Annotated in this window: 54 protein-coding genes and 1 tRNA gene (1 of these 55 only partly in view); 21 read left to right on the forward strand and 34 right to left on the reverse strand. The window is 73.3% G+C overall.

What is annotated here, in order from left to right; genetic code table 11:
• Positions 1-18: 18 nt before the first annotated feature.
• Complete coding sequence (locus ACR807_RS16795) at positions 19-1,275, reverse strand: extracellular solute-binding protein (RefSeq protein WP_438922259.1); 1,257 nt, start codon at positions 1,273-1,275, stop codon at positions 19-21.
• A gap of 230 nt (positions 1,276-1,505) precedes the next feature.
• Between ACR807_RS16795 and ACR807_RS16800 the strand changes: the two genes are divergently transcribed.
• From ACR807_RS16800 to ACR807_RS16810, 3 genes are all read left to right on the forward strand, one after another.
• Entirely contained in the window at positions 1,506-2,555 is a 1,050-nt protein-coding gene (locus ACR807_RS16800) for a LacI family DNA-binding transcriptional regulator (RefSeq protein ID WP_438922260.1), read from the forward strand.
• 107 nt (positions 2,556-2,662) lie between these two features.
• On the forward strand, positions 2,663-3,766 hold the full coding sequence (locus tag ACR807_RS16805; protein ID WP_438922261.1) for a LacI family DNA-binding transcriptional regulator: 1,104 nt from the start codon (positions 2,663-2,665) through the stop codon (positions 3,764-3,766).
• A gap of 107 nt (positions 3,767-3,873) precedes the next feature.
• Complete coding sequence (locus ACR807_RS16810; RefSeq protein WP_438922262.1) at positions 3,874-4,884, forward strand: LLM class flavin-dependent oxidoreductase; 1,011 nt, start codon at positions 3,874-3,876, stop codon at positions 4,882-4,884.
• Here the strand turns inward: ACR807_RS16810 and ACR807_RS16815 are convergent.
• On the reverse strand, positions 4,877-5,524 hold the full coding sequence (locus ACR807_RS16815; protein WP_438922263.1) for a hypothetical protein: 648 nt from the start codon (positions 5,522-5,524) through the stop codon (positions 4,877-4,879). The two genes, ACR807_RS16810 and ACR807_RS16815, sit on opposite strands and share 8 nt — an antisense overlap.
• A 138-nt stretch (positions 5,525-5,662) precedes the next feature.
• Here ACR807_RS16815 and ACR807_RS16820 point away from each other — a divergent pair, with 138 nt between their 5' ends.
• Genes ACR807_RS16820 through ACR807_RS16830 form a run of 3 tightly spaced genes read left to right on the forward strand, consistent with a single transcriptional unit; the run spans position 5,663 to position 7,560 of the window.
• Positions 5,663-6,154 (forward strand): beta-class carbonic anhydrase, encoded by a 492-nt coding sequence (locus ACR807_RS16820; protein WP_438922264.1) that lies wholly within the window; start codon positions 5,663-5,665, stop codon positions 6,152-6,154.
• A 39-nt stretch (positions 6,155-6,193) separates the two neighbouring features.
• Complete coding sequence (locus ACR807_RS16825) at positions 6,194-7,063, forward strand: HhH-GPD family protein (protein ID WP_438922265.1); 870 nt, start codon at positions 6,194-6,196, stop codon at positions 7,061-7,063.
• Complete coding sequence (locus tag ACR807_RS16830; protein WP_438922266.1) at positions 7,063-7,560, forward strand: 2'-5' RNA ligase family protein; 498 nt, start codon at positions 7,063-7,065, stop codon at positions 7,558-7,560. Before ACR807_RS16825 ends, ACR807_RS16830 begins: the two co-directional genes overlap by 1 nt.
• Here ACR807_RS16830 and ACR807_RS16835 read toward each other — a convergent pair.
• Complete coding sequence (locus tag ACR807_RS16835) at positions 7,509-8,252, reverse strand: alpha/beta fold hydrolase (protein WP_438922267.1); 744 nt, start codon at positions 8,250-8,252, stop codon at positions 7,509-7,511. The genes ACR807_RS16830 and ACR807_RS16835 overlap by 52 nt on opposite strands.
• A gap of 17 nt (positions 8,253-8,269) precedes the next feature.
• Here ACR807_RS16835 and ACR807_RS16840 point away from each other — a divergent pair, with 17 nt between their 5' ends.
• Genes ACR807_RS16840 through ACR807_RS16850 form a run of 3 tightly spaced genes read left to right on the forward strand, consistent with a single transcriptional unit; the run spans position 8,270 to position 10,852 of the window.
• Positions 8,270-9,742, forward strand: coding sequence for a M1 family metallopeptidase (locus ACR807_RS16840; RefSeq protein ID WP_438922268.1), 1,473 nt, complete (start codon positions 8,270-8,272; stop codon positions 9,740-9,742).
• 10 nt (positions 9,743-9,752) lie between these two features.
• On the forward strand, positions 9,753-10,061 hold the full coding sequence (locus ACR807_RS16845; RefSeq protein ID WP_438922269.1) for an antibiotic biosynthesis monooxygenase family protein: 309 nt from the start codon (positions 9,753-9,755) through the stop codon (positions 10,059-10,061).
• The gene (locus ACR807_RS16850) at positions 10,058-10,852 is read left to right on the forward strand and encodes an SIR2 family NAD-dependent protein deacylase (protein ID WP_438922270.1); all 795 of its coding nucleotides are present in this window, start codon (positions 10,058-10,060) and stop codon (positions 10,850-10,852) included. The genes ACR807_RS16845 and ACR807_RS16850 overlap by 4 nt, the downstream gene beginning before the upstream one ends.
• On the opposite strand, the gene ACR807_RS16855 is transcribed toward ACR807_RS16850, so the two are convergent.
• The gene (locus tag ACR807_RS16855; RefSeq protein ID WP_438922271.1) at positions 10,824-11,795 is read right to left on the reverse strand and encodes an endonuclease/exonuclease/phosphatase family protein; all 972 of its coding nucleotides are present in this window, start codon (positions 11,793-11,795) and stop codon (positions 10,824-10,826) included. The two genes, ACR807_RS16850 and ACR807_RS16855, sit on opposite strands and share 29 nt — an antisense overlap.
• Positions 11,796-11,813: 18 nt before the next feature.
• Here ACR807_RS16855 and pcp point away from each other — a divergent pair, with 18 nt between their 5' ends.
• On the forward strand, positions 11,814-12,440 hold the full coding sequence (pcp, locus tag ACR807_RS16860; protein ID WP_438922272.1) for a pyroglutamyl-peptidase I: 627 nt from the start codon (positions 11,814-11,816) through the stop codon (positions 12,438-12,440).
• Positions 12,441-12,541: 101 nt separating this feature from the next.
• Here the strand turns inward: pcp and ACR807_RS16865 are convergent, their stop codons facing one another.
• A complete protein-coding gene (locus tag ACR807_RS16865; protein WP_438922273.1) occupies positions 12,542-15,103 on the reverse strand; it encodes an ATP-dependent Clp protease ATP-binding subunit in 2,562 nt (853 codons plus the stop codon).
• 339 nt (positions 15,104-15,442) lie between these two features.
• Here ACR807_RS16865 and ACR807_RS16870 point away from each other — a divergent pair, with 339 nt between their 5' ends.
• On the forward strand, positions 15,443-16,261 hold the full coding sequence (locus tag ACR807_RS16870; protein ID WP_438922274.1) for a (2Fe-2S)-binding protein: 819 nt from the start codon (positions 15,443-15,445) through the stop codon (positions 16,259-16,261).
• Between the two features lie 40 nt (positions 16,262-16,301).
• Here the strand turns inward: ACR807_RS16870 and ACR807_RS16875 are convergent, their stop codons facing one another.
• The 5 genes from ACR807_RS16875 to lysS form a co-directional block, all read right to left on the reverse strand.
• Entirely contained in the window at positions 16,302-17,096 is a 795-nt protein-coding gene (locus tag ACR807_RS16875; protein WP_438922275.1) for an ABC transporter ATP-binding protein, read from the reverse strand.
• Entirely contained in the window at positions 17,093-18,139 is a 1,047-nt protein-coding gene (locus ACR807_RS16880) for a FecCD family ABC transporter permease (protein WP_438922307.1), read from the reverse strand. Before ACR807_RS16880 ends, ACR807_RS16875 begins: the two co-directional genes overlap by 4 nt.
• A 32-nt stretch (positions 18,140-18,171) precedes the next feature.
• Positions 18,172-19,161 (reverse strand): FecCD family ABC transporter permease, encoded by a 990-nt coding sequence (locus ACR807_RS16885; protein ID WP_438922276.1) that lies wholly within the window; start codon positions 19,159-19,161, stop codon positions 18,172-18,174.
• Positions 19,162-19,525: 364 nt separating this feature from the next.
• Positions 19,526-19,873, reverse strand: coding sequence for a histone-like nucleoid-structuring protein Lsr2 (locus tag ACR807_RS16890; RefSeq protein WP_310311346.1), 348 nt, complete (start codon positions 19,871-19,873; stop codon positions 19,526-19,528).
• Between the two features lie 114 nt (positions 19,874-19,987).
• A complete protein-coding gene (lysS, locus tag ACR807_RS16895; RefSeq protein WP_438922277.1) occupies positions 19,988-21,499 on the reverse strand; it encodes a lysine--tRNA ligase in 1,512 nt (503 codons plus the stop codon).
• Between the two features lie 62 nt (positions 21,500-21,561).
• On the opposite strand from lysS, the gene ACR807_RS16900 reads away from it, so the two are divergent.
• The gene (locus ACR807_RS16900) at positions 21,562-22,317 is read left to right on the forward strand and encodes a class I SAM-dependent methyltransferase (RefSeq protein ID WP_438922278.1); all 756 of its coding nucleotides are present in this window, start codon (positions 21,562-21,564) and stop codon (positions 22,315-22,317) included.
• Positions 22,318-22,371: 54 nt separating this feature from the next.
• On the opposite strand, the gene ACR807_RS16905 is transcribed toward ACR807_RS16900, so the two are convergent.
• From ACR807_RS16905 to ACR807_RS16925, 5 genes are all read right to left on the reverse strand, one after another.
• Complete coding sequence (locus ACR807_RS16905) at positions 22,372-23,157, reverse strand: type III pantothenate kinase (protein ID WP_438922279.1); 786 nt, start codon at positions 23,155-23,157, stop codon at positions 22,372-22,374.
• Between the two features lie 20 nt (positions 23,158-23,177).
• Complete coding sequence (panD, locus tag ACR807_RS16910) at positions 23,178-23,669, reverse strand: aspartate 1-decarboxylase (protein WP_438922280.1); 492 nt, start codon at positions 23,667-23,669, stop codon at positions 23,178-23,180.
• Positions 23,670-23,679: 10 nt separating this feature from the next.
• The gene (gene panC, locus ACR807_RS16915) at positions 23,680-24,570 is read right to left on the reverse strand and encodes a pantoate--beta-alanine ligase (RefSeq protein WP_438922281.1); all 891 of its coding nucleotides are present in this window, start codon (positions 24,568-24,570) and stop codon (positions 23,680-23,682) included.
• Between the two features lie 7 nt (positions 24,571-24,577).
• A complete protein-coding gene (locus ACR807_RS16920) occupies positions 24,578-25,465 on the reverse strand; it encodes a Rossmann-like and DUF2520 domain-containing protein (RefSeq protein WP_438922282.1) in 888 nt (295 codons plus the stop codon).
• 90 nt (positions 25,466-25,555) lie between these two features.
• Complete coding sequence (locus ACR807_RS16925; RefSeq protein WP_438922308.1) at positions 25,556-26,680, reverse strand: PrsW family intramembrane metalloprotease; 1,125 nt, start codon at positions 26,678-26,680, stop codon at positions 25,556-25,558.
• 75 nt (positions 26,681-26,755) lie between these two features.
• On the opposite strand from ACR807_RS16925, the gene ACR807_RS16930 reads away from it, so the two are divergent.
• The 3 genes from ACR807_RS16930 to ACR807_RS16940 all read left to right on the forward strand — a co-directional run bounded on the left by ACR807_RS16930 (position 26,756) and on the right by ACR807_RS16940 (position 29,360).
• On the forward strand, positions 26,756-27,766 hold the full coding sequence (locus ACR807_RS16930) for an SAM-dependent methyltransferase (protein ID WP_438922283.1): 1,011 nt from the start codon (positions 26,756-26,758) through the stop codon (positions 27,764-27,766).
• Positions 27,767-27,827: 61 nt separating this feature from the next.
• The gene (locus tag ACR807_RS16935; protein WP_438922284.1) at positions 27,828-28,274 is read left to right on the forward strand and encodes a DUF1203 domain-containing protein; all 447 of its coding nucleotides are present in this window, start codon (positions 27,828-27,830) and stop codon (positions 28,272-28,274) included.
• Positions 28,275-28,295: 21 nt separating this feature from the next.
• Positions 28,296-29,360: an NADH-quinone oxidoreductase subunit D gene (locus tag ACR807_RS16940; RefSeq protein ID WP_438922285.1), complete on the forward strand. Its 1,065-nt coding sequence runs from the start codon at positions 28,296-28,298 to the stop codon at positions 29,358-29,360.
• Between the two features lie 106 nt (positions 29,361-29,466).
• On the opposite strand, the gene ACR807_RS16945 is transcribed toward ACR807_RS16940, so the two are convergent.
• From ACR807_RS16945 to ftsH, 7 genes are all read right to left on the reverse strand, one after another.
• Entirely contained in the window at positions 29,467-31,518 is a 2,052-nt protein-coding gene (locus ACR807_RS16945; RefSeq protein WP_438922286.1) for a DUF6779 domain-containing protein, read from the reverse strand.
• Positions 31,519-31,568: 50 nt separating this feature from the next.
• Complete coding sequence (locus tag ACR807_RS16950; RefSeq protein ID WP_438922287.1) at positions 31,569-32,021, reverse strand: DUF3180 domain-containing protein; 453 nt, start codon at positions 32,019-32,021, stop codon at positions 31,569-31,571.
• A 65-nt stretch (positions 32,022-32,086) separates the two neighbouring features.
• Positions 32,087-32,569 (reverse strand): 2-amino-4-hydroxy-6-hydroxymethyldihydropteridine diphosphokinase, encoded by a 483-nt coding sequence (gene folK / locus ACR807_RS16955; RefSeq protein WP_438922288.1) that lies wholly within the window; start codon positions 32,567-32,569, stop codon positions 32,087-32,089.
• A complete protein-coding gene (folB, locus tag ACR807_RS16960; RefSeq protein ID WP_438922289.1) occupies positions 32,566-32,925 on the reverse strand; it encodes a dihydroneopterin aldolase in 360 nt (119 codons plus the stop codon). The genes folK and folB overlap by 4 nt, the downstream gene beginning before the upstream one ends.
• Positions 32,918-33,703 carry a dihydropteroate synthase gene (gene folP / locus ACR807_RS16965; protein WP_438922309.1) on the reverse strand — a complete coding sequence of 262 codons (786 nt, stop codon included), beginning with the start codon at positions 33,701-33,703 and terminating at the stop codon, positions 32,918-32,920. The genes folB and folP overlap by 8 nt, the downstream gene beginning before the upstream one ends.
• Positions 33,704-33,732: 29 nt before the next feature.
• A complete protein-coding gene (gene folE, locus ACR807_RS16970; protein WP_438922310.1) occupies positions 33,733-34,356 on the reverse strand; it encodes a GTP cyclohydrolase I FolE in 624 nt (207 codons plus the stop codon).
• 5 nt (positions 34,357-34,361) lie between these two features.
• Positions 34,362-36,710 (reverse strand): ATP-dependent zinc metalloprotease FtsH, encoded by a 2,349-nt coding sequence (gene ftsH / locus ACR807_RS16975; RefSeq protein ID WP_438922290.1) that lies wholly within the window; start codon positions 36,708-36,710, stop codon positions 34,362-34,364.
• 431 nt (positions 36,711-37,141) lie between these two features.
• On the opposite strand from ftsH, the gene ACR807_RS16980 reads away from it, so the two are divergent.
• Complete coding sequence (locus ACR807_RS16980; RefSeq protein ID WP_438922291.1) at positions 37,142-38,845, forward strand: substrate-binding and VWA domain-containing protein; 1,704 nt, start codon at positions 37,142-37,144, stop codon at positions 38,843-38,845.
• A 63-nt stretch (positions 38,846-38,908) separates the two neighbouring features.
• On the opposite strand, the gene hpt is transcribed toward ACR807_RS16980, so the two are convergent.
• From hpt to dacB, 4 genes are all read right to left on the reverse strand, one after another.
• Positions 38,909-39,460: a hypoxanthine phosphoribosyltransferase gene (gene hpt / locus ACR807_RS16985; protein WP_438922311.1), complete on the reverse strand. Its 552-nt coding sequence runs from the start codon at positions 39,458-39,460 to the stop codon at positions 38,909-38,911.
• 17 nt (positions 39,461-39,477) lie between these two features.
• Entirely contained in the window at positions 39,478-40,395 is a 918-nt protein-coding gene (tilS, locus tag ACR807_RS16990) for a tRNA lysidine(34) synthetase TilS (RefSeq protein WP_438922292.1), read from the reverse strand.
• On the reverse strand, positions 40,392-41,423 hold the full coding sequence (locus ACR807_RS16995; protein ID WP_438922293.1) for a zinc-dependent metalloprotease: 1,032 nt from the start codon (positions 41,421-41,423) through the stop codon (positions 40,392-40,394). Before ACR807_RS16995 ends, tilS begins: the two co-directional genes overlap by 4 nt.
• 252 nt (positions 41,424-41,675) lie before the next feature.
• The gene (dacB, locus tag ACR807_RS17000) at positions 41,676-43,025 is read right to left on the reverse strand and encodes a D-alanyl-D-alanine carboxypeptidase/D-alanyl-D-alanine endopeptidase (RefSeq protein ID WP_438922294.1); all 1,350 of its coding nucleotides are present in this window, start codon (positions 43,023-43,025) and stop codon (positions 41,676-41,678) included.
• 477 nt (positions 43,026-43,502) lie between these two features.
• Here dacB and ACR807_RS17005 point away from each other — a divergent pair, with 477 nt between their 5' ends.
• Positions 43,503-44,006: an inorganic diphosphatase gene (locus tag ACR807_RS17005; protein ID WP_309110360.1), complete on the forward strand. Its 504-nt coding sequence runs from the start codon at positions 43,503-43,505 to the stop codon at positions 44,004-44,006.
• Positions 44,007-44,117: 111 nt separating this feature from the next.
• Here ACR807_RS17005 and ACR807_RS17010 read toward each other — a convergent pair whose 3' ends face one another.
• Together ACR807_RS17010 and ACR807_RS17015 are read right to left on the reverse strand one after the other, a co-directional pair.
• Positions 44,118-45,812 (reverse strand): MDR family MFS transporter, encoded by a 1,695-nt coding sequence (locus ACR807_RS17010; protein WP_438922295.1) that lies wholly within the window; start codon positions 45,810-45,812, stop codon positions 44,118-44,120.
• Positions 45,812-46,354 carry a MarR family winged helix-turn-helix transcriptional regulator gene (locus tag ACR807_RS17015; protein WP_438922296.1) on the reverse strand — a complete coding sequence of 181 codons (543 nt, stop codon included), beginning with the start codon at positions 46,352-46,354 and terminating at the stop codon, positions 45,812-45,814. The genes ACR807_RS17010 and ACR807_RS17015 overlap by 1 nt, the downstream gene beginning before the upstream one ends.
• A gap of 128 nt (positions 46,355-46,482) precedes the next feature.
• Between ACR807_RS17015 and ACR807_RS17020 the strand changes: the two genes are divergently transcribed.
• Together ACR807_RS17020 and ACR807_RS17025 are read left to right on the forward strand one after the other, a co-directional pair.
• A complete protein-coding gene (locus tag ACR807_RS17020; protein WP_438922297.1) occupies positions 46,483-46,935 on the forward strand; it encodes a DUF4442 domain-containing protein in 453 nt (150 codons plus the stop codon).
• 43 nt (positions 46,936-46,978) lie between these two features.
• Positions 46,979-47,926: a TIGR03617 family F420-dependent LLM class oxidoreductase gene (locus ACR807_RS17025; RefSeq protein ID WP_438922298.1), complete on the forward strand. Its 948-nt coding sequence runs from the start codon at positions 46,979-46,981 to the stop codon at positions 47,924-47,926.
• Here the strand turns inward: ACR807_RS17025 and ACR807_RS17030 are convergent.
• Both ACR807_RS17030 and ACR807_RS17035 read right to left on the reverse strand, forming a co-directional pair.
• Positions 47,913-48,107, reverse strand: coding sequence for a hypothetical protein (locus ACR807_RS17030; protein WP_438922299.1), 195 nt, complete (start codon positions 48,105-48,107; stop codon positions 47,913-47,915). The two genes, ACR807_RS17025 and ACR807_RS17030, sit on opposite strands and share 14 nt — an antisense overlap.
• A 133-nt stretch (positions 48,108-48,240) precedes the next feature.
• Positions 48,241-48,314: transfer RNA gene (locus ACR807_RS17035), tRNA-Thr, on the reverse strand.
• 116 nt (positions 48,315-48,430) lie between these two features.
• Between ACR807_RS17035 and ACR807_RS17040 the strand changes: the two genes are divergently transcribed.
• Positions 48,431-50,002 (forward strand): hypothetical protein, encoded by a 1,572-nt coding sequence (locus ACR807_RS17040; protein WP_438922300.1) that lies wholly within the window; start codon positions 48,431-48,433, stop codon positions 50,000-50,002.
• A 160-nt stretch (positions 50,003-50,162) separates the two neighbouring features.
• Complete coding sequence (locus ACR807_RS17045) at positions 50,163-50,540, forward strand: hypothetical protein (RefSeq protein ID WP_438922301.1); 378 nt, start codon at positions 50,163-50,165, stop codon at positions 50,538-50,540.
• Here ACR807_RS17045 and ACR807_RS17050 read toward each other — a convergent pair.
• The 4 genes from ACR807_RS17050 to topA form a co-directional block, all read right to left on the reverse strand.
• On the reverse strand, positions 50,518-51,717 hold the full coding sequence (locus ACR807_RS17050; RefSeq protein WP_438922302.1) for a DNA polymerase III subunit delta': 1,200 nt from the start codon (positions 51,715-51,717) through the stop codon (positions 50,518-50,520). The two genes, ACR807_RS17045 and ACR807_RS17050, sit on opposite strands and share 23 nt — an antisense overlap.
• Before the next feature lie 20 nt (positions 51,718-51,737).
• A complete protein-coding gene (locus tag ACR807_RS17055; protein WP_438922303.1) occupies positions 51,738-53,768 on the reverse strand; it encodes a bifunctional MFS transporter/dTMP kinase in 2,031 nt (676 codons plus the stop codon).
• Between the two features lie 84 nt (positions 53,769-53,852).
• On the reverse strand, positions 53,853-54,239 hold the full coding sequence (locus tag ACR807_RS17060; protein WP_438922304.1) for a hypothetical protein: 387 nt from the start codon (positions 54,237-54,239) through the stop codon (positions 53,853-53,855).
• Between the two features lie 23 nt (positions 54,240-54,262).
• Positions 54,263-56,262, reverse strand: the 3' portion of a protein-coding gene (gene topA / locus ACR807_RS17065; RefSeq protein ID WP_438922305.1) for a type I DNA topoisomerase. Its footprint extends 769 nt past the window's final position; only the last 2,000 of its 2,769 coding nucleotides appear in the window; the start codon falls outside the window, past its right edge — the gene reads right to left on this strand; its stop codon occupies positions 54,263-54,265.

Here is a 56,262-nt window from a genome sequence, read left to right on the forward strand (position 1 = left end):
GTCCGCGCGGGGGCGCGATCAGCCGACGGTGTACTCGGTGACGACGGTGTCCTTGTAGGACTTGGCCACCTCGTCGAGCGCCGTCCTGGCGTCCTTCTTGCCGGCGAGCACGTCGGCGTAGGCGATCTTCAGCGGGTCGAACAGCTGGCCGCCCTCGGGGATCCAGGCGCGCGGGTGCGCGGAGGTGACGACCGGCTCGAACGCGGACACGACCGCGTTGGCCTTGACGTCGGCGTTCTCGTAGGCCGACTTGCGGGTCGGCAGCAGGCCCAGCTCCTTGGCCACGGCGACCTGCGACTCGACGCCGCTCATGCAGGCGATGAACTTGACCGACGAGTCCTTGGCCTTGGTGCCCTGGCGGATGACGTAGTCGTGCCCGCCGACCGGCGCGGAACCCTCGCCGGCGGTGTCGCCGGGCACGGGCGCGATGCCCAGGTTGGCGGCGTCGGTGAACGCGGCGCCCTTGAGGTAGTCGGCGACCGACCACGGGCCGTTGACGACCATGGCGACCTCGCCCGAGGTGAACGCGGCCTGCATGTTGTTGTAGGAGTTCGCCGGGTCGAGCGCGGTGGACGCGGCCTTGGCGTCGAGCAGGCCCTTGGCGGTCTCCAGCGCCTTCACGTTCTCCGGCGAGTTGACCACGATCTTCTTGGCGTCGGCGTCGACCAGGTCGCCGCCCGCGCCGTAGATGAACGGCAGCGCGTAGTACGCGTCGTTGTTGATGAAGATCGTCTTCTCGCCGCCGAGCTTGGCCGCGGCGGCCTTGACCTCGTCCCACGTCTTCGGCGGCTCGACACCGGCGTCGGCCAGCAGCTTCTTGTTGTAGAAGAGGGCCAGCGAGTCGGTGACCTGGGGGACGCCGTAGGTCTTGCCCTCGAACTTCGTGGAGCCGAGCGGGGTCTCCAGGAAGTCGGACGTGTCGGTGGCCAGCTCGGTGCCGGTCAGGTCGACGACGTAGCCGAGCTTGGCCAGCTGCGGCACCCAGGCGACCTCGGCGCGGAACACGTCGGGGCCCTGCCCGCCCTGCGCGGCGGTCCGGTAGTTGTTCAGCGCCTGGTCGAAGGCGACGGTCTCGGTCTTGACCTTGTAGCCGCCCTTGGTCGCGCAGTCCTGCGCGATCTTGGCGAACACCGGGCTCTCGTTCGGGCCGCTGGTGTCCCAGAAGGTGATCTCGCCGGAGTCGCCGGACGCCGAGCCGCCGTCGCCACCACCGCACGCGGTGAGGACGAGGGCGGAGGCTGCCGCCACCGCGGTCACGAGGGTGGTACGTCGCATCGTTGCTGTCGTCCCTCCATGCTGCCCTTCATCGGCGATGAAGGCTCTTGCAAGAACTTGCGAAATTGTTGACGCGGATTTCATCCCGCCGACCAGGGCCGGGTCAAGGGCAGGACGGTAACCAAGCCGTAACGGCCGCACCTGTACGGGCGAAACCGTGATGGGCGTTGCAAAAATTTGCCGCTGGCGGCAGGCTGCACGTCACCACATCCCACGCGAGGAGGCGCACTGTGTCCGGTCTGTCCGAGATCGCCAGGGCAGCCGGGGTCAGCATCTCCACGGTCAGCCGGGTGCTCAACCGCCGTGCGGGTGTGAACGACGAGACGCGCCAACGCGTGCTCGCGGTCCTCGCCGAGATGCCCTACACACCGCGCGGGCTCGGCGCGCTCCAGCGGACCGGCGTCATCGGGCTGCTGGTGCCGGAGCTGTCCAACCCGGTGTTCCCGGCGTTCGCCGAGGCGCTGGAGGTGCGCGCGGCCCGGCTGGGGTACTCGTCGCTGCTGTGCAACACCCGCGCCACCGGCTCGGCCGCGATGGGCGAGGAGGAGTACGTCCGGATGCTGCTCGCGCGCGGCGTCGAGGGCATGGTGTTCGTGTCGCCGGAGATCACCAACGTCGAGGTGCCGCTGGGCCAGGCGCCCCGGCCGTCGTACTACGCGAAGCTGATCGCCGACGGCGTGCACATGGTGTTCCTCAACGGGGCCACGCCGTCGCTGGACGTGCCGGACGTGACCGTGGACGAGCAGCACGCCGGGTACGCGGCGACGCGGCACCTGGTGGAGCTGGGGCACCGGCGGATCGGGTTCGTGTCGGGCCCGGCGCGGTCGCTGCCGTCGCGGCTCAAGCGCGCCGGGTGGGCGGCGGCGCTGGAGGAGGACGGGCTGCCCGCGACGTCGGACTTCGTGGCGCACGGGCCGTTCGGGCCGGAGGGCGGCGCGGCGGCGGTGGCGACGCTGCTGGACACCGTGCGGCCGACGGCGGTGATCTGCTCGTCGGACCACATGGCGATCGGCGTGCTGCGGGAGGCGCACCGGCGCGGCCTGTCGGTGCCCGGCGACCTGTCCGTGGTGGGGTTCGACGACATCCCGCTGGCGTCGTACTGCTCGCCGTCGCTGACCACCCTGGCGCAGCCGATCGAGGAGATGGCGGCGGCGGCGGTGGACGAGCTGGTGCACCGCCTGGACCCCGATCGGCGCAGGCGCCCGGCCGGCAATTACACGCGCGTTTTCCGACCCCGGCTCGTGGTGCGCGAGTCGTCCGCCGCACCCTCATTGGTTTAGACCAATGTACTCCGAGGTAACGTAGTACCACCTGCGCCGATGGTGTTTTTGAGGGACGCCGGTCACCCCCACTTCTGTAATTGGTTCTGAACCGTTACGGTCACTTCATGGCGCGGTCGATGCATGTGCGACGCCCCGCGACGCTCGCCTCACTGGCGGCGGAGCTGGGTGTCTCCCGGACAACGGTGTCCAACGCGTACAACCGTCCCGACCAGCTCTCACCGGAGCTGCGACGCCGGGTGTTGGAGACAGCGAGACGACTCGGGTACCCGGGGCCCGACCCGGTGGCCCGTTCCCTGAGGACCCGCAAGGCGGGGGCGGTGGGCCTGCTGCTCACCGAGAACCTGTCCTACGCCTTCCGCGACCCGGCGGCGATCGGGTTCCTCGAAGGTCTGGCCCTGGCCTGCGAGGACGCCGGCACCGGCCTGCTCCTCGTGCCCGCGAACCCCGAGCGCGAGGACGTGGCGGCCGTGCACCGCGCGGGGGTCGACGGTTTCGTCGTCTACTCCGTGCCGGACGACGACCCGCACCTCGCGGCGGTCCTCGAACGCCCCGTGCCGACGGTCCTGTGCGACCAGCCGGACCTCGACAACGTCGACCGGGTGGGCATCGACGACCAGGCGGCCATGCACGCGATGGCGCAGCACCTGATCTCGTTGGGCCACCGCCGCGTCGGCGTCGTGTGCATGCGCCTGAACCGCGACCGCAACGACGGTTTCGTCGACCCGGTCCGCCAGCGCTCCGCGCACTTCCACGTGCAGCGGTCCCGCCTGGCCGGCCTGGCGCAGGCGTTCGGCGCGGTCGGCGTCGAGTGGACGGACGTGCCCGTCGTGGAGCGCTTCGACCACACCATCGCCTCCGGCGCCTCCGCCGCCGCGCAGCTGCTGGACCGCGACCCCCAGATCACCGCGCTCGTGTGCACCTCGGACATCCTCGCCCTGGGCGCGATGACCGAGGCGGAGCGCCGCGGCCTGCGCGTGCCGCAGGACCTGACCATCACCGGCTTCGACGGCATCCGGGAAGCCGAGCAGGCGGGCCTGACGACCGTGCGCCAACCGGTCCTGGAGAAGGGCCGCGCGGCGGGCAAGCTCCTCCTGGACTCGGCCGAGCGCTCCCGCCCGCGCGCGGTGACCCTGTCGACGGAACTGGTCGAGGGCTCCACCGCCGCCGCCCCCCGCGGCACCGCCGAGGAGCGCTGGTTCGGCCCGTGACCGGCTGACCCCGGGGTCCCGGTCCTCCTCACCGGGGACCGGCCCCCTCGGGGAGCCGGCCGTTCCACCCCGTGGACCGCCCGCGGAACGCTGCGACAATCGGGTGCATGCCGCTGCCCGACGCACCGCTCCGCAAGCTCGGCTTCCTCACCATCGGCCTGTTCGACGAGGACGACCCCCGCGCGGGCCACGAGTCGACGCTCGACATCATCCGGCTCGGCGAGGACCTCGGCTTCGACAGCGCCTGGGTCCGGCACCGGCACCTCCAGTTCGGCGTCTCCTCCCCCGTCGCCGTGCTGGCCGCCGCCACGCAGCGGACGCGCCGGATCGAGCTCGGCACGGCCGTCGTCCCGCTCGGCTGGGAGAACCCGCTGCGCCTCGCCGAGGACCTGGCCACGGTCGACGTCCTCTCCGGCGGGCGCCTCAACCCGGGGGTCAGCGTCGGCCCGCCGATGCACTACGAACGGGTGAAAGAAGCGCTCTACCCGGACACCCACGACGCCGAGGACTTCGGCTACCGGCGCGTCGAGCGCTTCCTCGACCACGTCCGGGGCGCCCCGGCGACCGACTTCGAGGGCACCGAGGGCATCGAGGTCTTCTCCCGCCGCGTCCAGCCGCACTCACCGGGCCTGGCCGACCGCCTCTGGTACGGCGGCGGCAGCCCCGCCTCGGCCACGTGGGCGGGCGAGCACGGGATGAACCTGCTGCTGAGCAGCGTCGTGAAGTCCGACGGCCGGACCGACTTCGCCGCGATCCAGGCGGACCTCGTCGAGGCGTACCGCGCCGCCCGGCCGCGGGGGCGCGTCTCGCAGGGCCTGGTCGTCATCCCCACCGACAGCGCCACGCCCGCGCAGCGCGCCCGCTACGAGGAGTACGCGGCGAAGCGGCTGCCCCGCACGGGCACCCCGCAGGGGCCGGCCGGGCTGCTGTTCTCGCCGGACTTCGTCGGCACCTCGGCCGAGATCGCCGAGCGCCTCCACGCCCACGCCGCCTTCCGGCTGGTCGACGAGGTCGCGTTCGCCCTGCCGTTCACCTTCGGGCACGACGACTACGCGCAGATCCTCACCGACATCGCCACCGGCCTGGGGCCCGCCCTGAACTGGCGGCCGGTCACGTGAGCCGGAAGACCACCGGGTCGCCCACCAGGCCGGCCACGACCGCCGACAGCAGGTAGTCGCCCGGGCCGACCCGCTCGACCGCGGTGCAGCCCGGCGCCGACGTGGTGCCGGGCCACCGCAGGCCGTAGGTGAACCGCTCCCCCGGCCACATCACGCGCACCTCCGAGCCGGCCGTGGCGAAGCAGTCGTTGCTCGACCACAGCCGCGTCGCGCCGTCGGCGGTCGTCACGACGAGCTCGCGCACCCGGCGGCCGATCTCCTTGGCGCACGGCAGCTCGCCCGTGTTGGACACCACGATCGTGAACCCCACGCCCCGCCCCGCGGGCGTCGACGGCGCGTCCACCTCGGCCACCACGGACACCTGCCGGTCCTCGCACGGCGGCGGCGGTCCGGGCGGCGGCGAGGGTTTCGGGGCGGGCGGGGTGGTCGACGAGGACGACGACGCGGCCACCGGCGTCTCCGCCGGCGGGGGCGGGCTCGACGAGGAGGGGTGCGCGGCGACCGGCGACGGGTCGCCCCGGCCGACGAGGACGCCCACCAGCCACACGACGAGGACCAGGGCGGTCACCGCCGCGCCGGCCGCCAGCACCCGCCGCCGCCGGTACACGGCGGCGGGGTCCGTGCCCGCGGGGTCGATCACCGATCAACGGTAACCGCGCGGCCCGGAACACCGCGGCAGGTGCCGGTCGCCCGATGCGGTGAACGTGATCTCCGCCCGAATCACTTGCCGGCATGCGGGACCCGGGTTCCAATCCCGGGGAAACGGGAGGTGCGTGCCATGACCGCCATCGACGAACTGCTGCGCCGGAACACCGAACTCGGCAACATCGTGCCGGGCGACCGCTCGTCGCCCAAGCCGTCCATGCAGGTCGCCATCCTCACCTGCATGGACTCCCGCATCCGGGTGTTCGAGATCTTCGGCCTCAAGCAGGGTGAGGCGCACGTGCTGCGCAACGCGGGCGGCGTCGTCACCGACGACATGATCCGCTCGCTCGCCCTGAGCCAGCGCAAGCTCGGGACCAGGGAGGTCCTGCTGGTGCACCACACCAACTGCGGCCTGGAGCTGGTCACCGAGGACGACTTCAAGGACGAGCTGGAACAGGACTCCGGCCTGCGCCCGCCGTGGTCGGTGGAGGCGTTCCGCGAGGTGAAGGACAGCGTCCGCGGCTCGGTCAACCGCGTCCGGCAGAGCCCGTTCCTGATCCACCGGGACAACGTCCGCGGCTTCGTCTACGACGTGCGCACCGGCGAGCTGACCGAGGTCGTCTGACACGGCCGGCCGGGGTCGTCTGACACACTGTCGGGCGCTATGAGCCTCCCCGCCGAGACCCTGCTCGACTGGTTCGCCGACACCGCCCGCGACCTGCCCTGGCGCCGCCCGGAGTGCACCGCGTGGGGCGTGCTGGTCAGCGAGGTCATGCTCCAGCAGACGCCCGTGAACCGCGTCGAGCCGATCTGGCGGGACTGGCTGGAGCGCTGGCCGACGCCGTCCGCGATGGCCGCCGCCACGCAGGGCGAGGTGGTCCGGGCGTGGGGCAAGCTGGGGTACCCCCGGCGCGCCCTGCGCCTGCACGCCGCCGCCGGGGCCATCGCCCGGGAGCACGACGACGTCGTGCCGGACGACGTCGACACGCTGCTCGCCCTGCCCGGCATCGGCGCCTACACCGCCCGCGCGGTGGCCGCCTTCGCCTACGGCCAGGCCGTCCCGGTGGTCGACACGAACGTGCGGCGCGTCGTGGCCCGCGCGGTGCACGGCGCGGGCGACGCGGGCCCGCCCTCCACCACCCGCGACCTCCGGGACGTCGAGGCGCTGCTCCCCGAGGACCGGGCCGCCACCTACTCGGCCGCCCTCATGGAGCTGGGCGCGCTGGTCTGCGTCGCCCGCACGCCCCGGTGCGCCGACTGCCCCGTCCTCGCCACGTGCCGCTGGCAGCGCGACGGCCGCCCCGCCTACGACGGCCCGGTGAAGGCCGTGCAGAAGTTCGCGGGCACCGACCGCCAGGTCCGGGGCCGCCTGCTGGACGTCCTGCGCGGCACCGCCGAACCGGTCGGGAAGGCCGTGCTGGACCTGGCCTGGGCGGACGCGGGCCAGCGCGACCGCTGCCTGCACTCGCTGCTCGTCGACGGCCTCGTGGAGCAGACCGCCGACGGGCTGTTCGCGCTGCCCGGGGAGCACTGATGCACAAGCTGGTCGTGCTGTTCGACGCCGAGGCCGACCGGGCGGTCCGCGACCTCCGGCGCCGCGCGGGCGCCACCCACCCGCACCCGCCGCACCTGGCGTTCGCCGCCGCGGGCACGATCGGCCCCAAGGTGCGCGCCGAGCTGCGCGAGGACCTGTCCCGCCTCTGGCTGCCCGACCTGTGGCTGCACGCCCTGGGCGCCACCGAGGGCCACCTGCACCTGACCGCGGTCGTGGACGGCGAGCTGCTGGCCGTCCACTCCGCCGTCCACGACGTCCTCGCCGGCCGCGTGAAGCACCCCGTCGCCCACTACCTGCCGGGCAGCTGGACCCCGCGCTGCACCCTCCTCGAAGGCGACGACGAGGACGTCACCCGGGCGTTCGCCGCCCTGCACCCCGTCACGCCCCTGCGCGCCAAGGTCCGCGAGGTGGCGGTCGTCGACACTCAGACGGGCGGCACCGACCCGCTCAGGAACGCCTCCACCGCGCCCCGGTAGACCTCCGGCGCCTGGTCGTGCACGACGTGCCCGGACTCGGGCACCAGCAGGTACGACGCGCCGGTCCGCCGCGCGACCTCCGCCATCTGCCCGGGCCGCATCCCGCCCCGGCCCGCCTCGATCACCAGCATGGGGCACCGCACCGCGTCCACCAGGTCCCAGTAGGACCGCTCGCCCCACTCGGCGGCGATCTCGTACAGGTCCTCCACCCGCGCGACCAGGTGCCACCCGTCCTCGCGCTCCTCGAACATCTCCTCCACCCGCGGCACGTCCACCACCGACCGCACGTGCGCCAACGACTCGAACACCGGCCACGAGTCGAAGTACCAGCGCCACTCGTCGACGCTCTTCCCCCGGTTGTCCGGCACGACGTCCTCCACGACGACCGCCGCCACCAGGTCCGGCCGCGACGCCGCGAGCGCCCACGCGTGCAGCCCGCCCATCGAGTGCCCGATGACGACCGCGGGCCCCAGCCCGCGCTCCTCGACCACCGCCGCCGCGTCGGCCGCGAAGTCCCCGGTCCGGAACGGGCCCCGCCGCGGGTTCCGCCCGTGCCCCCGCGCGTCGGGCGCCACGACCCGCCCGTACGGCTTCAGCCACTGCGCCACCGTCCACCACGTGCTGGCCCGGCTCATCAGCCCGTGCAGCAGCAGGATGCCCCGACCCGATCCGCCGAACTCCGCAACGCCCATGCGTGCATCATGTCGGCATGGCCATCAGCACCAAGGCGCGCCCGTACCTGCTCGTCACCGCCCTGGTGCTGGTGGTGGCCGGGATCGTGGTGGCCCGCATCCCCCGCGAGGACGGGGCCGCCACCGGCCCGACGACGCCCGCCGCGGTGGACGCCGGGGGCGGCGCGGGCGAGGCGGGCGGCGACGGCGCGGGCGACGCGTACTACCCGCGGGACGGCAACACCGGCTACGACGTCACCCGCTACGACGTGTCGATCAGCTACGACCCGGCGACCAGGCAGCTCGACGGCACCGCCGCCGTCACCGCGCGGGCCGCGGCGGACCTCTCCCGCTTCAACCTCGATCTCCACGCCCTCCGGGCCACCGAGGTCACCATCGGGGGCACCCCGGCGACCTTCACCCAGGAGGGGGACCACGAACTGGTGATCACCCCCGGGGCGACGCTGCCCCGCGACCGGGAGTTCACCACCACCGTCCGCTACCGCGGCGAACCGACCCTCTTCGAGGACCGCGCCCTGGGCCGCAGCGGCTGGCAGGTCTCGGCGAGCGGCGGCGCGTTCGCCGCGGGCGAGCCGCACTCGGCGACCACCTGGTTCCCGGCCAACGACACCCCCCGCGACAAGGCCGCCTTCGCCCTGACAGCCCGCGTCCCCGAGGGCTGGTCCGTCGTCTCCAACGGCCTGGAGAAGGGCTCCACCACCGCCGACGGCTGGACGACGTTCCGCTGGGAGGCCGAGCAGCCCATGGCGACCTACCTGACCACGATCGCCATCGACAAGTGGACCGTCGAGCGCTCCACCCTCCCCGACGGCACGCCCGTCGTCGACGCCTACGCCCCCGGCGCCGAAGGGGCCCGCCGGCACCAGCAGCGCCTGCCGGAGGTCCTCGCCTTCCTCGCCGAGGAGTTCGGCCCCTACCCGTTCACCGCCGCCGGCGGCATCTTCCTGGCGGACGACATCGGCTTCTCCCTGGAGACCCAGACCCGGCCGATCTACGCCGGGTGGGCCGACCTGGACACCGTGGTGCACGAGAACGCCCACCAGTGGTTCGGCGACTCCGTGTCCCTGGAGAACTGGGCCGACATCTGCCTGAACGAGTGCTTCGCCAGCTACGCCCAGTGGCTGTGGGACGAGCGGCAGGGCGCCGACCTGGACGCCCGCTACCGCGCCGAGCTGGAGCGCGTCGCCGACCGCGACTCGTACTGGGGCCGCAAGCTCTACGACATGGGCCGCGGCAACGAGTTCCGCGGCGTCTACGACAAGGGCCAGCTGGCCCTGCACGCCCTGCGCCGCCAGGTCGGCGACGAGGACTTCGACCGGACCGTCAAGACCTGGCTGGCCGACCACCGGGACGGCAACGCGAGCTGGCCCGAGTTCGAGCAGCACGTCGAGAGGACGTCGGGCCAGGACCTCGACGCCTTCTTCGCCGACTGGTTCCGCGGCGGCGAACGCCCCTCCGACGACCACCTCTACCCGGGCCCGCTCCGGTAACGTCGTCCCCATGGCGGTTGTGAAGATCAACGCGATCCACGTGCCCGACGGTTCCGGCCCCGAGCTGGAGAAGCGGTTCGCCGCGCGCCTCGGCGCCGTGGACAACGAACCCGGCTTCCTCGGCTTCCAGCTCCTGCGCCCGGTCAAGGGCGACGAGCGGTACTTCGTGGTCACCCACTGGGAGACCGAGGAGGACTTCCGGAACTGGATGCAGGGCAGCGCCAAGGAGGCCCACTCGGGCGAGCGCGCTCGTCCCGTGGGCACCGGCTCCGACCTGCTGGAGTTCGAGGTCGTCCTCGACTCCAAGAACAAGGGGTGAGCGAGGCCCTCGACCGGGCCGCCGACCTCATCCGCGACGCCGACGCGCTCCTCGTGTGCGCGGGGGCCGGCATGGGCGTGGACTCGGGCCTGCCGGACTTCCGCGGCACGACGGGCTTCTGGCAGGCGTACCCGCCCTACGAGCGCCTCGGCCTGCGCTTCGAGGAGCTGGCCGACCCGGTGCACTTCGCCGAGGACCCGACGCTGGCCTGGGGCTTCTACGGGCACCGCCTGCGCCTCTACCGCGACACCACGCCCCACGAGGGCTTCGACGTCCTCCGCCGCTGGGGCGCCCGCGTGTTCACCTCGAACGTGGACGGCCAGTTCCAGGAGGCCGGCCTGCCCCACGTGGCCGAGGTCCACGGCTCGATCCACCACCTCCAGTGCACCACCCCGTGCACCGCGGAGGTGTGGCCGAACACGGAGGACGTCACCGTCGACCCCGCCACCGTGCGGGCCACGTCGGCGCTGCCCACGTGCCCCCGCTGCGGCGCCCTGGCCAGGCCGAACATCCTCATGTTCGGCGACGGCTCCTGGGTGCCGACCCGGTCGCGGCGCGCCCTGGACGAGCTCGACGCCTGGCGCCGCGCCCACCACCGCGTCACGGTCGTCGAGATCGGCGCGGGCACCGCCGTGCCCACCGTCCGCCGGCAGGCGGAGCTGGCCTCCGCCGCCTCGGGCAACCTGATCCGCATCAACCCCCGGGAGCCGGCGATCCGGCACGACCGGGGCGTGTCCCTCCCGATGAACGCGGCCGAGGCCCTCACCGAGCTGGCACGACGAACCGGCTGACGACGGCCCGGTGGTCGCTCCCCGCGATGTCCACCACCTCGAACGAGTCCACCGGGCACCGGTTGTCCACCAGGACGTGGTCGATGGCCACCGGCGGCGGCCACAGGGCCCCGGCCGGCCACGTCACCGCGAGCCCCGCCCCCACCTGGTCGGCCGCGTCGACGTACCCGCCGTTGAGCAGCCGCCGCATCCCCACGTGGTCGAGCGTCGCGTTGAAGTCCCCCGCCAGCACCCGCACCGGCGCGTTGAGGTCCCGTTCGGGCAGCCCCGCCAGGTCCCGCTGCCACGCCTCCGGCCCGGCCTCCACCACCGGCGGCAGCGGGTGGACCGACAGCACCTCCACGTCGTCGCCCGGCAGGTCCACCAGCGCCCCGGCCTGCCGCAGCGTGCTGGGCGGCGTCAGCGCGCGGGGCGTCAGCGGGTACCGCGACGCGATCCCCGACCCGGACCCGCCCGGCTCGTCCACGAAGTGCCGGTACGGCAGCTCCCGCGCCAACCCGGCCCGCTCGAAGTCCGCCACCATCGCGGGCGTCAGCTCCTGCAGCGCCAGCACGTCCACCGCGCGCTCCCGCACCGCCGCCACCACGTCCTCGGCGACGGCCTTCCCCACCAGCAGGTTCGCCGACATCACCACCACCGACCGGCCGACCCCCACGGGCCGCGAGTCGGGGAAGGCCCGGGGCGCCACCGCGGACACGAGCACCAGCGCCACGAGCAGCGTCACCACCCCGACCCCCCACCGGCGCAGCAGCAGCGCCACCGCGCCCAGCAGCACCCCGGCCGCCGTCCAGTAGGGCGTCAACGCCGTCGTCGCCACCATGTGCCGCGTGCCGTCGACCCCGAGCAGCCGCACGAACGCCGCCCCCGAGAACAGCACCGCCGCCACGACCAGCGGGAACGTGACGCCCCCTCGCCTGGTGCGGCGTTCCTCCACCTGGGCCACGCCCTCTAGTCTGCCCGAATGGAGGTTTTGCTGACGGGCTTCGAACCGTTCGGCGGGGAGCGCACCAACCCGTCCTGGGAAGCGGTGAAGGCCGTGGAACCCACCGGCTACGCGCTGACCACCCTGGAACTGCCGTGCGTCTTCCACGAGTCCCTCAAGGTCCTGAAGGACGCCCTGGACGAGCGCCGCTACGACCTGGTCATCGCCACCGGCCAGGCGGGCGGCAGGCCGGACATCACCCCGGAGCGCACGGCGGTCAACCTCGACGACGCCCGCATCCCCGACAACCGGGGCAACCGGCCGGTGGACGACCGGGTCGTCCCCGACGGCCCCACCGCCTACTTCAGCACCCTCCCGGTCAAGGCGGTGGTGGCCGCCCTCACCGCCGAGGGCATCCCGGCCTCCGTCAGCCACACGGCGGGCACCTTCGTCTGCAACCACGTCTTCTACGGGCTGATGCACCTCACGGCCACCGAGCACCCGGGCACCCGGGCCGGGTTCGTGCACGTCCCCTTCTCACCGGAGCAGACCGAGGACGCCCCCAGCCTCCCCGTCGGCACCACCGCCAGGGCGCTGGACCTGGTCATCCGCACCACCCTGGGCACCACCACCGACCTGCGCACCACGGCCGGCACCCTGCACTGACCCGGTCCCCTCCCACGGGGCGGGCGCGCTCGCGGTCCTCCGAACCGGAAGCGCCCCCCGGGAAACCCGGGGGGCGCTTCGGCACTGCTCAGGACCGGTGACTAGGCGGACTCGGCGTCCGACTCGCCACCGCCGTCGCCACCGGAGGCGGCCATGTCGACCGGCGGCGCGTCCGGGACCCGCAGCGGCTTGGTCTCGCCGCGGAACACGAAGTGCGCCTTGTCGTCCGGCTCGCCCTCGCCGCCGTCCCAGCCCTCGACGTCGGTGATGATGATCTGGCCGGGCTGGATCTCCCCGAACAGGATCTTCTCCGACAGCTGGTCCTCGATCTCGCGCTGGATGGTCCGGCGCAGCGGCCGGGCACCGAGCACCGGGTCGAACCCGCGCTTGGCCAGCAGCATCTTCGCGCGATCCGTCAGCTCGATCGCCATGTCCTTGTTCTTCAACTGCGTCTCGACGCGGGCGATCATCAGGTCCACCATCTTGATGATCTCGACCTGCGTGAGCTGGTGGAAGACGATGATGTCGTCGATGCGGTTGAGGAACTCGGGCCGGAAGTGCTTCTTCAGCTCGTCGTTGACCTTGTTCTTCATGCGCTCGTAGTTGGACGCGGTGTCCTGACCCGAGGTGAAGCCCAGGCCCACGGCCTTCGAGATGTCCGAGGTGCCGAGGTTCGAGGTGAAGATGATGACGGTGTTCTTGAAGTCCACCGTGCGGCCCTGACCGTCCGTCAGGCGCCCGTCCTCCAACACCTGGAGCAGCGTGTTGTAGACCTCCTGGTGGGCCTTCTCGATCTCGTCGAACAGCACCACCGAGAACGGCTTGCGCCGCACCTTCTCGGTGAGCTGGCCACCCTCCTCGTAGCCCACGTACCCGGGAGGGGCACCGAAGAGCCGCGACGCGGTGTACCGGTCGTGGAACTCGCCCATGTCGATCTGGATGAGCGCGTCGTCCTCGCCGAACAGGAAGTTCGCCAGCGCCTTCGACAGCTCGGTCTTGCCGACACCGGACGGGCCGGCGAAGATGAACGAGCCCGACGGGCGCTTCGGGTCCTTCAACCCGGCCCGGGTGCGGCGGATCGCCTGCGACACGGCCTTGACCGCGTCGACCTGGCCGATGATCCGCTTGTGCAGCTCGTCCTCCATGCGGAGCAGACGCGTGGTCTCCTCCTCGGTGAGCTTGAACACCGGGATGCCGGTCCAGTTCGCCAGGACCTCGGCGATCTGCTCGTCGTCGACCTCGGCGACGACGTCGAGGTCGCCGTCCTTCCACTGCTTCTCCCGCTCGGCCTTCTGGCCCAGCAGCTGCTTCTCCGCGTCCCGCAGCTTCGCCGCGCGCTCGAAGTCCTGCGCGTCGATCGCGGACTCCTTGTCGCGACGGACGTCGGCGATCTTCTCGTCGAACTCGCGCAGGTCCGGCGGCGCGGTCATCCGGCGGATGCGCATCCGCGCGCCGGCCTCGTCGATCAGGTCGATCGCCTTGTCCGGCAGGAACCGGTCGTTGATGTACCGGTCCGCCAGCGTGGCCGCCGCCACCAGCGCGGAGTCGGTGATCGAGACCCGGTGGTGGGCCTCGTACCGGTCGCGGAGACCCTTGAGGATCTCGATGGTGTGCTCCAGCGACGGCTCGCCGACCTGGATCGGCTGGAACCGGCGCTCCAGCGCGGGGTCCTTCTCGACGTACTTGCGGTACTCGTCCAACGTCGTCGCGCCGATGGTCTGGAGCTCACCGCGCGCCAACATCGGCTTGAGGATCGAGGCCGCGTCGATCGCGCCCTCGGCCGCGCCCGCACCCACCAGGGTGTGGATCTCGTCGATGAACAGGATGATGTCGCCGCGGGTGCGGATCTCCTTGAGCACCTTCTTCAGGCGCTCCTCGAAGTCACCGCGGTACCGCGAGCCCGCCACCAGGGACCCGAGGTCCAGGGTGTAGAGCTGCTTGTCCTTGAGCGTCTCGGGCACCTCGCCCTTGACGACCATCTGGGCCAGGCCCTCGACGACGGCGGTCTTGCCCACGCCGGGCTCGCCGATCAGGACCGGGTTGTTCTTGGTGCGGCGGGACAGCACCTGCATGACCCGCTCGATCTCCTTGGTGCGCCCGATGACCGGGTCGAGCTTGCCCTCACGCGCCGAGGCGGTCAGGTTGCGCCCGAACTGGTCCAGCACCAACGAGGACGACGGTGTGCCCTCGCCGCGGCCGCCGGACTCCGCGGGCTCCTTGCCGCCCGAGTAGCCGGACAGCAGCTGGAGCACCTGCTGGCGCACGCGGTTGAGGTCGGCACCCAGCTTGACCAGGACCTGCGCGGCGACACCCTCGCCCTCGCGGATCAGGCCGAGCAGGATGTGCTCCGTGCCGATGTAGTTGTGGCCGAGCTGGAGCGCCTCGCGCAGAGACAGCTCCAGCACCTTCTTCGCACGCGGGGTGAAGGGGATGTGCCCAGACGGGGCCTGCTGACCCTGGCCGATGATCTCCTCGACCTGCTGGCGCACACCCTCCAGCGCGATCCCCAGCGACTCCAGCGCCTTGGCGGCGACACCTTCACCCTCGTGGATCAACCCCAGGAGGATGTGCTCGGTGCCGATGTAGTTGTGGTTGAGCATCCGGGCCTCTTCTTGGGCCAGGACAACCACCCGCCTCGCGCGGTCGGTGAACCTTTCGAACATTCGCACTCCCTGACTGCTGCGCCGGCGGTCCTCGGGCTCACCACCGGCTGGCCGTCTGGCCGACCGTGGAGAGCGCGGCACCGTGGGACCACTGTAGTCGTCAGCCCCCGACCCACTCAGTTCCCGTTCGCTGGCAGTCGTCTTCGGGGATCTCTGACATCGGTACCAACGCGTGATCTGCCAGGCAGATTCCACGGAACGGCCCGTGTCCGCTGAGCGCGAACATTCAACCGTTCGGCGACGCCCGTAGTGAGCGGCATCACACCACCGTGCAAGTTAGGCAAACCTGGGTAAGGTTAGGCAAACCTCAACCACTCCGAACACGAGGACCTTCTGGAGATGACCGTACCGGCGAGGGTCAGGGCGCGCACCGCAACGACGCCGGTCGCCGAGTCACTCCGACGGGCGGCCTCGCACTCCCCCCACTTCGAGGTCAGGTTCGGCCTCCCGGCCGACCCGGCCGAGCACGCCGGGTGGACGACGTGCGCCGAGTTCCTCGGCGAGCCGCAGCGGTTCGACGCGTGGCGGAAGTCCCTGGCCGAGTGGCTGCGCGAGCAGTACGGCGAGGCGCCCGACCGCACGACCGCCGGGTACGTGATGAGCTGGTACCTCAACGTCGTCGGCGTCCTGGGCGGCCTCCTGTTCCACACCGCCCGCCGGGTGCCGTCGCTGCGGCCCTCCGACGTGGCGCTGCGCATCGCCCCCGAGGGCCGCCCGCACACCGTGGGCGTGGCGCTGCTGACCGACGACTTCGCGTGCCTGCCCGACGACCCGGCCGGCAACCACCCGGCCGCCACCGTCGTGGCCGACGACACCGCGCTCGCCGCCCTGCTGCGGACCCGCTTCGCCGCGCACGCCGCCGGGTTCGTGACCGCGTTCGGCCCCACCGTCCGCCTGGGCCGCCGGATGCTGTGGGCCGCCGCCACGGACGCCCTGGACAGCGCCGCGTGGACCGCGGGCCAGCTGTGCGGCGACGAGACGTCCGGCGTGATGGACTCGGCGCTGCTGCTGCCCGCGAAGCTCGACCCGTTCACCTCGGCGTCGACGCTCAAGGCCACCGAGACGGGCTGGACCCGCCGCCGCGAGAGCTGCTGCTTCCACTTCGTCCTCCCGAACGCGGAAGCCTGCGCGACCTGCCCGCGGGTCCGCTCCTCCTGAAACCCGCGGGTCCGCCCCTCCCGGGGCCGGGTCGCCCGCCTCACCGGTGCCGGTGCCCGATGGGCACCACCAGCGGCGTCCCCGCCACCGGGTCGACCACCACCCGGGCCTCCAGCCCGAACACCTCCAGCAGGGTGGCCTCGGTCAGCACCTCGTCCGGCGTCCCGGCGACCACGATCCGGCCGTCCTTCATCGCGACCAGCCGCTCCGCGTACCGCGCGGCCAGGTTGAGGTCGTGCAGCACCATCACCACCGTCCGGCCGAACTCGACGTGCAGCCGCTGCACGAGGTCGAGCACGTCGATCTGGTGGGCCAGGTCCAGGTAGGTCGTCGGCTCGTCGAGCAGCAGCAGCTCGGTCCCCTGCGCCAGCGCCATCGAGATCCACGCCCGCTGCCGCTGCCCGCCGGACAGCTCGTCGACGGTCCGGGTCGCCAGGTCGGCCATCCCGGTCATCCGCAGCGCCTCCCCCACGGCCTCCTCGTCGGCGGCCGACCACTGCCGGTACCACGACTGGTGCGGGTGGCGGCCCCGCGCCACCAGGTCCGCGACCGTCAGCCCCTCGGGCGCCTGCGGCGACTGCGGCAGCACGGCCAGCGCCTTGGCGACCTCGCGCGTGGGCGTGCGGTCGATGCGCTCGCCGTCGAGCAGCACCGCCCCGCCCCGCGCCGGGAGCAACCGCCCCAGCGCCCGCAGCAGCGTGGACTTCCCGCACCCGTTCGGCCCGATGACGGCCGTCACCGACCCGGCCACGACGTCCAGGTCCAGCCCGGACACGACCGACCGCTCCCCGTAGCCGACCGACAGGTCCCGCGCTTGGAGTCGAACCGCAGTCATACCCGAGCCTCCCGACGGCTCCGAACCAGCAGGTACATGAGGTAGGGGGCGCCCAGCACGGCCGTCACGACGCCCACCGGCAGCTCCAGCCCGCCGAACGCGAGCCGCGACACGAGGTCCGACCCCACCACCAGCAGCGCGCCGACCACCGCCGACCCGAGCGGCGGGGGCGTCGCCGTGCCCGCCAGCCGCAGCGCGACCTGCGGCGAGGCCAGCGCCACGAAGGCCACCGGCCCGGCCGCCGCCGTCGCCACCGCCGCCAGCACCACGGCGAGCAGCAGCATCGCGCTGCGCGCGCCGTTGAGCCGCACGCCCAGCCCGCGCACCGTGTCGTCGTCGAACTGGAGCGCGCCGAGCAGGCGGTTGCCCACCAGCGCCGCCGGGGCGAGCACCGCCAGCGCCAGCCCGACCGGCACGACGTGCTCCCAGCCGCGCCCGTTGAGGCTGCCGGTGATCCACACCATCGCCCGCGCCGCGTCGGTGACGTCCCCGACCGTCAGCAGGTAGTGGGTGAGGTTGCCGGTGACCGCCGAGACGCCGATGCCGACGAGCACCAGCCGGAAGCCCTCGATGCCCCGCCGCCACGCCAGCCCGTACACGAGCAGCCCGGCCAGCAGCCCGCCCGCCAGGGCCGCCAGCGGGACGCCCACCGCGGACAGCGACCCGCCCACCGCGCCCAGCGAGCCGGCGAACGTGATGACCGACACCGCGCCGACGCCTGCGCCCCAGGTCACCCCGAGGATGTCGGGGCTGGCCAGCGGGTTGCGCGCGATGGCCTGGAAGATCGCCCCCGACAGGCCCAGCGCCGCGCCCACGAGCACCGCCGTCGACGCCCGGGGCAGCCGCAGGTCGACCACGACGAACCGATGGCTCCGCGCCCCGCCGCCGAGCAGCACGTCGAACACCTGGCCGAGCCCGAGGGGGAAGTCGCCGAAGGCGATGCTCAGGGCGCCGGCGAACAGCACCGCCACCAGCCCCACCAGCACCAGCGCGGCCGGCCGCCACCGCAGCCGCCACGAGACGGCCCCGACCCGCACGGGCACACCCGCCGACCCGGCGGTCCCACCCGCCGGCTTCACAGCCGGACCAACTTCCGCCGCCGCACCAGCGCGACGAAGAACGGCGCGCCGAGCAGGGCCATCACGATGCCGACCTCCAGTTCCCCGGGCCGCGCCACGACCCGCCCCACGACGTCGGCGGCGAGCAGCACCACCGCGCCGAGCACGGCCGAGAAGGGCAGCAGCCACCGGTGGTCCGGCCCGGTCATCGCCCGCGCCACGTGCGGCACGACCAGCCCGACGAACCCGATCGGCCCGCACGCCGCCACCGCGCCGCCCACCAGCAGGGTGATGGCCACCACGCCCAGCACGCGGGTCAGCACCACCCGCTGCCCGAGCGACCGGGCGACCTCGTCCCCGAGGGCCAGCGCGTTCAGCCCGCCCGCGTTGAACGCCGCCAGCACCAGCCCGACCAGCACGAACGGCAGCACCTGCCACAGCACCGCCAGGTCGCGCCCGGCGAGGCCGCCGACCTGCCAGAACCGGAACGCGTCGAGGCTCTGCTTGTCCAGCAGGACCAGCGCCGACACCAGGCCGTGCATCAGGGCGGACACCGCCGCGCCGGCCAGCGCCAGGGTGACCGGTGTGGGTCCGGACCGGCCCGAGCCGAGGAGGAACACCACGACGCTCGCCACCAGCGCGCCCGCGAACGCGAACCACACGTACCCGTAGAGGCTGGTCACACCCAGCGTGAAGATCGACAGCACGACCGCGAACGCCGCGCCCTGGGTGACGCCGAGGACGCCGGGGTCGGCGAGCGGGTTGCGGGTGTGCCCCTGCATGAGCGCCCCGCCGACGCCGAGGGCCACCCCGGCGAGGACGCCGAGCGCCGTCCGGGGCACCCGCAGCTCGCGCACGACCAGGTCGTTCTCGGTCCCGGTCGGCGAGACGAGGGCGTGCCACACGTCGGCGAGGGGGATGTCCTTCGCGCCCAGGGCGATGCCGGCGAGCACGACCACGACCAGCAGGCCGAGCAACAAGAGCAGGCGACTGCTGCGGAGGGCCACGTCCCGCTCCTCCTGTGCGACGACCGTAGTGAGGTAAGCCTAACCGAACGCGTTCGGTCGATCGTTCCCCACGCACCGCGACGACAACGGCCCGGCCGCCACCAATCGAGACGGAAGCCGCCCGAACAGAAGATCACCGCACGGCGAACGGCCCGCATGAAGGCCCGCGCGAAGGACCCGCGGCGAACGGCGAACGGTCCGGGAAATGGATCTTCCGCACCACCACCCGCACCACCCGCCACCGGTGACCCGAAACGCGTGAAGGGGCACCGGAAACCGGCACCCCTTCACAGAACAACGTTTTCATTGCCCCGGACACGAGCCGACCGCCGGCGGAGTGACGGTCACCACGGCAATGCGGGCCTCAGCCCTGCTGGTGGTAAGCCTCCAGCACCTCGGCCGGGATGCGCCCGCGGTCGGAGACCTTCATCCCCTGCTTGCGCGCCCACTCCCGAATGGCCTGGTTCTGCTCCCTGTCGGCCGAAGCCGGACGTGCGGCCTTCACACCGGCCGGTCGACCCGGGCCGCGCTTGCGACCCCCCGCCTTGCGGGCACTGGCGACGAAGTCGGCGAGGGCATCGCGGAGCTTGCCCGCATTGGCACCGGAAAGGTCGATCTCGTAGGACACACCGTCCAAGCCGAAACCGACCGTCTCCTCGGCCTGCCCGCCGTCCAGGTCGTCGACCAGGGTCACGGTGACCTTCTGCGCCATGCGTATCCTCCTGGACTCGAATGCGCGGCGTTCCCCGACCGCGACCTAAAGCATTGGCGAGTGCAGGTTAGCGCACAACTACCGGAATGCGCCGCCCGGAGTCCGAGAAGTTACTCATTCCGGGCGCACGAGGGGGAACAGGATCGTCTCCCGGATACCGAGGCCGGTGAGCGCCATCAGCAGCCGGTCGATGCCCATTCCCACACCACCGCTCGGTGGCATTCCGTACTCCAGCGATCGCAGAAAGTCCTCGTCCACCGGCATCGCCTCGACGTCGCCGCCGGCGGCGAGGCGGGCCTGGGCTTCCAACCGCTCTCGTTCCACCACCGGATCGACCAGTTCCGAGTAACCCGTGGCCAACTCGAAACCGCGCACGTACAGGTCCCACTTTTCGGCCACCCCCGGACGGGTGCGGTGCTGCCGGGTGAGGGGCGAGGTCTCGACCGGGAAATCGCGCACAAACGTGGGCGCGTGCAGGGTGTCGCCGACCAGGTGCTCCCACAGCTCCTCGACGAGCTTGCCGTGGCCGATCTTGGGATCGGTCTCCAGGCCGTGCTTCTCGGCCAACTTCCTCAGGTGCTCGGAAGAGGTTTCGGGCGTGATGTCTTCCCCCACCGCGCCGGACAACGACTCGTACATGCCCAACGTCGTCCACTCGCCGCCGAGGTCGTACTCGGAACCGTCGGCCAGCGTCACCACGTGCGAACCGGCGACCGCCAGCGCGGCTTCCTGGATCAGCTCGCGGGTCATCACCGCGTTGGAGTCGTAGGTGGCGTACGCCTCGTAGTACTCCAACATGGAGAACTCGGGCGAATGGGACGAGTCCATGCCCTCGTTGCGGAAGTTGCGGTTGATCTCGAAGACCTTCTCGATACCACCGACCACGCACCGCTTGAGGTACAGCTCCGGCGCGATGCGCAGGAACAGGTCGATGTCGAGCGCGTTGGACCGCGTCACGAACGGCCGCGCGGTGGCGCCCCCCTGCAACGTCTGCAACATCGGCGTCTCGACTTCGACGAAACCGCGGCGGTGGAACGACTCCCGCAACGACCGCACCACGGCGGCCCGGCTGCGGACCGTGTTCCTGGCCTGCTCGCGCAGGATGAGGTCGACGTACCGCTGCCGAATGCGGGTTTCCTCGGCGAGTTCCTTGTGCGCGACGGGCAGCGGGCGCAGCGCCTTCGCGGTCAGCGCCCAGGCGTCGGCCATGACGGACAGCTCGCCGCGGCGCGACGTGATGACCTCGCCGTGGACGAATACGTGATCGCCCAGGTCGACGTCGGACTTCCATTCGGCCAGCCGCTCCTCGCCGACCGCGTTCAGGCTCAGCATGGCCTGGAGTTCGGTGCCGTCGCCTTCGCGCAGCGTCGCGAAGCACAACTTCCCGGTGTTGCGGATGAACATCACGCGCCCGGTGACGCCGACGAGTTCACCGGTCGCGGTGTCGGGCTCCAGGCCCTGGTGCGCTTCCCGGACCTCGCGCAACGAGTGCGTGCGGGGCACTTCGACGGGATAGGGATCGACACCGCGCTCCAGCAGTCGCGCCCGCTTCTCCCGGCGCACCCGGAGCTGCTCGGGGAGATCGTCGTCGCTGGTCGGGGAACCGGTCGCAGGCTGCTCGCTCACGACGCGCAGCGTACGGAAAGACCCGACGGGAAATCGAACCGGATCTCACTACGCTGTGGGTGGTGACCGGAGAAGACTTGCGGACGAGGCGGGCCAACTCCTTCGGGACGGCGGCCTCGGCGTACGCGGAACACCGACCGGACTACCCCGTCGCCGCCGTGCGGTGGGCGCTGGAACCCCTGGGCGCGGGGCCGCACCGGGTCCTGGACCTCGCCGCCGGCACCGGCAAGCTCACCGGTGTCCTGCTCGCCGAGGGCCACCAGGTGACGGCCGTCGAGCCGGACGAGGACATGCTGTCGGAACTGGTGCGCCGGCACCGCAACGTGCGCGCGCTGCCGGGCACCGCCGAGCGGGTCCCGCTGCCGGACGACGACGTGGACGCGGTGCTCGTCGGCCAGGCGTTCCACTGGTTCGACCCGGCGCGGGCGATGCCGGAGATCGCCCGCGTGCTGCGGCCCGGCGGCGTGCTCGCGGGGCTGTGGAACGACGACGACCCCTCGGTCCCGTGGATGGCGGAGTTCAAGCGGCTCGGCACGTCCACGGTCAGCGCGGAGGACGCCCGCGCCGACTGGATGCCCGGGCACGGGCTGTTCACCGGCGCCGCCGAGCAGCTGTTCCCGCACGCGCAGCGGCGCACCGCCGAGTCGCTGGTGGCGACGATCAACACGCACTCGCACCTGCTGGTGATCCCGGAGGAGGAGCGCGCCGCGCTGAACGCCCGGATGCTCGCGTTCCTCAGGTCCACCCCGGAGACGGCGGAGGGGGAGTTCGACCTCCCCCTCCGGACCTACGTGAAACGGCTGCGCGCCCTCGCCTGAGGCGGTGCCCGTCGATCGTTCGCCCGGGGCCCGCTCGCCGGGGGAGGGCTCGGCTCACTTCATGTTGCGCTCGAACACCAGCCGCAGCCCGAGCAGCGTCAGGTCGGGCACGTGCGCCTGGATGGTGGCCGACTCGGCCACCACCAGGGGCGCGAGCCCGCCCGTCGCGAGCACCGTCACCGGGCCGGGGTCGACGGTCTGGAGCTCGTCCACGATCCGCCGCACGAGCCCGTCGACCTGGCCGACGAACCCGTAGACGATGCCCGACTGGAGGCACTCGACGGTGTTCTTGCCGATCACCGACCGGGGCCGCACCAGCTCGACCTTGCGCAGCTGGGCCGCGCGCGCCGCCAGCGCGTCCACCGAGATCTCGATGCCCGGCGCGAGCGCGCCGCCGAGGAACTCGCCCTTGGCCGAGATGACGTCGAGGTTCGTCGACGTGCCGAAGTCCACGACCACGCACGCCGTGCTGTGCAGGTGGTGCGCCGCCAGGGTGTTGATGACCCGGTCGGAGCCCACCTCCTTGGGGTTGTCCACCAGCAGCGGCACGCCGGTCCGCACGCCCGGCTCGACCAGCACCTTCGGCACCGCCGAGTAGTACCGGCCGAGCATCACGCGCAGCTCCCGCAGCACCGCCGGGACGGTGGACAGCGCCGAGATGCCGGTGATCTTGTCGGCGTACTCGCCGAGCAGGCCGCGCATGGTCAGCGCGAGCTCGTCGGCCGTCATCCGCGCGTCGGTGCGCATCCGCCAGTCGCGGATGAGCGCGGCGGAGTCCCCGGTGCCGTCGTAGAGGCCCAGGACGATGTTGGTGTTGCCGACGTCGATGGCGAGCAGCACGTGCGTTTCCCCAGTTCTCGCTAGTTCTCGGCCTGGATCAGCGCGTCCAGCGCCGCCGCGTCCTCGGTCTCCGCCTGGGGGACCGTCTCGACCACCACGACCCCCGACGCGGAGCCGTTGACGAGGCCCGACCCCTCGGGCGCGTGCGCCGGGTCGGCGCCCAGCTCGACGACCTTGTTGTCCGCGTCGACGAACACGACCCGCGGCTCGTACGCGCGCGCCTCGGCGTCGTCCATCTGCCCGTAGGCGATGAGGATCACCAGGTCGCCCGGCTTCACCAGGTGCGCCGCCGCGCCGTTGATGCCGATGACGCCGGTGCCGCGCTCGCCGGGGATGACGTAGGTCTCCAGGCGCGCGCCGTTGGTGACGTCCACGATGGCGACCTGTTCGCCCGCGAGCAGGTCCGCGGCCTCCATCAGGTCCTCGTCGACCGTGACCGAGCCGACGTAGTGCAGGTCGGCCTGGGTGACGGTGGCGCGGTGGATCTTCGACTTGAGCATGGTGCGGAACATCGTTGCCCCCTTACTCGTCACCGGTGCCGAGCAGCACGGCGATGTTGTCGATCAGTCGGGTGGAGCCGACGCGGGCGGCGACGAGCAGCCGGGCGTCGCCGTTCTCGGGCGCCGGACCGAGGTCGGGCGCCCGCAGCTCCAGGTAGTCGAGGTCGACGCCGGGCACCGCGTCCAGGGTGGCGCGGGCGGCGGCCAGCACGGCGTCCGCGCCCTGGCCGCTGACGTGCGCGCCCGCCACCAGCGCGGCGGACAGCGCGGTCGCGGAGTGCCGCTCCTCCTCGGACAGGTAGCGGTTGCGCGAGGACAGCGCCAGGCCGTCGGCCTCCCGCACGGTGGGCACGCCCACCACGTGCGTCGGGAGGTTCAGGTCGCGCGCCATCCGGTGGACCAGCGTCAGCTGCTGGTAGTCCTTCTCGCCGAACACCGCGTAGGTGGGCTGCACGATGTTGAACAGCTTGGCCACCACGGTGAGCACGCCCGCGAAGTGGCCGGGCCGGCTGGCGCCCTCCAGCTCGTCGCCGAGCGGGCCGGGGTGCACGGTCACCGACGCCCCCGGCAGGTACACGTCGTCGGCGGAGGGCGCGAACACCAGCCCGACCCGCTCGTCGCGGCAGATGTCCACATCGGACTCCAGGGTCCGCGGGTAGCGCTCGTAGTCCTCGCCCGGCCCGAACTGGGCCGGGTTCACGAAGATCGAGACCACGACCACGGTGTTCTGCATGACGTGGGCCTCGCGGATGAGCTTGCGGTGCCCCTCGTGCAGCGCGCCCATGGTCGGCACCAGCGCGACGTTGCGGCCTGCGGCCCGCAGCGCCTTCACCACCCGGTGCAGGCGCTCCGGGTCGTGGTGCACGGTCACGTCGCCGGGCTTGTAGTCGTCCTTGGTGAGCGGCTTGGTCATGCCTGTGTCAGTCCTCGTGAAGGGTGGAGCGGACGTCGGACGCCGCCTCGGGCCTGAGCAGCCCGGCGGCCTGGGCGCGGGCCGCGGTGCGGAGCGCCAGGACCCGGTAGGCGGGGAGGGTGTCGTGCCCGTCGAGCACGGCGAGGTGCTTGGCCACGGTGCCCGCGTCACCGCGCGCGACGGGGCCGGTGAGGGCGCGGTCGCCGTGCCGCAGGGCGTTGTCCAGGGCGGCGGACAGCAGCGGCCCGAGCACGCGCTCGGCGTTGGCGACGCCCGCCTCCCGCAGCAGGTCCGCGCAGTCGGCGACCAGCGTGACCAGGTGGTTCGCGCCGTGCGCGAGGGCGGCGTGGTAGAGCGGGCGGGCGGCCTCGGGCAGCCGCACGGGTTCGGCGGACATCTCGACCACCAGCGCCTCGCCGACGCTCCAGGCGATCTCGTCGCCGTCGGCCGCGGTGACGCCGATCGAGCAGGCCGTGACCCGCTCCACGTCCTCGGGCCGGCCGGTGAACGTCATGACCGGGTGCAGCGCCACGCACAGCGCGCCCGCGTCGGCGGCCGGGGCCAGCACTCCGACGCCCAGCGCGCCGCTGGTGTGCACCACGATCTGCCCGGCGCGCAGCGAACCGGTGGCCACCAGCCCGCGCACCAGGCCCGGCAGCGCGTCGTCCGGGACGGCGAGCAGCACCAGGTCGGCGGAGGCCGCGACCTCGGGCGGCGGCAGCACGGGGACGTCGGGCAGCAGGTCCTCGGCGCGGCGCAGCGAGTCGCGGGACACCGCGGACACGGCGCTCACGACGTGCCCGGCCCGGGACAGCGCGGCGCCCAGCACCGAGCCCACCCGGCCGGCGGAGATCACTCCCACGGCCAGCCGCGCGGGGCGGGGGGTCGCGTCCATGCGACGTACTCCTTATGCGGCGTTCCAGTCCCTGTTGGGCGGGTACCGGACGACGGCCGCGAGCGTAATCCGGTGCGGGGCGAGGGGCCCTCAACTGCGACGAACGCCACCTGCGGCCTTCATCGCCCCCGGTGCGTCGATCGCGGCCTGACGTGCGGCGACGAGGGCCTCCAGCATCGTCGAGTGACGTTCCTCGGCGTTCGCGCCGGCCGTGCCGAGCGCCATCCGGTGCCGCAGGAACGCCAGTTCGGTCGCCGCCACCTGGTAGCCGGCGACGGCCTTGGCCGCCGCGTCGCCCGCCTTGCGCCGCACGGCCCGCCGCCAGCGGCTGCGGCCCTGGAGGCTCGCGAGCAGCGTGACCTCGCTGGAGGCGATCCAGCGCCGCTCGGCCATCGCGGGCAGCTGCGCGGCGACGATCCGCTGCTCCCGGCGGCGCTGCCAGACCACCAGGAACACCATGCCGGCGAAGATCGGCACCATGATCAGGAAGTACAGGTTGATGAACGTCGAGCCGGTGCCGACGGTCGTGGAGAAGTTCCACAGCGAGTGCAGCCCGGCCGCGCCCAGGTAGCCCAGGACGGGCGCGACCACCTTGAGCGTGCGGTTGCCGGTCAGCGCCGCGAGGCCGACGCCGATGCCGGTCATCGCCGTGAACAGCGGGTGCGCGAACGGCGAGAGGACGCCGCGCAGCATGAACAGCGCGATCACGCCGCTGCCCAGGTCGCCGAACCCGCTGTCGGAGAAGACCCGGCCGAAGTACCAGATGTTCTCGGTGAACGCGAAGCCCGCGGCGACCACGCCCGCGTAGACGATGCCGTCGACCACGCCGTCGAACTCCTGGCGGCGGCGCAGGAACAGCACGACGATGAACGCCGCCTTCGCCGCCTCCTCGGTGATGGGCGCGCCGACCACCGCCGCGAACGTCGCCCCGTCACCGTTGAGCAGCTCCCCCAGCACGTGCGCGGTCTGGTTGAACACCAGCGACGTGATGGTCGCGCCGCACGCGCCCCACAGGAACGCCAGCAGCAGGATGCGCGCCGGTTCCGGCTCCCACCGGTCCACCCACAGGCAGGCGCCGATCACCGCGGCGACGGGCACCAGGGCGGCGACCGCGCCGACCAGGATGGGCAGCAGCCCGATGGCGCTCGTGCCCAGGCCGAGCAGCACCAGGCCGCACACGCCCAGCGCGATCAGGCCGATCACCGGGAGCAGCACGGTCCACCGGCGCTGGTCGACGCGCTTGCGGGCGGGAGTGGTCACGGTGTGGAACTTTAAAGGGACACTTGACCCGTGGTTGACCCGGAAGCCCTGTGGCGGGGGGCGCTGTACGGACCGGCTGGTTTCTTCACCCGCGGCGCGGTGCCCGCCGACCACTTCCGCACCTCGCCCCTCGTGGGCCCTGAGCTGGCCGAAGCACTCCTCGTGCTGCTCGACCGGGTGGACTCCGCCCTCGACCGGCCCGCCCGGCTCGACTTCGTGGACGTCGGCGCGGGCGGCGGCGAGCTGTCCGCGTCGGTGCGCTCCCTCGCGCCCCCGTCCCTGGCCCGGCGGCTGGTGGTGACGGCGGTGGACGTCGGTCCGGCGCGGTCGCTGCACGGGGTGGTGTGGACGTCGGCCCTGCCGTCGTCGGTGCGCGGCCTGCTGGTCGGGCACGAGTGGCTGGACGCGATCCCGTGCCCGCTGGTGGAGGGCCCGTCGGACGACCCGTGGCTGGCCCGGTGGTGGCCCGTGCGGCCCGGTGAGCGGGCCGAGGTGGGCGAGCCGCGCGACCGGGCGTGGGCGGACGCGGTATCGCGGGTGGCGGCGGGCGCGGCGCTGGCGGTCGACTACGGGCACGTGCTGGCCGACCGGGTGGCGGGCCGGTACGCGGCGGGCACGTTCGCGGCCTACCGGGGCGGGCGGCGGGTCGAGCCGGTGTTCGACGGCAGCTGCGACCTGACCGCGCACGTGGCGCTGGACGCGTGCGGCGCGGCGGCGGGCGGTGACCGCGTGCTGGTCTCGCAACGGGACGCGCTGGCCGCCCTGGGGCTCACCGGCCGGGTGGACCCGGGGTTCACCGGCCAGGTCGATCCGGGGCCCACCGGTCGGGTGGAGCCGGGGCCCACCGGTCGGGTGGAGCCGGGGCCCAGCGGTCGGATGGAGCCGGTGGACCCGATGGCCTGGCTGGCCTCGGCCGAACGGGCGTCCCGCGTGGCCGAGCTGCGCGCGGAGGGCGGCCTGGGCTCGTTCGGCTGGCTCCTGCACGGCGTGGGCGTACCGGTGTCGGCCCTGCTCCCACCCCTGCCGCCCTGGCGGCCCTAGAACGACCCTCACGGCCGAAGACCGCCGGCCCCCGCCACCGCCGCGGACGACGCCGGCGACCATGCGCGTCCACCCGCTTCCCCCCGACGTCCTGACCCGCGCCCGAGCCCTGGCCGGCACCGACGAGCACCACGAGCTGCACCCCGACGCCCCCGGCAGTCCCCTGCGCTGCTGCCTGCGCAAGGCCGCCCCCGGCGAACCGCTGGTCCTGTTCCGCTACTCCCCACCCTCCGGCCGCGGCCCGTACGAGGAGGTCGGCCCCGTCTTCGCCCACGCCGAACCGTGCGGCGGCCCGGCCGGCACCACCGACCTCCCCGCCGAGCTGGTCCGCGCCCCGCGCACCCTGCGCGCCTACACCGCCGACGGCCGCATCCACGACGGCGAGACCGCCCAGGTCCACGAGGTGAACGAGAGGATCGCCGGATTGTTGAACGATCCGGCGATCCACACGGTCCAGGTGCGCAGTGCTTCGCACGGGTGCTACCTGTTCGCCGTCACCCGCGACTGAGGCCCGTGCGAGCATGACCGGGTGGAGATCACCGTTGGCGTGGGCGCGGGCGCGCGGCACCTCGGGGTGGACCGCGTGGTCGACCTCGGGCCGCTGCACCCGTCGGCGCACGGCGCGTACCGGCTGCGCCTGACCGTCCGCGACGACGAGGTCATCACCGCCGCCGAACCGCTGGTCGGGCACCTCCACCGGGGTGCGGAGAAGCTGTTCGAGGTCCGCGACTACCGGCAGGTGCTGACCCTCGCGAACCGGCACGACTGGCTCGCCGCGTTCTGCAACGAACTCGCCGTCGCGCTCGCCGTCGAGCGGATGACCGGCATGGACGTCCCGCCCCGCGCCCAGGTGCTGCGCGCGCTGCTGTGCGAGCTGAACCGGGTCATGGCGCACCTGGTGTTCCTCGCCCCGCTCACCGGCACCCGCGACCGCGACGCCGTGCAGGCCGTGCTGGAGGAGGCGTCCGGCGGGCGCGTGCACTTCATGTTCAACCGGATCGGCGGGCTGCGCGAGGACGTCCCGGCGGGCTGGACCGACCGGGTGCGCGAGGTGCTGGCCGCGGTGGACCCCGGCGAGGCGCCCGAGGGCCTGGCGGGGCTCGGCGTGCTCGACCGGGACGCGGCGCTCGCGCACGGCGTGACCGGTCCGATCGGGCGGGCGTCCGGGGTGGACTTCGACCTGCGCCGCGACGACCCGCTGCCCGGCTACCGGAACCTGGACGTGCGGCCCGTGGTGCGCACCGAGGGCGACGCGCTGGCCCGGGTCAGGTGCCTGGTGGACGAGGTGCGGCTGTCCGTCGGCCTCGCCGGGGAGCTGCTGGACGCGCTGCCGGCCGGACCGGTGAACCTGCGGCTGCCCAAGGCCGTCAAGGCGCCCGAGGGGTCGGTCTACACGTGGGTCGAGGCGCCGCTGGGCACGTCCGGCGTGCACCTCGCGTCGCGCGGCGAGAAGACCCCGTGGCGGCTCAAGCTGCGCACGCCGTCGTTCAACAACGTGCAGGCGCTGTCCGCCCTGCTGCCCGGCACGCGGGTGGCGGACCTGCCCGCCGTGCTCGGGTCGTTCGCCGTCGTCGTGGGCGACATCGACAAGTAGGCCGGTCCTCGCCGGGCCGGTCCTCGCCGGGTCGGTCCTCGCCGGGTCGGTCCTCGCCGGGTCAGTCCTCGCCGGGTCAGTCCTCGCCGGGTCAGTCCTCGCCGGGTCAGTCCTCGCGGCGCCGCCGGCGGCGCGGCGAGTCGCCCCCGCCGAACGCGGCGAGCAGCTCGCTGACCGACTTGCCGTCCGCGTGGGCCCCGGCGGGCTCGACCGGCGCGGGGGGCGGCGGCGGGGTCGGCGCGGTGCGCCGGACGGGCTTGGAGATCTCCTCCCACGTGTCACCGCGCTCGTCGGCGCGGCGACGGCCACCGGTCTCCGGCTCCGGCGCGCGGCGGCGACCGGCCACCGAGGCCGACGCCGAGTCCGCCGACCGACCAACCGCGGCGTCCGGCTCGCGGCGCTCCGCCGACCGGCGACCGGGCTTGGCCTCGGGTTCCGGCCGCCGCTCGGCCGACCGGCGCCCGCCCTCGGCGGCCACGGGCCGCTGGACGCCGCTCTGCTCCGACCGCGTGCCCGACACGGGCCGGTGCTCGCCGGTCAGCTCGGCCCGGCGCGCCTGCACCGGCCGGTGCTCGTCGGCCGCCTCCGCCCGACGCGCCTGCACGGGCCGGTGCTCGCCGGTGAACTCGGACGCCGTGCGCCGATCGCCGGACACCGGACGGTGCTCACCCGTGAACTCGGACGCCGTGCGCCGGTCACCCGACACGGGGCGGTGCTCGCCGGTCAGCTCGGCGCGGCGGGCTTCGAGCCCCGGGCGACGCCCGGTGGTCGACGTGACCGGTCGGTGCTCGCCGGCCAGGTCCACCCGGCGCGGCTCGGCGGGACCCGCCACCGGCCGGTGCTCACCGGTCGCCTCGGCCCGGCGCGCCTGCACCGGCCGGTGCTCACCCGTCAGCTCGGCGCGGCGGGGCTGGACGGGCCGGTGCTCGCCCGTCGACTCCGCGGGGGGACGCCCGGCCGCGCGCTCGGCGGGCGACCGGCGCACCGGCGCGGCCCCGCCCCGCGGCGGCTCGGGTCGGCGCGCGGGCGGCGCGGCGGCCTCGGCCTGCTGCGCCACCGCCTGCTGCGCCACCGCTTCGCGGCTGATCATCTCGGTGCGCTCGGCGACCCGGCTGCGCCGCTGCGCGGTGTGCTCGGCCTTCGCCGGTTCCGCCGGGGCGGGCGCCTGCCTGGCCGCCGCGTCACCCCGGTTCACCCGCTCGGTCGGGTTGGGCCGGGACGCGCCGGGCTTCGGCGCGGCGGGCTGGTTGCCGGCCGGGTGACCCGCTCCCTGCGGGGCGGGTTCGCGGCGCACGACCGCGGTCCGCTGCTGCGCGACACCGCCACCCGCACCGCCACCCGCACCGCCACCGCCGGCACCGTTGGACGCCGCACGGGCGGGTTCCCGCACGGCTTCCCTGGCGGGCTCGCGGTTCGGCTCGCGGCGCGCCTGCTGCCCCTGCTCGCGCCGCACGGGCTGCTCCGGCCGCGCCGGTTCCGGACGCCGCACCGCGTCCTTGCGCCCGCCGTCGTGGGCGATCCGCTCGACCCGCTCGACCCGCTCGATCAGCTCGGTGCGGTCCGGGCGGTCCGGCGCGGGCTTGTCGGCGGCCGGCGCGGCGGCCTTCTGCGCCACCGGCAGGGCGGTCCCCGCCGTGATGATCCGCTTGTCCCCCACGGCCATCAGCCGCGACTGCTCACCCAGCGCGCGCATCCGGGTCGACTCGGCGCGCAGCGCCACGCGCTCCACGAGGACCTCGCCGCCGAGCAGCGCCTCCAGGTTCTCCCGCAGGGCGCGCAGCTCGTTGCGCAGCGCCTCCAGGTCGTCCCGGGAGTCCTCCTCGACCCGCTTGCGGGTCTCGGTCTCCAGCTCCAGCTCGAACTCGCGGCGCGCGGCGACCTCCCGCTCCAGCTCCAGCTCGTACACCGACTGGAGGTCGGCCACCTCGTCCTCGCGGTCCGCGATCTGCCTGCGGTAGCGGGCGGCGAGGAACGCGCCGACCAGCGCGGCCCACAGCGCCGCGATGACGGCCAGCCGCAGCCAGCGGGCGTTGTCGCTGAGCACGAGGACAGCCGCGGCGCCCAGGGCGAGTGTCAGTGCCGCTACCAGCAGTAGTCGCCCGGAACCACGACCGTGATCTTGCTGCTCGTCATCGTCCGACGCGCCTCGCCCGGTCATGGCGTCTACCGTACCGGTCAGTTACCCGATTGAGACCTCGGCGTCCGCATTCACTCGTCCCGGTGGGGATCGGTGGGCGTCCGGCAGCAGTGCTCCAGCCACAGGGCGGCCCCGACGAGCAGCGCGGAGCACACCACGCCGACGGTCCCGCTGACCGTGTCGTGCTCGGCCGCCGCGAACTCGTCGCGCGCCGGCAGCACGTGCACCAGCAGCCCGGCCCACGCGCCCAGCATGATCGCGCCCAGCAGCGACGACGCCTTGGCCAGCGCCACCGCCCGCGCGGCCGTCAGCGGCTCCACGGGCCGCGCGCCGGGCTTGCGCAGGATGCGCGCGCGCAGCGAGAAGGCCAGCCACCCGTTCACCGCCGCGATCACCAGCAGGGTGAACCCGGCGAACGTCGGCAGCGGCGGCAGGGTCGAGTAGGAGAGCCGGACCAGCAGGTGCACGACCAGTCCCGCGACGAGCGCGGCGACGGCCAGATCACGGGGCTTGGTGAACCTCACCCCACCATCGTCCCCGAACCACCCGTCCGGTGTGGACGCGCCGCCCACCCCGACCCCGGCCGGCCTCACCCCAGCGTCAGGTCGTCCCGCCGCGCCACGCCCGACAGGTCCAGCCCCGCCACCAGGTCCGCCACCGGGCCGTGGCCGGGCAGCACGGCGTCCGGCTCCACGTCCAGCCACGGCACCAGCACGGTGGCGCGCTCGTGCGCCCCGGGGTGCGGCAGCAGCAGCGACGGGTCGTCCGACCGCACGCCGTCCACGGTCACCACGTCCACGTCGAGCGTGCGCGGCCCCCAGCGCTGCCGCCGCACGCGGCCCGAGGCGTCCTCCAGCGACTGCCCGCGCCGCAGCCACCCCCACTCGTCGCACGGGCCGGAGACGACGAGGACGGCGTTGAGGAAGTCGTCCTGGTCGGTCACGCCCCACGGCGCGGTCTCGTACACCGGGGACACCGCCACCAGGAACCCGGCGAAGCCGTCGACCGCCTGCCGCAGGAACCCGAGCCGGTCGCCCAGGTTCGAGCCGATCGACAGCACGGCCCTCGTCACCGGGTCCGCCGCACGGTCACCGACACGTCCGCGAACGTCAGCGGGATCGGGGCGGACGGCTTGTGCACGGTCACCTCCACCGCCTCCACGCGCAGGTCGGTGAGCACCTCGTCGGCGACCTTGCCCGCCACCGTCTCGATCAGGTCGTACGGGCCGCCGGCCACGATCGCGGCCGTGCGCTCGGCCAGCTCGCCGTAGTGCACCGTCTCCCGCAGGTCGTCGGTCGCCGCCGCCCGCGACAGGTCCAGCCACACCGTGACGTCGACCAGGAAGTCCTGGCCGTCGCGCTTCTCGTGCTCGAACACGCCGTGGAAGCCGCGCACCCGCAGGCCGCGCAGCGAGATCCGGTCAGGCACCGCCCGCCCTCCACGCCCCGGCCACGGCCACCGCGTCCAGCGTCCGGCCGACGTCGTGCACCCGCACGCCCCACGCCCCGTTGAACGCCGCCAGCGCCGACACGGCCGCCGTCGCGTCCTCGCGCCCGTCGGGGTTCCGGCCGCCCAGCAGCGCGCCCAGGAACCGCTTGCGCGACGCGCCGACCAGCACCGGGAACCCGAGCGAGAGCAGCGCGTCCAGGCGGTGCAGCAGCTGCCAGTTGTGGCCCGCGTCCTTCGCGAACCCCAGTCCGGGGTCGAGGACCACGTCGTCCGCCGACACGCCCGCGGCGAGCGCCACGTCGACCTGCCGGGACAGCTCGTCCCGCACGTCCTTCACCACGTCGTCGTACACGGCCAGCTCGTTCATGGTCCGGCTGTGCCCGCGCCAGTGCATCAGCACGTACGGCACGCGCGCCTCGGCGACCACGGACACCATGCCCGGGTCGGCGAGCCCGCCGGACACGTCGTTCACGATCGACGCGCCCGCCTCCAGCGCCGCCGCCGCCACCCCGGCCCGCGTGGTGTCCACGCTGACCGGCACGCCCTCCGCGACCAGTGCCGCGACCACCGGGGCGACCCGCGCCGCCTCGACGTCCGCGGGCACCCGCTCCGCTCCGGGGCGGGTCGACTCGCCGCCCACGTCCACCAGGTCCGCGCCCCGCCGGTGCAGGGCCACGCCGTGCGCCACCGCGTCGTCGAACCCGAGGTAGCGGCCACCGTCCGAGAAGGAGTCGGGGGTGACGTTCAGGACGCCCATCACCACGCAGCGACCCGGTCTGGGCAGGCTCACCGCAACCGTCCCCGGATCAGCTCCAGCGCCTCCGCCCGGGAGGTGGACGAGCTGCGGAAGATGCCCCGCACGGCGGACGTCGTGGTCCGCGACCCGGCCTTGCGCACGCCGCGCATCCCCATGCACAGGTGCTCGGCCTCGATCACCACGATCACGCCGCGCGGCTCCAGCCGCCGCACCAGGGCGTCGGCGACCTGCGACGTCAGCCGCTCCTGCACCTGCGGTCGCTTGGCGTACAGGTCGACGAGCCGCGCGAGCTTCGACAGGCCGGTCACCCGGCCGTGCTCGTTCGGGATGTAGCCGACGTGCGCGACGCCGTGGAACGGCAGCAGGTGGTGCTCGCAGAACGAGTACATGGGGATGTCGGTGACCAGCACCAGCTCCTCGTGCGACTCGTCGAACGTCTTCGCCAGCACGCTGTCCGGGTCCGTGTAGAGGCCCGCGAACAGCTCGCGGTACGCCCGCGCCACCCGGGCCGGGGTGTCGCGCAGGCCCTCGCGCTCGGGGTCCTCGCCGCACGCGAGCAGCAGCTCGCGCACGGCGGCCTCGGCGCGCTTCTGGTCGAAGGGGCGGCGCGCGAGACCGGCCCCCCCGTTTCCGGAGAGGCCGGTCTGGTCGATCTCGGTCACGTGCGGTTGTCCGGGTCCGACTCGAAGTTGCGCTTGCCCGCCTCGGCGTCCGTCGGTTCCGGCTGCCAGGGCGGCTGGGTGACGTTCCCGCCCGGCGCGGTGGCCGGGGTCCAGCCGGGGGGCGCGCCGTAGTTCGGCGGGCCCGACGACGGGTGCTGCGGGGGCTGGTACGGCTGACCCGGCGCGGCCGGCGTCGCCGGGTACGGCGACCCGTTGCTGCCGTTCGCGGTCGGGATCGGCGCGGTCTGACCGGCCTGGTAGCCGGGCGCGGCCTGGCCGGGCTGGTAACCGGGCGCGGCCTGGCCGGGCTGGTAACCGGGCGCGTTCGGCCCGTTCGGGCTGACCGGCGGCGCGGGCGCCGGGTCCGGCACCGAGGGCTCCGCGTCGCGGACGTCCTCGATGGCGGGCGGCCACGGCTCGCCGCGCTCCTTGGCCAGCTCGGCGGGGGTCTTGACCGGCGGCTTGTCCGACGGTGTGCGGGTGCCGAACTCGTTGAACTTGGTGATCCGCGGCCGCTTCTCGACCGAGGCGAAGACCCGCTCCAGGTCCTTCTGGTGCAGGGTCTCCTTCTCGATCAGTTCGAGGGTGAGCGCGTCGAGCACGTCGCGGTAGGTGTTGAGCACCTCGTACGCCTCGGTGTGCGCGGCCTCGATCAGCTCGCGGACCTCCTCGTCGATCTCGTGCGCGACCTCCAGCGAGTAGTCGGCCTGCCGGCCCGCCGTGCGGCCCAGGAACGGTTCACCCTGCTCCTGGCCGTACTTGACGGCGCCCAGCCGGGCGGACATGCCGTACTCGGTGACCATCGCGCGGGCGATCTTGGTGGCCTGCTCGATGTCGTTGGACGCGCCCGTGGTCGGCTCGTGGAACACCAGCTCCTCGGCGGAGCGGCCGCCCAGCGCGAACACCAGCCGGGCGATCATCTCCGACCGGGTCATCAGGTCCTTGTCCTCCTCGGGCACGGACAGGGTGTGACCACCCGTCCGGCCGCGGGCCAGGATCGTGACCTTGTAGACCGGGTCGATGTCCGGCATGGCCCACGCGGCCAGGGCGTGCCCGGCCTCGTGGTACGCGGTGATCTTCTTCTCCTTCTCGGAGATGATCCGGCTCTTGCGGGCCGGACCGCCGATCACGCGGTCGACGGACTCCTCCAGCGCGGCGCCGTTGATCACCGTGCCGTTGTGGCGGGCGGTGAGCAGGGCGGCCTCGTTGATGACGTTCGCGAGGTCCGCGCCGGAGAACCCGACGGTGCGCTTGGCCAGGCCGTCGAGGTCCGTGTCGGGGGCCAACGGCTTGCCCTTGGCGTGCACGCGCAGGATCTGCTTCCGGCCCTTGAGGTCGGGCGCGGACACCGGGATCTGCCGGTCGAAGCGACCGGGGCGCAGCAGCGCGGGGTCCAGGATGTCGGGCCGGTTGGTGGCCGCGATCAGGATGATGCCGCCGCGCGAGTCGAAGCCGTCCATCTCGACCAGCAGCTGGTTGAGGGTCTGCTCGCGCTCGTCGTGGCCGCCGCCCATGCCGGCGCCGCGGTGGCGGCCGACCGCGTCGATCTCGTCGACGAAGATGATGCAGGGCGCGTTCTGCTTGGCCTGCTCGAACAGGTCGCGGACGCGCGAGGCGCCGACACCCACGAACATCTCGACGAAGTCGGAGCCCGAGATCGAGTAGAACGGCACCCCGGCCTCGCCGGCCACGGCGCGCGCGAGCAGCGTCTTGCCGGTGCCGGGCGGGCCGTAGAGCAGCACGCCCTTGGGGATCTTCGCGCCCAGCGCCTGGTAGCGGCCGGGGTTCTGGAGGAAGTCCTTGATCTCGTAGAGCTCCTCGACCGCCTCCTCGGCGCCCGCCACGTCGGCGAACGTCGTCTTGGGCATGTCCTTGGAGAGCTGCTTGGCCTTGGACTTGCCGAAGTTGAGGACGCGGTTCCCGCCACCCTGGGCGTTGTTCATCATCCACATCAGCAGGAGCAGCAGCAGGCCCAGCGGGACCAGGTACAGCAGGATCTGCGTCAGGAACGAGTCCTGGGTGACCTTGGTCTCGACGACCGGCTCGTTGCGCGCCTCGTCGAGGATGGTGAAGATCTCGTCGGTGGAGCTGGCCGGGAACTGGGCCCGCACGCGGTTGCTGCCCTCGACGGTCACCCCATCGTTCAAGGTCAGCTTGAGCTGTTGCTCCTTGTCCTCGATCGTGGCTTCCTTGACCTGACCGTCCCGGATCTGTTGCAGTGCCTGGGACGTCTTGATCTGGGTGTAGCCCCGATCGGTGTCGAAGAGCACGCTGAAGGCGTAGAAGAGCAACAACCCCGCCACGATCCACAGCAGCGGGTTGCGAAGCAGGCGCTTGCGGTCCATGCACTTACGGCCGGCGGGCGGCCTCGACCCTCCCTGACTTGACGACGGGCGCAGACGGGCTCACCCGTCCGACCAGCCTACCGCCCGGGAGCCGGGCGAAGCGCTCCGCGTGCGGGCCCATCGCGTCTTGCCGGACCAACGGGCGAACCCCCTCCGGTGTTCCCGCGGGACCGCCGGCCGTAACCGGGAACACGGAACGCAGGTCAGCGCGGTCCGGTGGGGAGCGGGCGGGACGGTGAACCGAGGGCCCCTCATCCCCGTAACACTTACTGGGGGTGACGCGTTACTAGCAGGTAGGGACCATGTGAGGACCACTCGGGTGACGTGAGACACGAGAGTTTGTCATGTGAGTGGCACATGTCATCCTCGGAAGTCACGGAGTGTTCCTCGCACACCCGAAAGGGTGAACACCAACCGAAGGTACCGAGAGTATGTCAGCTCGCACCCGGCACAGCCGACCCGGACGCCTGCGCCGCGTCCTCATGCCCCTCGGGGCGCTCCTCGGCGTGGTGGCCGCCGCCGGCGTCACCGTCGTGGCGCTGCGGGCGACCAGCGGACCCGAGTGCGACGGCACCCTGCCGCTGAAGATCGCCGTCACGCCGGCGATCGAGGAGGTCGTGCGGGGTGCGGCCGACGACTACCAGACCGGTCAGCCCGTGGTGGACGGCAAGTGCGTGCAGGTCCAGGTCGAGGCGCGCGGCGCCGCCGACGTGTCCAAGGAGCTGCCCACCGCCCAGATCAACCCGCCCGCGCTGTGGGTGCCGGACTCGTCCATGTGGGCGGCCGAGACCCAGCGCCAGGCCGGTGACCAGGGCGCGGACGCGCCGCGGCTGGACATCTCCGACTCGCTGGCCTCCTCGCCCCTGCTCATCGCGGGCTCCGAGACGGCCATGACCGACCTGGGCTGGCCCCTCTCGCCGGTGAGCTGGTCGAGGGTCGTGGACCCCCGGGTCACCGTGGCGCTGAGCGACCCGACCACGTCCACCGAGGGCCTGGCCACGCTCGCGGTCATCCGCGCGCAGCTCGGCAACCCCGACGGCACGCCGAAGCCCGAGCTGATCGGCGCGCTGCTGCGGGTCGGCCGTGACGCGCTGCCGTCCGTGCGCGACGCGTTCGGCAAGGTCGCGCAGGGCGCCGACGACGCGCCGGTGTTCACCGCCTCCGAGCAGTCGGTGCTGTCCGCGAACCGGAACGCCGGGTCGCGCCGGGTCGTCGCCTCCTACCCGGCGGAGGGCACGATCTCGTTCGACTACCCCGTGGTGCGGGTGAGCAGGCCGGGCGAGCAGGCGGGCACGGCGAAGGCCGCCGAGGACTTCGAGCGGGCCCTGCGCGCCGGCCGCACCGCACAGCGGTTGGCCGAAGCGGGCTTCCGCACGACCGACGGCAAGGCCCCGCAGGGGTGGACCAACGAGGAGGACGGCGTGCGCGGCGACGACGTCGCCCTGCTCAGGACGCCCACCCCGGAGCAGGTCTCCGAGCTGCTGGGCACGTGGGGCGCGGTCAGCCTGGACACCCGGCTGCTGGCCGTGCTGGACGTGTCCGGCTCGATGGCCGAGAAGACGAGCGACGGCTCCACCCGCATCGAGGCGGCCCGCGAGGCCGCGCTCACCGCCCTGGGGATGCTGCCGGACACCTCGGAGATCGGCCTGTGGGCGTTCTCCACGGACAAGAAGCCGCCGAACGACTGGATCGAGCTGGTCCCGATCGGCCCGCTCGGCGAGCCGATCGGCGGCGCGCCGCGGCGCGTGCAGCTCCAGAAGGGCGCGGGCACCCTGCCGCAGCTGGTCGGCGGCGGCACGTCGCTGAACGAGACGGCGCTGGCCGCGTTCCGGCACGTGCAGCAGGGCTACGACCCGGGGAAGATCAACTCGGTCACGCTGATCACCGACGGCAGCAACGACGACATCTCCAGCATCGACCTGCCCGCCCTGCTCGCGACGCTGAAGGCCGAGGTCGACCCGGCCCGCCCGGTACCGATGATCATGGTGGGGCTGGGCGCGGACGCCGACATGGACGCGTTGCGGCGGATCGCCGACGCGACCGGCGGCAAGGCGTACCAGGCCATGGAGCCCGGCGACATCCGCGGCGTGCTGCTGGACGGCATCTCGCAGCGCAGGTGCCGCCCGAACTGCTGACGTGACCGGGGAGGGGCGTTCCCACCTGCGCGAACAGGTGCGGACGCCCCTCCCCCGCACGGGTCAGCCGGAGTAGACCTTGGGGTCCAGGGTGCCGATGTGCGGCAGGTCCCGGTAGCGCTCGGCGTAGTCCAGGCCGTAACCCACCACGAACTCGTTGGGGATGTCGAAGCCGACGTACTTCACCGGCACCTCGACCTTCACCGCGTCGGGCTTGCGCAGCAGCGTGCACACCTCCAACGACCGCGGCCGGCGCGACGCGAGGTTCTTGAGCAGCCAGGACAGCGTCAGGCCCGAGTCGATGATGTCCTCGACGATGAGCACGTCGCGGTCCGCGATGTCCCGGTCGAGGTCCTTGAGGATGCGCACCACGCCGGAGGACGAGGTCGACGAGCCGTAGGAGCTCACCGCCATGAACTCCAGCTGCACCGGCACCGGCAACGCCCTGGCCAGGTCGGTCATGAACATCACCGCGCCCTTGAGCACGGTGATCAGGACCAGGTCGTTCCCACCGTCGGCCGGGTAGTCAGCCGCGACCTTGTCGGCCAGCTCGGTGACCTTGTCGCTGATCTCCTGCTCGGTGATGAGCACGGAACTGATGTCGCCGTCGTACACGGACGGTTCCCCTTTTGTCATGACTGCACTGGTTCCACTTGCAGCCTGCCATGCGCGCGGCGCGCCACAAAGCCACCGGGCAACCACACGCCGCCTTGACCTCGCCAGTCGCTCACCAGGGCGTCCACCCTGCGCAGGTGCGAGTCGGACAACTCGGGCACGTCCTCCTGGAGCAGCCACCGCCGCAGCACGCGCCGCCGCAGGGCCGTCGGCAGGTGCTCGACCTCGACCACCGCGCAGCAGTCGCCGTCGAACGCCTGGGCCAGCTCGTCCAGCGCGTCGTTGTCCTCCCGCAGCTGGGCGGCGGTGCGGGCGAGCGCGTCCGCGACCCCGCCGTTCAGGACGTCCTCCAGCAGCGGCAGCACCTCGTGGCGCAGGCGGACCCGGGTGAAGCGCGGGTCGTCGTTGTGCGGGTCGTGCCACGGGACGAGGCCCAGCTCGGCGCACGCGGCGGCCGTCGTGACGCGCGACACGCCGAGCAGCGGCCGGCCCCACGGCGGGTCGTGCGGCCTCATGCCCGCGATGCTGCGCGGACCCGAGCCCCGGCCGAGGCCCAGCAGCACCGTCTCGGCCTGGTCGTCGCGGGTGTGGCCGAGCAGCACCAGGCCGCGCTCGGGCCGCAGGGCCGCGTACCGGGCCCGGCGGGCGGCGGCCTCAGGACCACCCGGACCGGTGACCTCCACCACCCGGACCTCGGCCGCCAACCCCAGGTCGCGGCACGTGCGCGCGGCCCGTTCGGCGACCTCGGCCGACCCGTCCTGGAGCCCGTGGTCGACCACGACGGCGCGGGCCTCGGTCAGCCTCGCCGTGACGGCGGCCAGGGCGAGCGAGTCCGCGCCGCCGCTGACCGCCACGGCGACCCGCTCGGGTCGGTGCTCGTCGAGGAACCGGCGCACGGCCGTGCGGACCTCGGCGACCGGCCCGTTCCCGGTCACGGTCGGACGCGGCGCAGCCAGGCTGCCGGGTCGGTGATCTCGGCGCGGGTCGGCAGCGTCTCCGGCCCGCTCCACACGGTGTTGAACCGCTCCATGCCGACGGCGTCGACGACGTGCCCGGTGAACGCGGCGCCCTCGGCGTACTGGCGGACCTTGGCCTCCACGCCGAGCAGCGTGCGCAGGACGCGGTCGAGCACGCCACCGCCCTTGCGGCGGGCGGTGAAGCGCTCCCGGATGGTCAGCACCGACGGCACGACGTCCGGGCCCACGGCGTCCATCACGTGGTCGGCGTGGCCCTCCAGCAGCGTCGACAGGGCGATCAGCCGGTCGAGCACCTCGCGCTGGCCGGGCGACTGGAGCAGGTCGATGATGCCGTCCGCCTCGCGCAGCCGCTTCGGCAGGTCGCGCAGGCGGGGCGAGCCGCCCTCGTCCATGCCGGCCAGCAGCTCGGCGACCTGGCCGGAGAAGTGCTCGGCGAGCCACGGCACGGCGGTGAACTGGAGCCGGTGCGTGCCCTCGTGCAGGCACACCCACATGCTGAAGTCCTCGCCCGGCACGTCCAGGGCGCGCTGCGCGCCGACGATGTTCGGGGCGACCAGCAGCAGCCTGCCGCCGTCGGAGAACGGGTCGTACTGGCCGAGCACCCGGCCGCTGAGGAACGCCACGACCACGCCCGCCTGCACGCCCGCCGTGCCGGCGAGGAGGCCGCCGAACGCGCCGGTCTGCTGGGGCAGCGCGCCGTCGGTCAGCGCGGCGAGCCCCTGCACGGCGGCCCGCACCCAGCCGGGGCGGTCCACCACCTCGCCGGGCTTGAGCGGCAGGCCGTGCCCGAGCCCGGTCAGCTCGCGGACGTGCACCTCGGCGTCCACGGCCAGCTCGCGCAACCGGCCGACCGCGACGTCCGCCTCGGCTCTGGGCACCACCGGTCCGGGCCGCACGAGCCTGGTGGCGGTCGTGACGGCCAGGTCCCAATCGACCGGTGCACCGCGGTCCTGCCGCGTCGTTTCCTGCTGCGTCGCCGGGTTCACCCCCCCGACGCTACCTGCGCCCCACCCGCAACAACACTCCCGCGAGAGTCCAACCCCCAGGCCTCGAGAGTCCAACGCCCAGGTCTCGAGAGTCCAACGCCCAGGCCCCCTGAGTTCTACGTCCAGGTCACCCGCGCGGGGCCCTGAACGTAGAACTCGTGGGTCCCGAACGTTGGACTCTCAGGTCTTGAGCGTTGGACTCTCAGGTCTTGAGCGTTGGACTCTCGGGGCCTGGGCGTTGGACTCTCGCGGTCAGCAGCCGCAGGCGCGGAGGGCCGCGACCATCTCGTCCAGGGCGCCGCGCACGGCCGTGCCGTCCTGGGTGCTCTGGGACATGAACGCGAACACGACGAGCCCGCCGTCGCCGTCGACCACCACGCCGGCCAGCGAGTGCACGCCGCTCAACGTGCCCGTCTTGCCCCTCGCCCACCCCTTCGCGGACGCCCCGGCCTCCTGGAAGCGGGCCTCCAGGGTGCCGCTGCCGCCCGCGACCGGCAGGGCCGTGAGCAGCGGTCGGAGCTTCGCCGTGCGCTCGTCGGACGCGTCGGGCTTGGCCGCCGCGGTGAGGATGTCGGCGAGCAGCCTCGCGGGCAGCTTGTTGTTCGGCGACAGGCCGCTGCCGTCCACGAACGTCGCCGTGGCCAGGTCGAACCCGTTCTCGGTCAGCACGTCCCGCACGGCCTGCGCGCCGCCCGCGAACGACGGCGCGGCACCCCGCGCGATGGCGACCTCCCGCGCCATCGTGTCGGCCAGCACGTTGTCCGAGTTCTGCATCAGGTTCTCGACCAGCCGGTCCACCGGCGCGGACTTCACCTCGCCCAGCACCTTCGCGCCCGCGGTCGCCGTGCCCGGCGCGACGGGGGCGGTCACGCCCAGCCGCTGGGCCAGGGCGGTCGCCGCGTCGGCGGCGGGCGCGGAGGTGCGCGGCGTGTCGAGGAGCTTCGGCTTGCCGCGCCCGCCGTCGAGCATCAACGGCTGGATCGGCGCCACGTACCCGAAGGGCACGTCGCTGGGGTCCCAGCCGGGCGCGAGGCCCTCGCCGGTGTACCGCGACGCGTCGAACAGCACCTGCGTGACGGGACCGGTCGCCCTGACCTGCGCCACCAGCTCGTCGAGGGTCGGCGCGCCGGGGTAGACGGTGGTCTCCCCGACGGGCAGCGAGGACAGCGTCGGGTCGCCGCCGCCGACCAGCACGACGGTGCCCGGCTGCGGCCCCTGCACGACCTTGGTGGAGAACTGCGCCGTGTGGTCGAGCGAGAGCAGCGCGGCGGCCGAGACGAGGACCTTGGTGGTGGACGCGGGCGTGGCCGGGGTCGTCTCGCCCTGGTTCCACAGCGCCTGCCCGGTGGCCGGGTCGACCACGACGCCGGTCAACGGGGTCAGCAGCGGGTTGGCCGCCGGTCCGGTCAGCGCGGCCTTCACCCCGGCGGCGGTGGGCGCGGGGCCGTCCGCGCCGATGCCCTTGACCGACAGCGTCACGGGCGCGGGCGGCGGCGCGGCGGCGGTCGTCGCGGCGGGCGTGCGGTCGAACCAGCCCCGCTGCGCGCCGACGAACCCGGCACCGGCGAGCGCCAGCACGAGCAGCACCACGACCGCGAGCACGAACGGCTTCTTGCGGCGCCTCGCCCTCGCCGGAGCAGCCTCGGCGGGCGACGCGGCGGAGGGCGGGGCGGACGACGCGGCGGGCGCCGGACCGGACCGGGCCGGCGGGGCGGAAGGTGCGTTTTCTTCACGTTCCGTGATCGGTTCAGGAACCGGTCCAGGTTCCGACTTGATCTCGGTCGGCCGCTCGCGCGGGTGCCCCGGCGGGGCCGGGGCGGGCCTCGGCGGGACCGGCGCCGACGTCGGCGGCACGGGCACCGGGATGCGCATGGTGGGCGGGTCAGGGCGTCTGACCTGCACCGTCGGCGGCTCGCGCGGCACGTCGTCGCCGTCAACGGTCGGCCACGATGGCTCGTCGGGCACGCAGTCCTCCGCAGTCGAGTACGGGCAACGTCACACCCCGTGCAAGGGGTTGACGAGACGTCGTAGTCCACACTAGTGGCGTAACGAACGGCGAAGACGAGCGAGGACCGCGCAGTGGAGTTCGACGTCACGATCGAGATCCCCAAGGGGGTCCGCAACAAGTACGAGATGGACCACAAGACGGGGCGCATCCGGCTGGACCGCACCCTCTTCACGGCCACTCAGTACCCGGCGGACTACGGGTTCGTCGACGACACCCTGGGTGAGGACGGCGACCCGCTCGACGCGCTGGTCCTGGTCCAGGAGCCGACGTTCCCGGGCTGCCTGATCCGCGCCCGCGCCATCGGCATGTTCCGGATGACGGACGAGAAGGGCGGCGACGACAAGCTGCTCTGCGTCCCGGCGGAGGACCCGCGCTCGGAGCACCTGCGCGACATCCACCACCTCAGCGAGTTCTACCGGCTGGAGATCCAGCACTTCTTCGAGGTCTACAAGGACCTGGAGCCGGGCAAGAGCGTCGAGGGCGCCACGTGGGTGGGCCGCACCGAGGCCGAGGCGGAGATCGTCCGCTCCTACCAGCGCCTCAAGGACGCGGTCGCCCGCGGTGAGGACCACTGATCCGCTGACGACGAGGAGAGGCCCACCCCGCGCGGGAGTGGGCCTCTCCTGTTTCACCCGGTCGAGTGCACCGGGACCGGGGTCGTCAGTGCACCGGGACCGACGTCCGCGTCAGTGCGTCGCGACCGGCGCGGGGCGTTCGGCGGCCTCGCCGTCCGCGGCGTTCTCGTCGTTCTCGTCCTTGACCCGCTCCAGGCCGGACCGGTTGGACAGCGGCACCTCGCGCAGGAACCACACGATCGCGAAGCCGACCAGCGTCACCACCGAGCCGACCAGGAACACCAGGTCGATCGAGCCGGAGAAGCCGTCCAGGAACGGCCGCGCCAGCACCGGGTCGAGGGTCGACAGGAACTCGGTGTTGTCCAGGTCGAAGCCCTGGCCGCTCTGCAGCGCGCCCGCGAACGCCTGGTTCTCCGGCCGCGCCAGCGCCGCCTGGAAGTCGGGCTGCCCCGACGCCGCGCGCAGCGCATTCCCGATCTTGTCGCCGACCGTGCTGAACAGGATCGACAGGAACACCGCGGTGCCGACCGTGCCGCCGATCTGCCGGAAGAACGTGGCCGACGAGGTCGCCACGCCCATGTCGCGCGGCTCGGCGTCGTTCTGGATCGCCACCAGCAGGGTCTGCATGTTCAGGCCGAGGCCGACGCCCAGGAAGAACATCAGGACCAGCGGCACGTACATCGCCGTGTCGGTGCCGACGAAGCTGAACGCGAACAGCGCCGCCGTCATCACGCCGAAGCCGATGACCGGGAAGACCTTGTAGCGGCCGGTCCGCGCGGTGATGTTGCCGCTCGTGCCCGCCGCCGACATGATGCCGAGCGTCAGCGGCAGCATCATCAGGCCGGACTCGGTGGCCGAGTAACCCTGCACGATCTGGAGGTACAGCGGCAGCGACACCATGCCGCCGAACATGCCCAGGCCGAGCAGGAAGTTGATCACGTTGCCCAGCGAGAACGTCCGGCGCTCGAACAGGCGCAGCGGCAGCAGCGCCTCGTCGCCCATCCGGCGCTGGGCCCACACGAACCCGACCAGGCCGAGCACGCCGACGGCGTAGAGCGCGATCGAGGTGCCCGAGGCCCAGCCCCACTCGCGGCCCTGCTCGGCCACGATCAGCAGCGGCACCAGGCCGACGGTCAGCAGCGCGGCGCCGAGGAAGTCGATGCGGTGGTCGACCCGCTGGTGCGGGATGTTCAGCACCTTCGCCACGACGACCAGCGCGACGAGCGCGATCGGCACGTTGATCAGGAACACCCAGCGCCACCCGGCCGTGCCGAGGAAGCTCTCCATGCCGGCGAACAGGCCGCCGACGACCGGGCCCGCGACGCTGGAGACGCCGAACACGGCCATGAAGTAGCCGCTGTAGCGGCTGCGGTCGCGCGGTGAGGTGATGTCCGCGAGGATCGCCATGGCCAGCGACATCAGGCCGCCGGCGCCGAGGCCCTGCACCGCGCGGAACGCGGCCAGCTCGTACATCGAGTTCGCGATGCCGGACAGCAGCGAGCCCAGCAGGAACAGCGAGATCGCGGTCAGGTACATCGGCTTGCGCCCGTAGATGTCGGACAGCTTGCCGTACAGCGGCGTGGAGATCGTGGCGGTGATCAGGTAGGCGGTCGTCGCCCACGCCTGGAGCGTCTGGCCGTGCAGCTCGTCCGCGATGGTCTTCATGGCCGTGGCCACGATCATCTGGTCGAGCGCGGACAGGAACAGCCCGAGCAGCAGGCCCGACAGGATCGTCAGGATCTGCCGGTGGGTGAGCAGGGCGGCGCCGGGTGGCGTCGCGTCCGCTCGGGTTGTCGTTTCCGACATCACTTCTCCTCTTCTGAGCGCGGCCCGGGTCCGCTCTCAGCGATGAATCGCGGCAGCGCCTTCTCGTAGTCCCCCACGAAGCGCTCGAAGTACTCGATGAACCGGAGCCGGTCGTCCGGCCCCCAGTCCGCGAACAGCCCGGCCAGCGCCTCGTTGCGCTGCCGTCGGCGTTCGTCCACCAGGCGCGCGCCCGCACCGGTCACGGCCAGCACGCTGGCGCGGCCGTCCTCGGGGTCCGCGCGGCGCTCGACCAGCCCCTCCTTGACCAGGGTCGCCACCTGGCGGCTGACCGTGGACGGGTCGGAGAAGACCGCCTCGGCCAACGCGCTCGACCGCGCGGGGCCGAGCCGTTCAAGGGTGGCGAGCAGGACGAACGAGGCCTTGTCCAGGCCCGACTTGCTCATGTGCGCGGCGACGCAGGCGTGCATCTTGTTCATGCGCACCAGCGCCGTGCCCACCCGGTCCGCGACGGCGAGGTCGTCCTCGGCCGCTCCCACGACCGCGTCGCCGACCGGCGTGCCGTCACCGACGGGCAGGGACATCGCACACTCCGTTTGCTTGCACCAACCAACTAGTTGCTGAGTACAAGCATGGACCTCGTCCGCGGTCTGCGCAAACGAAATACCGGTGAGCCGCGTCTCAGGGGTTACCGACCGGTAATATCCCGCCCATGGACACTGACCACTCGTTCGTCGCCGCGGCGATGAAGCAGGCCGTGCCGTGGGTCGGGACGATGGGCGTGGAGTTCCCGGAGGTCTCCGGCGACCGCGTGGTCGCCGAGCTGCCCGACCGCGAGGACCTGCGCAACCACGTCGGCGGCCCGCACGCGGCGATGATCTTCGGCGTCGCGGAGACCGCGTCCGGCGCGGTCGTCATGGCCGCGTTCGCGCGGTACGTCGACAGGGCCACACCGCTGGTCGCGCGGTCCGAGATCGCCTACCGCAAGCTCGCGCTGGGCCCCCTGCGCGCCGAGGCCGTCCTGGGCCGCCCGGCGGCGGAGGTGGTGGCCGAGCTGGAGTCGGGCACGCGGCCGGAGTTCCCGGTCGAGGTGACGGTCACCAACGCCGAGGGCGTCACGACCGCCGAGGTGACCGTGGTGTGGACCCTGCGCCCGCACCGGTAGGCGGTCCGGGGCCGCGTCCCGCGCGGCGGCTACCGTGCCCGGCATGAAGGTCGACCGCCTGGAGACCGAACCCGACCCGCGCACCGTCCTGGACGCCGCGCGGGAGACCGCGGCGAGCGGCTGCGACGGGTTCTGGGTCGCCGAGACCAAGCACGACCCGTTCGTCGCGCTCTCCCGCGTGGCGGGCACCGTGGACCTGGACCTCGGCACGGCCGTCGCGGTGGCGTTCGCGCGCAACCCGATGACCGTGGCCGTGCAGGCGAACGACCTCCAGCTGCTCTCCGGCGGTCGCTTCCAGCTGGGCCTGGGCTCGCAGGTCGAGCCGCACGTCACCAAGCGGTTCGGCATGCCGTGGTCGCACCCGGCGGCGCGGATGCGGGAGTTCGTGCTGGCGGTCCGGGCGATCTGGCACACCTGGGCCACCGGCGAGCGCCTGCGGTTCCGCGGCGAGTTCTACGCGCACACGCTCATGACGCCGTTCTTCGACCCGGGCCCCAACCCGCACGGCGCGCCGCCCGTCTGGCTGGCGGGCGTCGGCACGCTGATGACCGAGGTGGCGGGCGAGGTGGCCGACGGCTTCCTGTGCCACAGCTTCACCACCGAGCGGTACTTCCGCGAGGTGACGCTCCCGGCCCTCGCGCGCGGTCGGGCGCGGGCGGGCAAGCCGCTCGCGGGCCTGGGCGTCAGCGGACCGTCGCTGGTCGCCCGCACGGACGAGGAGGTGCGGGCGGTGAGGCGGCAGATCGCGTTCTACGGCTCGACCCCGGCGTACCGCAAGGTCCTCGACCTGCACGGCTGGGGCGACCTGCACGAGGAGCTGCACCGCCTGTCCCGCCGCTCCCGCTGGGACGACATGGCCGGCCTCGTCACCGACGAGGTCCTGCACGCCTTCGCCGTCGTCGGCACGCCCGCCGAGGCGCGCGCCGAGCTGACCCGCCGCTACGGCGACGTGGTCACCCGGGTGGCCGCCCCCGTCCTCAGGACCGGATGAGGCGACGCCCGCTCGGCTCGTCGAGCACCCGGTGCCGGAACAGCTCGGGCCGGAACAGCTCGGGCCGGAACAGCTCCGCGCGCCGCCGGACCGACCGCCGCACCCACCGCCGCCGCCCCACGCGTGCCGCGAGCAGCACGAGCGGCAGCGCGAGGAGCGTCATCAGGACCATCTCACCCATCGGCATCACCTCCACGGTGGCAACGACACCCTCACCCACAGCTGACGCCGGCGGCGAAAACGTCACCCTGATGGAGCAGCGCCCACGCACGACGAAGGCCCCGGACCGGGGTCCGGGGCCTCCTGATCTCGCGAGCCGCCTGTCGGAATCGAACCGACGACCTGCTCATTACGAGTGAGCTGCTCTGGCCGACTGAGCTAAGGCGGCGAGACGCGACAACTATAGCCCACACCGGGGGCGTCACCTGATGGGGGGTCGGTCGTTGGACCTGTCGTGACGCCGCTCACGCGCGCGCCCCGCCGTCACCGGGAGGTACCACCCACATGCGCCTGATGGCCCTGCCCGCCGCCGCCGTCCTGGTCGCGCTCCTCGCCTCCCCCGCGTCCGCGCAGCCGGCGACCACGCCCGTGCCGGGACCGGCGGACCCGGCCCAGCCGCCGGTGTCCACCGGCCCGGAGCAGGTCACCCACGCGGTCGGCGACGCGGGCACCGGGCTGGCCGTGGTGCGGCTCGCGCCGGACTCGGCGACGACCGGCTCGCCCCTGCCCGGCTTCGGCGAGCAGCTGCCCCGGCAGTCGGCCGCCGAGATCGGCGTGGGGCTGGCGAGCGCGCAGGCCAACAGCGAGGCGTTCCTGAGCTACGAGCGGTCGGTGGCGCAGGCGTCGCCGCTCGGCTTCGCCGTGCAGGGCCGGGCGCCGCAGACCCCCGGCACGCTCGTGCAGACCGCGTCGCCCGACAACGCCGAGCCCGTCACGGGCGGTCTCACGCCACCCGCCACACCGCTGGACGCGCTGCTCCGGGTGGGCCTGCTCGACGGCTCGGCGCACGCCCGCTGGGACGAGCGGGTGGGCCCGTGCGTGAGCCCGCTGGCGGACGCGCGGACCTCGGTGGCGAGCCTGAGCGTGCTCAACGCCATCCCGACGCTGCCCGGCTCCACCGACCTGACCGGGATGCTCACCCAGGACACGCCGAAGCTCGACGCCGCCGCGAAGCAGTCGCTGATCGACGCCGTGAAGGGCCTCGCCGGCCCGCTGAGCCGGCTCGGCGGGCTGCTCTCCGGCACGCCCGACACCGGGGCCACCGGTTCCCTGCTGAGCCTCCCCGAGACGATGGCCGCCCGCTCCACCGTCGAGGTCGTGGACCTCCCCGGCAGCGCGAACAAGGCCGTCAGGTCGACGTCCACCCTCCAGGTCGCGAGCCTGCGGCTGCTCCAGGGCACGCCCGCCGAGATCCGGGTCGACGTCGTGGCCCGGCCCACGCTGACCGCGCTGTCCACCGGCGACGAGGCCACCTCGAAGGTCGAGTACACCGCGCCCGTGCTCAGGGTCAGCCAGGGCGGCCGGGAGCTGGGCACGATCGACGCGGCCAACCCGAAGCTCGACGTGCCGATCAGCGTCGCCGGCGGTCAGCAGCTCCCCCTGGTCGGCGACCTGACCGGTGCGCTGCCCGGGCTCGACATCGGCGTCCTGCGGCTCCAGGTCGCCCAGCTCAACCAGCGGGGGCAGGTCCTGGACGGACCGCTCCAGCAGGGCGGCCCCACCGTGAAGGGGTACATGCTCGGGGCGACCGCGCGCCTGCTCGACCTCCAGCTGCTCCCGACCGACGCGCTCGGTCTGCCGAACCTGCCTTCGGCGTTGGCGCAGGTGTCCCTGGGCGAGCAGATCGTGCGCGCGGCCGCCCCGACCGGCGGCGTGGTGTGCGCGGCCCCGCCGGCCCCGCCCGCGCAGCCGGGTGGCGGCGGGGCCGCGCCGCCACCGGGCGCGCCGCAGCTGGCCTACACGAGCGCGGCGTACAAGACGGTCCCGATCTTCTGGACCGGCACCGCCCTGCTGATGCTCGGCGTCGTGCTGGTCGCCGCCCTGCCGCACCGCCGGCCGAGGCGCCCGGAGCGGTAGTCGCCGCAGGCACGCCACACACCGCCCCGCCGGCCCCCGGCGGGGCGGAAAGACGCGAGAACAATTCGGGCAGCACCGGGAACAGCCTTTTGTAACGGGACGCGGAACCAGCCGAGAAGCACACCGTCGGGGGAACCGCACCACCCCGAGGAGGCGCCCGATGACCGTGCCCGACCTGACGCTGGTCTCGACCGACGGCCCCGAGCCGCTCCAGGCGATCTACGCGACCGCGTTCCAGACCGCGTGGGACGAGCTGACCGCCGCCGGCTGGGCCGTGGCGGCCAGCGCCTACCGCGAGGACGAGACCGACTCGGACGTCACCTTCGAGTACGACCTGCGCACGGACGCGGGCGGCGACCTGTCGATGCTGCTCTCGATCGACCACCGCGGGGCGCACTCCGTGTCCCTGCGCTTCGCCGTGCCGGAGCGGGTGCGGCTGTCCGAGGGCTCGGTCGCCGTCCTGCACCGCGCGACGGCGGCCGTCACCGCCGCGGTCCGCTCGGCGGGCCTGCCCGTCAGCCCCGCTGGAGGGTCGTGAGCATCGCCTCCACGGCGATCCTCGGCTTCACGTTGCGCTCCAGCGCGGTGCGGCAGCCCAGCACGGCCTCCAGCCGGCGCAGGGTCGACTCGGGCGTCCACGACGACGCGGCCGTCCGCACGTCGGCCACCCGGTCGGGGTGGTTGAGCACCGCCTCCGCGCCCGACGCGGTGACCAGCACGTCCCGGTAGAAGGAGGCCAGGTCGACCAGGGCCTGGTCCAGCGAGTCGCGCTGCGTCCGGGTGGCCCGCGACTTCTGGCGCTTCTCCAGGTCCTTCAGCGCGCCCTTGGCGCCCCGGCCGGCCGCCGCGGTGCCCTTGCCGGTGCCGCCCGCGCCCATCGCCGTCTCCAGCGCCTCCCGCTCGGCCACGTCGCGGTCCTCGTTCGCGGTCAGCGCGTCCGCCTCGGCCGCCGACACGAGCTGGTCGGCGCACGTGAAGACGTCCGCGGGGCGCCGCAGCGCCAGCGGGATGCGCAGCACCGACTCGCGCCGCTCCCGCACCGACCCCTCGGTCGCCAGCCGCCGCGCCCGGACCACGTTCCCGCCGCACACCGACGCCGCCCACGACGCCACGTCCGCCGCCACGCCCTCGGCCTCCAGCGCCGACGCGATGGCCGCCGTCCGGGGCGTGCCCAGGGACACGACGCGGCACCGGGACCGGATGGTCACCGACACGTCGTCCGGGTGGTCCGACGGCGCGCAGAGCAGGAACACCGTGCGCTCCGGCGGCTCCTCCACCGACTTGAGCAGCGCGTTCGCCGCGCCCTCGGTCAACCGGTCGGCGTCGGCGACGATCACCGCCTGCCAGCGGCCGGACGTGGGCCGCCGCGCGGACACCTGCACCAGCGACCGCATCTCGGCCACCGAGATCGACAGGCCCTCGGGGGCGACGACCCGCACGTCGGCGTGCGTCCCGGCGAGCGCGGTGTGGCACCCGGCGCACGTGCCGCAGCCCGGCCGGTCGTCGACCGCCGAGCACTGGAGCGCCGCCGCGAACGCCCGCGCCGCCGACACGTGGCCCGACCCGGGCGGCCCGGTGAACAGCCAGGCGTGCGTCATCGCGCCCGGCGCGGGCGTGCCGCCCGCCACGATCGAGGCCGCCGCCTCCGCCGCCGCCGACAGCACGGCCACCGCCTCGGGCTGACCGACCACCCCGGTCCAGACACCACCGCTCACGGGCCGACCGTACCGATCCGCTACGACGTTTCCGCCACCGGCCGCGAGACCATCCCGGCCCGCCGCGACAGCAGCGGCAGCAGCGCCGACGACACCCGCTCGGCCACCTCGTCCTCGGTGCCGTCGCCGTCGACCACCAGGTACCGCTCGGGGTCGGCGGACGCCATCTCGGTGAGCAGCCGCTGCACCCGCCAGTGGTGCTCGACGGTCTCCAGCGCGCCGCCCGTCGCGCGCCCCTCGGCGGGCGTGCGGTCCAGCAGCACCGTCACGTCCGGCCGCAGCCGCCCGGTGGCCCAGTCGACCAGGCCCTCGATCTCCCGGGGCTCGACGCTGCCCGCCGCGCTGAAGTGCGCCAGCGGGCTGTCCACGTACCGCTCCATGACGACGATCGCGCCCTCGTCCAGCGCGGGCCGCACCTCGCGCTCCACCACGTCCGCCCGCACCGCCGCGGCGACCAGGGCGTGCGCCCGCACCCCGGCGAGGTCGGCGGTGGACAGCAGGTTGCGCAGCCGCTGCTCGTCGAGGTCCGGGTCGGAGGCCAGCAGCACCTGCCGGCCGCTGTCGCGCAGCGCGTCGGCCAGCCGCCGCGCCTGCGCCGCCGTGTCCTGCCGGGTGTAGCCCTCGACGGCGATCAGGACGCCGCCCTTGCGCCGCCCGCGCCCGCGCAGGGCCGCCATCAGGTCGGACAGGATCGGTTCGGCGCGCCGGTCGTCCATCTGCCGGTAGGCGATCAGCCCGAGCAGGGCGGCCAGCAGGCCGGCGCCGAACAGCACCGGCCGCGTCCCGTCCACCTGCATCGGGTGGTCGAAGACCGTGACCGTGCGCGTCTGCACCAGCGTGACCAGCAGCGGGGCCGTCGCGGACGACGCGAACAGCACCACCTTCAGCAGCGTCTGCACCAGCGCCACGACCCGGCCGCGCATCGCGTCCTCGACCTGCGAGCCGACGATCGTCAGGCCGGTGAGGAAGGCCATGCCCGCCGACGCGCCGACGAACGCCACCGCGATCAGGGCGACCCACAGGTGCGGCGCGAACGCGACCACCACCAGGCTCAGCCCGGCGACCACGATGGTGACGCCGAACAGCCGCCCGTAGGACAGCCGCCGCGCCATCCGGGGCGCCGTCGCCATGCCGACCGCGAGACCCGCGAACACGGCCACGAACAGCAGGCCGAACGTCGAGTCGCCGCCCAGCAGGGAGTTCGAGTACGTCTTCGCCGTGCCGATCACCGCGCCGGCCGCCGCGAACGCGCCGATCATGCCGATGACCAGGCCGCGGACCAGCGGCGTGCGACCGGCGTACTTCATGCCGTCGCTCATCATGGCGAAGAACCCGGGCGCCTCGCCCTGCTCGCGCTTGCGCTTGTTCGCCGTCGCGATCCGGCCGGACAGCTCCGGGATGCGGGTCGCCACCAGGATCGCCGAGGTCACGTACAGCGCGCCGTTGACCATGACCGCGATGGTCGCGATCCGGAAGTCCAGGTCGCTGTTCTGCACGTGCAGGTAGCCGGGGATGCCGGAGATGATCGAGTACAGGCCCGCGCCGGAGATGACCGCGATGCCGTAGGTCATCACCAGGCCGAGCTGGTTGGCCGTCTCCACCTGGTCCGGCCTGCGCAGCAGGTTCGGCACCGCCGAGTCCTTGGCGGGGATCCACAGCATCGCGCAGCAGCCGACCAGGAAGTTCGCGATGAACAGCCACCACGCCGTGCCGACCAGCGCGATCGAGATGAACAGCCCGCCGCGGAGCAGGTCGCACACCACCATGATCTTGCGCCGGTCGAACCGGTCCGCCAGGACGCCGCCCAGCGGGGCGAACAGGATGCCCGGCAGCAGCTGCGTGAGCACCACGAGGCTGAGCGAGAAGTTCTGCCACTGGTAGCTGTCCATCAGCTTCGTGACCAGGCCCGTCAACGCCAGGAGCGACAGCCAGTCACCGACGCTGCACAGGTAGGTGACACCCCAGAGCCTGCGGAACGGCCGGATCGCCAACACGCTGCGAATCCGGTGGCTGGTCGAGGCCGCTGTGCCGCCTTCTCGGATGGTGCTCACCCCCGCCGTTGTTGCAGGCCACCAGGTTAGCCGGGGCGGTTCACCCGGATGACCACATCCACCGTTCGGGTGACCGAAGCGAGATCATCTCAGCAGGTCGACCACGGCCTCGATGATCTCACGCAGCACCGGGAACAGCAGCGCACCGAGCACGGCGAGCACCACCAGGCAGCCGGCCAGCGCCCGGCCGTTGCGCGGCGCACCGCTCGTGACCTGCGGCAGGCCCGTGAACGGCGGGTGCACCACGGGCTGGGGCCCGTTCGGGACCGGCGCCCGGCGCGCCCGGCGCGGCGCCGGCGGCACGGCCACCGGGGGCACCACCACCGGCGGTGGCACGGCGACCGGCGTCACAGCCGCCGACCGGTGCGCCGCCTCGCCGGTCACCAGCCCCGCCAGGGGGTCGGCGAACAGCGGGGGTGGCGGCGGCTCCTGCGTGCCGTCGGGTCCGAACCCCGTGCCGAAGCCGTCCACCGCCACCCCTCACCAGGGCTTCGTCAGCCCTTCGCCTTCGCGGGAGCCTTCTTCGCGGGCGCCTTCTTCGCCGGGGCCTTCCGGGCGGGCGCCTTCTTCTTCGTCGTGGGTCCCTTGGCGCGCTTCTCGGCCAGCAGCTCGGAGGCCCGCTCGTCGGACAGGCCCTCCACGCTGTCGGACTTGCGCAGCGACGCGTTGGTCTCGCCGTCGGTCACGTACGGGCCGAACCGGCCCTCCTTGACCACCATCGGCTTGCCGGACACCGGGTCGGCGCCCAGCTCCTTCAGCGGCGGCGCGGCGGCGGCCCGGCCCCGCTTCTTGGGCTCGGCGTAGATCTTCAGCGCCTCGTCCAGGGTCACCGTGAACAGCTGCTCCTCGTCGGTCAGCGACCGCGAGTCGGTGCCCTTCTTCAGGTACGGGCCGTAGCGGCCGTTCTGCGCGGTGATCTCCGCGCCCGTCTCCGGGTCCTTGCCGACCACCCGAGGCAGCGACAGCAGCCGCAGCGCGTCGTCCAGCGTCACCGAGTCCAGCGACATGGACTTGAACAGCGAGCCCGTGCGCGGCTTGGGCGACTTCTTGCCGTCCGGCGGCTCCGGCAGCACCTCGGTCACGTACGGCCCGAAGCGGCCCTCCTTGGCCACGACCTCGTGCCCGGTGACCGGGTCCGTGCCCAGCGAGCGACCCTCCTGCGGGGTCGAGAACAGCTTCTCGGCGATCTCCCGGTTCAGCTCGTCCGGCGGCAGGTCGTCGGGCAGGTTCGCGCGCTGCGCCGTGAGCTCGCCGGACGGGTCGGGGACCTCGCGCTCCAGGTACGGCCCGTACCGGCCGACCCGGACCACCACGGTCCGGCCCTCGTCGTCCGGGAACAGCGGGATCGAGTTGACCTCGCGGGCGTCGATCTCCTCGACGCTCGACCCGACGAGCTTCTTCAGCCCGCCGGAGCGGCCCACCGACGACTCCGGCCCGACGTTGCCGCCGAAGTAGAACCCGGACAGCCAGGTCGTGCGCTCCTGCCGGCCAGCGGCGATGCCGTCCAGCTCGTCCTCCAGCGCGGCCGTGAAGTCGTAGTCGACCAGCCGGCCGAAGTGCTGCTCCAGCAGCCCGACCACGGCGAACGCCACCCACGAGGGCACGAGCGCCGAGCCCTTCTTCCACACGTACCCGCGGTCCTGCACGGTGCTGATGATCGAGGCGTACGTCGAGGGCCGCCCGATCCCCAGCTCCTCCATCGTCTTGATCAGCGACGCCTCGGTGAAGCGCGGCGGCGGCGACGTCGAGTGCCCGTCCGCGGACAGCTCGGCCGCCTGCACGACCTGGTCCTTGACCAGCTGCGGGAGGCGCGACTCGGCGTCGTCGGACTCGCCGCCCGCCTCCGAGTCGACCGTCTCCACGTACGCCTTGAGGAAGCCCGCGAACGTGATCGTGCGGCCCGACGAGGCGAACGTGACGGCCTCGCCGCCGGCGGTCCGGCCGGTGATCCGCACGGACGTCGTGTTGCCGCGCGCGTCGGCCATCTGCGAGGCGATGGTCCGCTGCCAGATCAGCTCGTAGAGCTTGAACTCGTCGGACTCCAGCTCCCGCGCGACCTGGCCCGGCGTCCGGAACACCTCGCCGGCGGGACGGATGGCCTCGTGGGCCTCCTGCGCGTTCTTGACCTTGCGGGTGTACTGCCGGGGCGCGCTCGCCACGTACTGCGACCCGTACAGCTCGGTCGCCTGGGCCCGCGCCGCCGAGATGGCGGTCTCCGACAGCGTCGTGCTGTCGGTGCGCATGTAGGTGATGTAGCCGTTCTCGTACAGCTTCTGCGCCGTGCGCATGGTCCGGTCCGCGGAGAACCGCAGCTTGCGCCCGGCCTCCTGCTGGAGCGTCGAGGTCATGAACGGCGCGTACGGCTTGCGCGTGTACGGCTTCTCCTCGACCGAGGAGACCGTCATCGACGCGTTGACCAGGCCGTTCGCGATGGCGCGGGCCTGCGCCTCGTCGAGCACCCGGACGTCGGAACCGGCCTTGAGCCGGCCGTCGG

Origin of the sequence: Saccharothrix sabaoui (genome assembly GCF_051756985.1) — a bacterium.
Lineage (GTDB): Bacteria > Actinomycetota > Actinomycetes > Mycobacteriales > Pseudonocardiaceae > Actinosynnema.

What these genes read in the sequence shown, in the direction of transcription:
- ACR807_RS16795 (WP_438922259.1), bottom strand. Translation starts at nt 1,275, where the DNA reads ATGCGACGTACCACCCTCGTGACCGCGGTGGCGGCAGCCTCCGCCCTC.
- ACR807_RS16805 (WP_438922261.1), top strand. Translation starts at nt 2,663, where the DNA reads ATGGCGCGGTCGATGCATGTGCGACGCCCCGCGACGCTCGCCTCACTG.
- ACR807_RS16810 (WP_438922262.1), top strand. Translation starts at nt 3,874, where the DNA reads ATGCCGCTGCCCGACGCACCGCTCCGCAAGCTCGGCTTCCTCACCATC.
- ACR807_RS16820 (WP_438922264.1), top strand. Translation starts at nt 5,663, where the DNA reads ATGACCGCCATCGACGAACTGCTGCGCCGGAACACCGAACTCGGCAAC.
- ACR807_RS16825 (WP_438922265.1), top strand. Translation starts at nt 6,194, where the DNA reads ATGAGCCTCCCCGCCGAGACCCTGCTCGACTGGTTCGCCGACACCGCC.
- ACR807_RS16830 (WP_438922266.1), top strand. Translation starts at nt 7,063, where the DNA reads ATGCACAAGCTGGTCGTGCTGTTCGACGCCGAGGCCGACCGGGCGGTC.
- ACR807_RS16835 (WP_438922267.1), bottom strand. Translation starts at nt 8,252, where the DNA reads ATGGGCGTTGCGGAGTTCGGCGGATCGGGTCGGGGCATCCTGCTGCTG.
- ACR807_RS16840 (WP_438922268.1), top strand. Translation starts at nt 8,270, where the DNA reads ATGGCCATCAGCACCAAGGCGCGCCCGTACCTGCTCGTCACCGCCCTG.
- ACR807_RS16845 (WP_438922269.1), top strand. Translation starts at nt 9,753, where the DNA reads ATGGCGGTTGTGAAGATCAACGCGATCCACGTGCCCGACGGTTCCGGC.
- pcp (WP_438922272.1), top strand. Translation starts at nt 11,814, where the DNA reads ATGGAGGTTTTGCTGACGGGCTTCGAACCGTTCGGCGGGGAGCGCACC.
- ACR807_RS16865 (WP_438922273.1), bottom strand. Translation starts at nt 15,103, where the DNA reads ATGTTCGAAAGGTTCACCGACCGCGCGAGGCGGGTGGTTGTCCTGGCC.
- ACR807_RS16870 (WP_438922274.1), top strand. Translation starts at nt 15,443, where the DNA reads ATGACCGTACCGGCGAGGGTCAGGGCGCGCACCGCAACGACGCCGGTC.
- ACR807_RS16875 (WP_438922275.1), bottom strand. Translation starts at nt 17,096, where the DNA reads ATGACTGCGGTTCGACTCCAAGCGCGGGACCTGTCGGTCGGCTACGGG.
- ACR807_RS16890 (WP_310311346.1), bottom strand. Translation starts at nt 19,873, where the DNA reads ATGGCGCAGAAGGTCACCGTGACCCTGGTCGACGACCTGGACGGCGGG.
- panD (WP_438922280.1), bottom strand. Translation starts at nt 23,669, where the DNA reads ATGTTCCGCACCATGCTCAAGTCGAAGATCCACCGCGCCACCGTCACC.
- panC (WP_438922281.1), bottom strand. Translation starts at nt 24,570, where the DNA reads ATGACCAAGCCGCTCACCAAGGACGACTACAAGCCCGGCGACGTGACC.
- ACR807_RS16920 (WP_438922282.1), bottom strand. Translation starts at nt 25,465, where the DNA reads ATGGACGCGACCCCCCGCCCCGCGCGGCTGGCCGTGGGAGTGATCTCC.
- ACR807_RS16935 (WP_438922284.1), top strand. Translation starts at nt 27,828, where the DNA reads ATGCGCGTCCACCCGCTTCCCCCCGACGTCCTGACCCGCGCCCGAGCC.
- ACR807_RS16945 (WP_438922286.1), bottom strand. Translation starts at nt 31,518, where the DNA reads ATGACCGGGCGAGGCGCGTCGGACGATGACGAGCAGCAAGATCACGGT.
- folP (WP_438922309.1), bottom strand. Translation starts at nt 33,703, where the DNA reads ATGGGCGTCCTGAACGTCACCCCCGACTCCTTCTCGGACGGTGGCCGC.
- ftsH (WP_438922290.1), bottom strand. Translation starts at nt 36,710, where the DNA reads ATGGACCGCAAGCGCCTGCTTCGCAACCCGCTGCTGTGGATCGTGGCG.
- ACR807_RS16980 (WP_438922291.1), top strand. Translation starts at nt 37,142, where the DNA reads ATGTCAGCTCGCACCCGGCACAGCCGACCCGGACGCCTGCGCCGCGTC.
- ACR807_RS17010 (WP_438922295.1), bottom strand. Translation starts at nt 45,812, where the DNA reads ATGTCGGAAACGACAACCCGAGCGGACGCGACGCCACCCGGCGCCGCC.
- ACR807_RS17015 (WP_438922296.1), bottom strand. Translation starts at nt 46,354, where the DNA reads ATGTCCCTGCCCGTCGGTGACGGCACGCCGGTCGGCGACGCGGTCGTG.
- ACR807_RS17020 (WP_438922297.1), top strand. Translation starts at nt 46,483, where the DNA reads ATGGACACTGACCACTCGTTCGTCGCCGCGGCGATGAAGCAGGCCGTG.
- ACR807_RS17025 (WP_438922298.1), top strand. Translation starts at nt 46,979, where the DNA reads ATGAAGGTCGACCGCCTGGAGACCGAACCCGACCCGCGCACCGTCCTG.
- ACR807_RS17030 (WP_438922299.1), bottom strand. Translation starts at nt 48,107, where the DNA reads ATGGGTGAGATGGTCCTGATGACGCTCCTCGCGCTGCCGCTCGTGCTG.
- ACR807_RS17040 (WP_438922300.1), top strand. Translation starts at nt 48,431, where the DNA reads ATGCGCCTGATGGCCCTGCCCGCCGCCGCCGTCCTGGTCGCGCTCCTC.
- ACR807_RS17045 (WP_438922301.1), top strand. Translation starts at nt 50,163, where the DNA reads ATGACCGTGCCCGACCTGACGCTGGTCTCGACCGACGGCCCCGAGCCG.